This window comes from Streptosporangium sp. NPDC002524 (assembly GCF_040295985.1).
Taxonomy (GTDB): domain Bacteria; phylum Actinomycetota; class Actinomycetes; order Streptosporangiales; family Streptosporangiaceae; genus Streptosporangium.
The window spans coordinates 1-57044 of sequence record NZ_JBEOWK010000042.1; the positions used below are offsets into that span (position 1 = coordinate 1).

50 protein-coding genes and 3 tRNA genes are annotated in these 57044 nt (G+C 71.7%); 30 read left to right on the forward strand and 23 right to left on the reverse strand.

What is annotated here, in order from left to right; translation table 11 throughout:
- The coding region (locus tag ABT053_RS40660; RefSeq protein ID WP_502991969.1) for a collagen-like domain-containing protein at nt 1-745 on the reverse strand (745 nt) is incomplete at its 3' end.
- Between the two features lie 529 nt (nt 746-1274).
- Here ABT053_RS40660 and ABT053_RS40665 point away from each other — a divergent pair.
- Nucleotides 1275-1448 (forward strand): hypothetical protein, encoded by a 174-nt coding sequence (locus ABT053_RS40665; protein ID WP_350976939.1) that lies wholly within the window; start codon nt 1275-1277, stop codon nt 1446-1448.
- 238 nt (nt 1449-1686) lie between these two features.
- Here ABT053_RS40665 and ABT053_RS40670 read toward each other — a convergent pair whose 3' ends face one another.
- The 5 genes from ABT053_RS40670 to ABT053_RS40690 form a co-directional block, all read right to left on the reverse strand.
- Nucleotides 1687-1917 carry a zinc-ribbon domain-containing protein gene (locus ABT053_RS40670; protein ID WP_350976940.1) on the reverse strand — a complete coding sequence of 77 codons (231 nt, stop codon included), beginning with the start codon at nt 1915-1917 and terminating at the stop codon, nt 1687-1689.
- Between the two features lie 79 nt (nt 1918-1996).
- Nucleotides 1997-2884: a carbohydrate ABC transporter permease gene (locus tag ABT053_RS40675; protein ID WP_350976941.1), complete on the reverse strand. Its 888-nt coding sequence runs from the start codon at nt 2882-2884 to the stop codon at nt 1997-1999.
- Nucleotides 2884-4041, reverse strand: a complete 1158-nt coding sequence (locus tag ABT053_RS40680; protein ID WP_350976944.1) for a carbohydrate ABC transporter permease — start codon at nt 4039-4041, stop codon at nt 2884-2886. Before ABT053_RS40680 ends, ABT053_RS40675 begins: the two co-directional genes overlap by 1 nt.
- Nucleotides 4042-4106: 65 nt before the next feature.
- Complete coding sequence (locus ABT053_RS40685; RefSeq protein ID WP_350976946.1) at nt 4107-5390, reverse strand: sugar ABC transporter substrate-binding protein; 1284 nt, start codon at nt 5388-5390, stop codon at nt 4107-4109.
- Nucleotides 5391-5455: 65 nt separating this feature from the next.
- On the reverse strand, nt 5456-6649 hold the full coding sequence (locus ABT053_RS40690; protein ID WP_350976949.1) for a LacI family DNA-binding transcriptional regulator: 1194 nt from the start codon (nt 6647-6649) through the stop codon (nt 5456-5458).
- Nucleotides 6650-6825: 176 nt separating this feature from the next.
- On the opposite strand from ABT053_RS40690, the gene ABT053_RS40695 reads away from it, so the two are divergent.
- Entirely contained in the window at nt 6826-8973 is a 2148-nt protein-coding gene (locus ABT053_RS40695) for an amylo-alpha-1,6-glucosidase (RefSeq protein ID WP_350976952.1), read from the forward strand.
- A gap of 193 nt (nt 8974-9166) precedes the next feature.
- On the opposite strand, the gene ABT053_RS40700 is transcribed toward ABT053_RS40695, so the two are convergent.
- Nucleotides 9167-10156 carry a dienelactone hydrolase family protein gene (locus ABT053_RS40700; protein ID WP_350976954.1) on the reverse strand — a complete coding sequence of 330 codons (990 nt, stop codon included), beginning with the start codon at nt 10154-10156 and terminating at the stop codon, nt 9167-9169.
- Between the two features lie 458 nt (nt 10157-10614).
- On the opposite strand from ABT053_RS40700, the gene ABT053_RS40705 reads away from it, so the two are divergent.
- Nucleotides 10615-11604, forward strand: coding sequence for an AraC family transcriptional regulator (locus ABT053_RS40705; RefSeq protein WP_350976957.1), 990 nt, complete (start codon nt 10615-10617; stop codon nt 11602-11604).
- A gap of 395 nt (nt 11605-11999) precedes the next feature.
- Entirely contained in the window at nt 12000-13148 is a 1149-nt protein-coding gene (locus tag ABT053_RS40710; RefSeq protein WP_350976958.1) for an oxalate decarboxylase family bicupin, read from the forward strand.
- 105 nt (nt 13149-13253) lie between these two features.
- Here ABT053_RS40710 and ABT053_RS40715 read toward each other — a convergent pair whose 3' ends face one another.
- The 5 genes from ABT053_RS40715 to ABT053_RS40735 all read right to left on the reverse strand — a co-directional run bounded on the left by ABT053_RS40715 (nt 13254) and on the right by ABT053_RS40735 (nt 17453).
- On the reverse strand, nt 13254-14438 hold the full coding sequence (locus tag ABT053_RS40715) for a lactate 2-monooxygenase (RefSeq protein ID WP_350976960.1): 1185 nt from the start codon (nt 14436-14438) through the stop codon (nt 13254-13256).
- Nucleotides 14435-14566, reverse strand: coding sequence for a hypothetical protein (locus ABT053_RS40720; protein ID WP_350976962.1), 132 nt, complete (start codon nt 14564-14566; stop codon nt 14435-14437). Before ABT053_RS40720 ends, ABT053_RS40715 begins: the two co-directional genes overlap by 4 nt.
- Before the next feature lie 96 nt (nt 14567-14662).
- Entirely contained in the window at nt 14663-15217 is a 555-nt protein-coding gene (locus tag ABT053_RS40725) for a DUF302 domain-containing protein (protein ID WP_350976963.1), read from the reverse strand.
- Nucleotides 15214-16596, reverse strand: coding sequence for a CaiB/BaiF CoA transferase family protein (locus tag ABT053_RS40730; protein WP_350976966.1), 1383 nt, complete (start codon nt 16594-16596; stop codon nt 15214-15216). Before ABT053_RS40730 ends, ABT053_RS40725 begins: the two co-directional genes overlap by 4 nt.
- Nucleotides 16597-16598: 2 nt before the next feature.
- Nucleotides 16599-17453 (reverse strand): enoyl-CoA hydratase/isomerase family protein, encoded by an 855-nt coding sequence (locus ABT053_RS40735; RefSeq protein WP_350976969.1) that lies wholly within the window; start codon nt 17451-17453, stop codon nt 16599-16601.
- 186 nt (nt 17454-17639) lie between these two features.
- Here ABT053_RS40735 and ABT053_RS40740 point away from each other — a divergent pair, with 186 nt between their 5' ends.
- Entirely contained in the window at nt 17640-18134 is a 495-nt protein-coding gene (locus ABT053_RS40740) for a winged helix-turn-helix transcriptional regulator (protein ID WP_350976972.1), read from the forward strand.
- Between the two features lie 10 nt (nt 18135-18144).
- Here the strand turns inward: ABT053_RS40740 and ABT053_RS40745 are convergent, their stop codons facing one another.
- Complete coding sequence (locus ABT053_RS40745) at nt 18145-19224, reverse strand: enolase C-terminal domain-like protein (RefSeq protein WP_350976975.1); 1080 nt, start codon at nt 19222-19224, stop codon at nt 18145-18147.
- Between the two features lie 490 nt (nt 19225-19714).
- Between ABT053_RS40745 and ABT053_RS40750 the strand changes: the two genes are divergently transcribed.
- The 6 genes from ABT053_RS40750 to fdhA all read left to right on the forward strand — a co-directional run bounded on the left by ABT053_RS40750 (nt 19715) and on the right by fdhA (nt 25720).
- Complete coding sequence (locus ABT053_RS40750) at nt 19715-20938, forward strand: styrene monooxygenase/indole monooxygenase family protein (RefSeq protein WP_350976978.1); 1224 nt, start codon at nt 19715-19717, stop codon at nt 20936-20938.
- 9 nt (nt 20939-20947) lie between these two features.
- On the forward strand, nt 20948-21451 hold the full coding sequence (locus ABT053_RS40755; protein ID WP_350976981.1) for a flavin reductase family protein: 504 nt from the start codon (nt 20948-20950) through the stop codon (nt 21449-21451).
- A 129-nt stretch (nt 21452-21580) separates the two neighbouring features.
- Nucleotides 21581-21895, forward strand: a complete 315-nt coding sequence (locus tag ABT053_RS40760; protein WP_350977043.1) for a YciI family protein — start codon at nt 21581-21583, stop codon at nt 21893-21895.
- 176 nt (nt 21896-22071) lie between these two features.
- Nucleotides 22072-23355, forward strand: a complete 1284-nt coding sequence (locus tag ABT053_RS40765; protein WP_350976983.1) for an RNA polymerase sigma factor — start codon at nt 22072-22074, stop codon at nt 23353-23355.
- 209 nt (nt 23356-23564) lie between these two features.
- Nucleotides 23565-24200 carry a maleylpyruvate isomerase family mycothiol-dependent enzyme gene (locus ABT053_RS40770; RefSeq protein ID WP_350976985.1) on the forward strand — a complete coding sequence of 212 codons (636 nt, stop codon included), beginning with the start codon at nt 23565-23567 and terminating at the stop codon, nt 24198-24200.
- Nucleotides 24201-24496: 296 nt separating this feature from the next.
- Nucleotides 24497-25720 (forward strand): formaldehyde dehydrogenase, glutathione-independent, encoded by a 1224-nt coding sequence (fdhA, locus tag ABT053_RS40775; protein ID WP_350976987.1) that lies wholly within the window; start codon nt 24497-24499, stop codon nt 25718-25720.
- Nucleotides 25721-25910: 190 nt separating this feature from the next.
- On the opposite strand, the gene ABT053_RS40780 is transcribed toward fdhA, so the two are convergent.
- Nucleotides 25911-27293: an APC family permease gene (locus ABT053_RS40780; protein ID WP_350976989.1), complete on the reverse strand. Its 1383-nt coding sequence runs from the start codon at nt 27291-27293 to the stop codon at nt 25911-25913.
- Between the two features lie 21 nt (nt 27294-27314).
- A complete protein-coding gene (locus ABT053_RS40785) occupies nt 27315-28184 on the reverse strand; it encodes a carbon-nitrogen hydrolase family protein (RefSeq protein ID WP_350976990.1) in 870 nt (289 codons plus the stop codon).
- Nucleotides 28185-28286: 102 nt separating this feature from the next.
- On the opposite strand from ABT053_RS40785, the gene ABT053_RS40790 reads away from it, so the two are divergent.
- Nucleotides 28287-29033 carry a FadR/GntR family transcriptional regulator gene (locus tag ABT053_RS40790; RefSeq protein ID WP_350976991.1) on the forward strand — a complete coding sequence of 249 codons (747 nt, stop codon included), beginning with the start codon at nt 28287-28289 and terminating at the stop codon, nt 29031-29033.
- A 283-nt stretch (nt 29034-29316) separates the two neighbouring features.
- Here ABT053_RS40790 and ABT053_RS40795 read toward each other — a convergent pair whose 3' ends face one another.
- Nucleotides 29317-29829, reverse strand: a complete 513-nt coding sequence (locus ABT053_RS40795) for a ribosomal protein L7/L12 (protein WP_350976993.1) — start codon at nt 29827-29829, stop codon at nt 29317-29319.
- 607 nt (nt 29830-30436) lie between these two features.
- Here ABT053_RS40795 and ABT053_RS40800 point away from each other — a divergent pair.
- From ABT053_RS40800 to ABT053_RS40820, 5 genes are all read left to right on the forward strand, one after another.
- Nucleotides 30437-31546 (forward strand): BMP family ABC transporter substrate-binding protein, encoded by a 1110-nt coding sequence (locus tag ABT053_RS40800; protein ID WP_350976995.1) that lies wholly within the window; start codon nt 30437-30439, stop codon nt 31544-31546.
- Between the two features lies 1 nt (nt 31547).
- Nucleotides 31548-33383 carry an ABC transporter ATP-binding protein gene (locus ABT053_RS40805; RefSeq protein ID WP_350976996.1) on the forward strand — a complete coding sequence of 612 codons (1836 nt, stop codon included), beginning with the start codon at nt 31548-31550 and terminating at the stop codon, nt 33381-33383.
- Nucleotides 33384-33646: 263 nt separating this feature from the next.
- A complete protein-coding gene (locus ABT053_RS40810; protein ID WP_350976998.1) occupies nt 33647-34726 on the forward strand; it encodes an ABC transporter permease in 1080 nt (359 codons plus the stop codon).
- Complete coding sequence (locus tag ABT053_RS40815; RefSeq protein ID WP_350977001.1) at nt 34723-35637, forward strand: ABC transporter permease; 915 nt, start codon at nt 34723-34725, stop codon at nt 35635-35637. Before ABT053_RS40810 ends, ABT053_RS40815 begins: the two co-directional genes overlap by 4 nt.
- A gap of 236 nt (nt 35638-35873) precedes the next feature.
- Entirely contained in the window at nt 35874-36326 is a 453-nt protein-coding gene (locus tag ABT053_RS40820) for a VOC family protein (protein WP_350977002.1), read from the forward strand.
- A 73-nt stretch (nt 36327-36399) separates the two neighbouring features.
- Here ABT053_RS40820 and ABT053_RS40825 read toward each other — a convergent pair whose 3' ends face one another.
- Complete coding sequence (locus ABT053_RS40825; RefSeq protein WP_350977005.1) at nt 36400-36777, reverse strand: ArsR/SmtB family transcription factor; 378 nt, start codon at nt 36775-36777, stop codon at nt 36400-36402.
- A 164-nt stretch (nt 36778-36941) separates the two neighbouring features.
- On the opposite strand from ABT053_RS40825, the gene ABT053_RS40830 reads away from it, so the two are divergent.
- The 4 genes from ABT053_RS40830 (at nt 36942) to ABT053_RS40845 (ending at nt 42301) form a co-directional block, all read left to right on the forward strand.
- Nucleotides 36942-37136: a DUF1918 domain-containing protein gene (locus ABT053_RS40830; protein WP_350977008.1), complete on the forward strand. Its 195-nt coding sequence runs from the start codon at nt 36942-36944 to the stop codon at nt 37134-37136.
- A 192-nt stretch (nt 37137-37328) separates the two neighbouring features.
- Entirely contained in the window at nt 37329-38306 is a 978-nt protein-coding gene (locus tag ABT053_RS40835) for an aldo/keto reductase (RefSeq protein ID WP_350977009.1), read from the forward strand.
- Nucleotides 38307-39146: 840 nt separating this feature from the next.
- Nucleotides 39147-40670: an RICIN domain-containing protein gene (locus ABT053_RS40840; RefSeq protein WP_350977012.1), complete on the forward strand. Its 1524-nt coding sequence runs from the start codon at nt 39147-39149 to the stop codon at nt 40668-40670.
- A 167-nt stretch (nt 40671-40837) separates the two neighbouring features.
- On the forward strand, nt 40838-42301 hold the full coding sequence (locus ABT053_RS40845; protein WP_350977014.1) for a pectinesterase family protein: 1464 nt from the start codon (nt 40838-40840) through the stop codon (nt 42299-42301).
- A gap of 116 nt (nt 42302-42417) precedes the next feature.
- Here the strand turns inward: ABT053_RS40845 and ABT053_RS40850 are convergent, their stop codons facing one another.
- Nucleotides 42418-43314 (reverse strand): polysaccharide deacetylase family protein, encoded by an 897-nt coding sequence (locus tag ABT053_RS40850; protein ID WP_350977015.1) that lies wholly within the window; start codon nt 43312-43314, stop codon nt 42418-42420.
- Between the two features lie 61 nt (nt 43315-43375).
- On the opposite strand from ABT053_RS40850, the gene ABT053_RS40855 reads away from it, so the two are divergent.
- A complete protein-coding gene (locus tag ABT053_RS40855) occupies nt 43376-43741 on the forward strand; it encodes a MerR family transcriptional regulator (protein WP_350977017.1) in 366 nt (121 codons plus the stop codon).
- Nucleotides 43742-43948: 207 nt separating this feature from the next.
- Here the strand turns inward: ABT053_RS40855 and ABT053_RS40860 are convergent, their stop codons facing one another.
- Nucleotides 43949-45352, reverse strand: a complete 1404-nt coding sequence (locus ABT053_RS40860; protein ID WP_350977019.1) for a glycosyltransferase family 4 protein — start codon at nt 45350-45352, stop codon at nt 43949-43951.
- Between the two features lie 342 nt (nt 45353-45694).
- On the opposite strand from ABT053_RS40860, the gene ABT053_RS40865 reads away from it, so the two are divergent.
- A complete protein-coding gene (locus ABT053_RS40865) occupies nt 45695-46849 on the forward strand; it encodes a helix-turn-helix domain-containing protein (RefSeq protein WP_350977022.1) in 1155 nt (384 codons plus the stop codon).
- Here ABT053_RS40865 and ABT053_RS40870 read toward each other — a convergent pair.
- Nucleotides 46791-47762 (reverse strand): alpha/beta hydrolase, encoded by a 972-nt coding sequence (locus ABT053_RS40870; RefSeq protein WP_350977025.1) that lies wholly within the window; start codon nt 47760-47762, stop codon nt 46791-46793. The genes ABT053_RS40865 and ABT053_RS40870 overlap by 59 nt on opposite strands.
- 711 nt (nt 47763-48473) lie before the next feature.
- On the opposite strand from ABT053_RS40870, the gene ABT053_RS40875 reads away from it, so the two are divergent.
- The 3 genes from ABT053_RS40875 (at nt 48474) to ABT053_RS40885 (ending at nt 49024) form a co-directional block, all read left to right on the forward strand.
- Nucleotides 48474-48545 (forward strand) — tRNA-Gly (locus tag ABT053_RS40875).
- Nucleotides 48546-48665: 120 nt separating this feature from the next.
- Nucleotides 48666-48738, forward strand: a tRNA-Pro gene (locus ABT053_RS40880).
- Nucleotides 48739-48951: 213 nt separating this feature from the next.
- Nucleotides 48952-49024, forward strand: a tRNA-Leu gene (locus tag ABT053_RS40885).
- A 209-nt stretch (nt 49025-49233) separates the two neighbouring features.
- Here ABT053_RS40885 and ABT053_RS40890 read toward each other — a convergent pair.
- The gene (locus ABT053_RS40890) at nt 49234-49737 is read right to left on the reverse strand and encodes an NUDIX hydrolase (protein ID WP_350977027.1); all 504 of its coding nucleotides are present in this window, start codon (nt 49735-49737) and stop codon (nt 49234-49236) included.
- A gap of 63 nt (nt 49738-49800) precedes the next feature.
- Nucleotides 49801-50091: a hypothetical protein gene (locus ABT053_RS40895; protein ID WP_350977028.1), complete on the reverse strand. Its 291-nt coding sequence runs from the start codon at nt 50089-50091 to the stop codon at nt 49801-49803.
- A 141-nt stretch (nt 50092-50232) separates the two neighbouring features.
- Here ABT053_RS40895 and ABT053_RS40900 point away from each other — a divergent pair, with 141 nt between their 5' ends.
- Nucleotides 50233-51195 carry an isopenicillin N synthase family dioxygenase gene (locus tag ABT053_RS40900; protein WP_350977030.1) on the forward strand — a complete coding sequence of 321 codons (963 nt, stop codon included), beginning with the start codon at nt 50233-50235 and terminating at the stop codon, nt 51193-51195.
- A 174-nt stretch (nt 51196-51369) separates the two neighbouring features.
- Here the strand turns inward: ABT053_RS40900 and ABT053_RS40905 are convergent, their stop codons facing one another.
- Nucleotides 51370-52653 carry an ROK family protein gene (locus ABT053_RS40905; protein WP_350977032.1) on the reverse strand — a complete coding sequence of 428 codons (1284 nt, stop codon included), beginning with the start codon at nt 52651-52653 and terminating at the stop codon, nt 51370-51372.
- A gap of 243 nt (nt 52654-52896) precedes the next feature.
- Between ABT053_RS40905 and ABT053_RS40910 the strand changes: the two genes are divergently transcribed.
- The 3 genes from ABT053_RS40910 to ABT053_RS40920 all read left to right on the forward strand — a co-directional run bounded on the left by ABT053_RS40910 (nt 52897) and on the right by ABT053_RS40920 (nt 57010).
- Nucleotides 52897-54210 (forward strand): ROK family protein, encoded by a 1314-nt coding sequence (locus ABT053_RS40910; RefSeq protein ID WP_350977033.1) that lies wholly within the window; start codon nt 52897-52899, stop codon nt 54208-54210.
- Nucleotides 54211-54455: 245 nt separating this feature from the next.
- Nucleotides 54456-55985 carry a sugar ABC transporter ATP-binding protein gene (locus tag ABT053_RS40915; protein ID WP_350977035.1) on the forward strand — a complete coding sequence of 510 codons (1530 nt, stop codon included), beginning with the start codon at nt 54456-54458 and terminating at the stop codon, nt 55983-55985.
- The gene (locus ABT053_RS40920; protein WP_350977037.1) at nt 55982-57010 is read left to right on the forward strand and encodes an ABC transporter permease; all 1029 of its coding nucleotides are present in this window, start codon (nt 55982-55984) and stop codon (nt 57008-57010) included. The genes ABT053_RS40915 and ABT053_RS40920 overlap by 4 nt, the downstream gene beginning before the upstream one ends.
- Nucleotides 57011-57044: the final 34 nt, after the last annotated feature.

A 57044-nucleotide genomic window follows, 5' to 3' on the forward strand; every position in this document is an offset into this window, starting at 1 on the left:
AGTTCACACGGCCGCCCTCCACCTCGCCGCCCGGCCCGTCCTCCCGGCGGGGCCCCTCCGCGCCGTCGGCGCCGATCGGCCCGGCGGGTCCCTGGGGGCCTTCCGGTCCGGTGGGGCCGGGCGCGCCGTCGAGACCGGCCGGTCCCGTGGCTCCCTGGGGTCCCTCGGGGCCTTCCGGTCCGACGGAGCCGGGCACGCCGTCGGGTCCCGCCGGGCCCGAGGGGCCCGCCGGGCCCTGGGGGCCCTCGGCTCCCGCGGGCCCCGAAGGTCCGGGCAGCCCGTCCAGCCCGTCGAGACCGGCGGGTCCCTCCGGGCCCTGCGCGCCGTCCGCTCCGGCCGGGCCGGTCTGTCCGGGAGCACCGGGCGCGCCGTCCGCTCCCGCGGGTCCCGCGGGTCCCTGGGGTCCCTGGGGGCCTTCGGGCCCGGTGGGGCCGGGCGCGCCGTCGAGACCGGCCGGTCCCGAGGGGCCCGCCGGACCCCGGGGGCCCTCCGGTCCGGTGGGGCCGGGCGCGCCGTCGACGCCGTCCTCGCAGGCGGGACCGCGCGGCCCCTGCGGGCCCGCCGGACCGGCCAGGCCCTGCGCGCCGTCGGCGCCCGTCTCGCCCGCGGGGCCGGCCGGGCCCTGGGCGCCCTGGGGGCCCGCCGGACCCGACAGGCCGGGCACGCCGTTGACGCCCGCGGGTCCCGCCGCGCCCGCTATGCCCTGGGCGCCCGCCGGGCCTGTGGGACCCGGTGCGCCTCCCACGCCCGCGGGTCCCGACGGGCCGGGCAGGCCCTGGGGTCCCGCCGGGCCGGGCAGACCGGCGGGGCCGGGTGCGCCGTTGGCGCCCGCCGGGCCCGTCCGGCCAATCGGGCCCTGGACACCGGCCGGTCCCGCGGGTCCGGTGGGACCCGGAGCCCCCGCGGGACCCGCGGGTCCCTGAGGTCCGGCAGGACCGGGCGGGCCCGGGTCGGCCACGGTGCGCGGACCGTCGGGCGCGGACGTTCCCCGGCCTCCGGGCGGGGGCGCGGGATCCTGCCCGGCCGCCGGATCGGGAGGATCGGTAACCCTCGTCGCGATCCGCCGGCTCACCGTCCCTCTCGACTCCGCGGAGCCCTTCGGCCACGCCGTGCCCTTCGCGTAGGCCTGGCCGCGGCCCTCCTGCCGGTCGCGCGAGCATCCCGGGTTGCCGAGCCGGCACGCGCACCGCGCGCCCCGCGGGCCGGAACAGTTCGCTCCCGTCCGAAGACGCGACTTTCCGAAGGCGCCGGAGAGATGGCGGCCCACGAGGGCGGTGACGAAATCTGACGGCGGATTGAATTGGACGGTATTCGTCTTCAGGGCCGAGGCCTCGGCGGGCGTTTGGCACGCCACCGCCAGAAAGGCCCCGGCGATCGTCGCCATCGCCGCCCACGCCTGGGCGCGTCCGCCGGGCTTCGAGGAAGAAATCATTTTATTGCCGCTGTGAGTCATCTTTATCCGTTTTACTCGCTGTTCTGAGGAGTTGGGATATCAGCACCGAAACGGTGACCAGCGGTAATTACCCATTGGAATAAACGATGACTCGGCGACTCTTCCAGTAAACCTTAAACTGACATAAAGGCGACTCCAAATATGCGGTCGGCTCTTTTGGGTCGTCCCGGGACGCCCGGCGCACAGCACGCGCGTACGCCGGAATCGGCACCGCGCGGAACGTCAGCCGGGTGTCAGTGGACCGCCAGCCGGTTCGCCTCGTCCTTGGAGACGGTGGACGAGATCCCGCAGAAGGTGCACTGCATGTCGTATCTCGTCCGTACCGGGAAGAGCGGGATGAAGAACAGGCTGAACTTGGTGACCCGCCGTGACAGCACCTGCGCCGCCGTGTTGCCGCAGTTGCGGCAGAGCAGGGTGAGCACCCCGAGCCGGTGGGCCACCGTACGCAAACCGAAGATGAGCATCATCCAGACATACCCGGTACGGGCCCGCTATGCCCCGCGCCGCATCATCCCTGTCATTCCCGCCATCCCGCCCTCCCCGTCATCCCTTGTCCGCCCCCTCGTTGGCGCCCCGGATGAAGTAGCGCTGGAAGATCACGAAGATGATCGCGACCGGGATGGTCGCGAGCACCGCCGCGCCGAGCTTGAGCGGGTACTGGCTGCCGAGCCCGAGGGAGCCGCTCACCAGGTCGGCCAGGCCGCGCGGCAGGGTGAAGAGGCTGGGGTTCTGGACGGCGACCAGGGTGTGCGGGAACTCGTTCCAGCTGCTCTGGAAGGAGATGATCGTCAGGGTGATGACGGCGGGGCGTCCCATCGGCAGCACCACCGACCAGAAGATCCGGAACCGGCCCGCCCCGTCGATCCGCGCCGCCTCCTCCACGCTCACCGGGATCGACTCGAAGAACTGCTTCATGATGAACACCCCGGCCGCGTCCGCGACGATCGGCAGGATCAGCGCGGTGTAGCTGTCGTAGATGCCGAGCTGGTTCAGCACCAGGAACTTCGGGATGAACAGCACCACCCCCGGGACCGCCATGATCGCGACGATCGAGGTGAAGAGCGCCTTGCGCCCCCGGAAGCGCAGCCGGGCGAGCGCGTACCCGGCCAGGGAGTCGAGGAACACCCGGCCGACGGTGATGACGATGGTGACCAGCACCGAGTTGGCCAGCCACAGCGGCATGCCGGTGTCGACGAACACGCGCTCGAAACCGGCCAGCGTCACCGGGTCGGGGATGGGCGAGAGCGGGTTGGCCGCGGCGTCGGGCTCGGTCTTGAACGAGTTGGCGACCTGGATGACGAACGGGTAGAGGAAGACCAGCGAGAAGAAGACGAGGACGGCGTACCCGCCGAAGCTGGAGACCAGCGAGCGGACGCCCCCGCCCGCCCCCTCCGGACGGGCGGGGGCGGAACGGGTCTTGACCGCGGACATCATGCCCTCCTCTGGCCTGACGCGGGACGTGAAGCGGGACGTGACGCAGGACCTGGCGTAGGACCTGGCGCGCGGCGTCTCGCGGGCCCGCCGTCCCCGGCGTCCCTGTCGCGCATGACCCACCGCTGGAACGCCGCCAGCACCACGATGAGCACGAACAGGACGAACGAGATAGCGGCGCCGGAGCCGTAGTCCAGCTCCTTGAAGGCCGTCTGGTACGACAGGAAGGCCGGGGTCAGGGTGGTCTTCGCGGGTTTGCCCTGGCTCATCACGTACACCTGGTCGAAGACCTGCCAGGTGGCGATCAGGCCGAGGGTGAGGACGAGGAACAGGGTCGGCTTGAGCAACGGCAGCGTCACGTAGCGCAGGCGCTGGCGGGAGTTCGCGCCGTCGAGCATGCTCGCCTCCTCCAGGGTCACCGGGATGTCCTGGAGCGCGGCGAGGAACATCAGCATGAACGTGCCCGAGGTGGTCCACACGACCAGGATGATGATCGTGCACATCGCCACGCTGGGACCGGACAGCCAGTCCCACCACGACAGCCCGAACGGGCCGCCGGCGGTCAGCGCCGCGGGGGGCGCCTCGGGATCGACCAGGCCGACCGAGCCCAGCAGCACGTGCAGCACGCCCCGCGCGTCGGAGAACCACGGGGGCCCGTCGACGCCGACGAACGAGAGCAGCTGGTTGACCGCGCCGGAATTGCTGAAGATGAACAGGAACAGGACGCTGATCGCCACCGAGCTGGTCACCGAGGGGAAGAAGAACGCGGTGCGGAAGAAGGTCTTGCCCTTCAGCAGCCGGCGGTTGACGACCAGCGCCAGGCCGAGCGCCAGGATCGTCTGGGCGGGCACCACGACCAGCACGTAGTAGAAGTTGTTGCGCAGGCTCGTCATGAAGTTCAGGCGGGCCAGGTTGTCCTGGGTGAACAGCTCGGTGTAGTTGTCCACGCCGACGAACGGCACCTGTGCCCGGAACGGGCTGCCCTGCCCGTTCCAGTCGGTGAGGCTCACCCACAGCGCCATCACGATCGGCAGCAGCATGAACAGGGTGAGGATCACCACCACGGGCGCCACGAAGAGCCAGCCCGCGATGTTCTCCCTGGCCCTGTCGCCAAGGCGGCGCGCGGGACGCCGCGGTGCGGTCGTTGTCTCGGCCACGTCAGTCTCCCTCACGTCCGGTGCGCGGCCTCCGGAACGTTCCGGAGGCCGCGCACCGGGCTGACTCAGTTGCCGAGCGCGGCCTGGGTGTTCTTCTGCAGGTTCGCCAGGATCTTCTTGGGGTCACCGGCGGGCAGCTGCTGGATCGCGGTGTCGAAGTCGGCGAGCACGCTGTCCATCTTGGCGGCGTTGACCGGCCCCTGGGCGTACTCGGCGCTGTCGACGAACGGCGCGTCCTCGGGGAAGGCCTGGACGAAGGCGTCCTTGGCCGACTGGCGCGAGGGCATCACGCCGAACGCCTTGGCGAAGGCCATCTGCTGGTCGGCCTTGGTCATCGCCTCGACGAAGGCGATCGCCTGCTCCTTGTACTTGCTCTTGGCGGCGATGCCCCAGCAGGTGGTGAAGGACAGGGTGCCCTTGCCCTTGGGCCCGGCCGGCAGCTCGTGGGCGCTGTACTTGACGTCCGGGTAGTCGGCCTTCATCGCGCCCTTGATCCAGTTGCCCTCGATCGTCATCGCGGCCTTGGCCTTGCCGAACGCCTCGCCGCCCCAGCCCGCGTCCACCTGCTTGGGGAACTGGGCGAGCTTCTCCTTCAGCAGGCCCTGCACGTAGCTCAGGCCCGCGACGTTCTCCGGGCTGTCGGCGGTCGCCTTCTTGCCGTCGGGGCTCACGATCCAGCCGCCGGCCTCCACCATGAACGCGCCGACCCGGTCGCGGGTGTCGCCGATGACCAGCGGGGTGACGTCCGGCACCTTCTCCTTGAGCTTCTTCGAGACCGAGGTGAGCTGCTCCCAGGTGGTCGGCACGTCGGCGTCGGTGAGCCCGGCCTTCTTCCACAGGTCGTCGTTGACGATCAGCGCGAGGGTGGAGAAGTCCTTGGGCACGCAGTAGAAGGTGCCGTCGTGGGTGAACGTCTCACGCAGGCCGGGGTAGAAGTCGGCGGAGTCGGAGATCTTGTCCGCGTACGGCTCCAGCGCCCCGACGCTCGCGTAGTCGGCGAAGCGCGCGGCGTCGACGTAGAACACGTCCGGCGGGTTGCTCCCGGCGAAGGCCTGGCCGAGCTGCTGGGTCAGGTCCTGGGCGGGAGTGATCGTCGCGGTGCTGCCCGAGGACGCCGACCACGTCTGGGCGGCCTCGCGCAGCGCGTTCGTCTCCGCGTCGCCCGAGGAGCCGATGAGCACCTGCAGGCTGGCGGGCCCGCTGCTCTGCGGGGCGGCGCTCTGGCCGCTGGAGTCGTCGAAACCGCTGCCGCAGGCGGCCGTGGTCGCCAAGGTGCCCGCGGCGAGCGCGGCGAGCGCGGCGGTACGGAGGCTGTGCTGCCTGGTCGGCTGCTTGGTCGGCTGTTTCATCGTGGTTTTCCAATCTTCGCGGGGGGTGATCCGAAGGAGAGTCAGGTGGTCGTACGGTCAGGCGGTCATGACGACTGCCGGAGGATCAGGGACGGCTGGAGCAGTACGTGCGTGCGGGGCCCCCCGGCCCCGGGGTCGGAGGAGGCGCCGGATTCACCGGATCCGCTGGATCCACCGTGATCACCGGGGCCACCGTGGTCGCCGGGGGAGGGCGGGTCGAACAGCCGGGTGAGCAGGCCGACGCAGCCGGCCGCGGCCTCGGCGAGCGGCTGGCTGACGCTGCTGAGCCCCACCGCCTTCGCCACCGGCGTGTCGTCGAAGCCGATCACGCGGACCGGCAGGCCCTCCTCGCCCCCGGCCTGCCCCCCGACCGTGAGAAGTCCCTCGGCCGTGAGGCGGCCCGAGGCGGTCAGCTGCCCCGAGGCCGTGAGGGAGCGGACGGCGTGCAGCGCGCCGAGGGCGAGCGAGTCGCTGGCGCAGACCAGCGCGGTGATCGGCCGCTCGGCGCGCAGCAGGTCGCGGGCCGCCTTCTCGCCGTCGGCCACCCCGTCGTCGGTGGCCTGGTCCAGGCCCGCCGGGTCGACCCCGGCCTCGGCGAGGGTCCTGGCCCAGCCGGACCTGCGGTCGTCGCCCACGCCGGAGCCCGGCGGCCAGCCGAGGAACCCGATCCGCCGGTGACCCACGTCGAGCAGGTGGCGGGTGGCCGCCGCGGTGCCCGCCGCGCCGTCCACGTCGACCCAGGGGTGCCCCGGGTCATCCGGGTCGTCCGGGTTCTCGGCGCTTCCCGCGTTCCCCCAGGGGCGTCCGAAGGTGACGAACGGCAGCCGCCGCTCGCGCAGCCACGCGGGGCGGCCGTCGCCGTGGTAGGTGCTGGTGAGCACGAAGGCGTCGGGCTCGTGGCTCCCGACCAGGTCGTCGAAGGTGTCGATCTCCGAACGCTCGTCGCCCGCCGCGTACAGCAGGATCCGGTACCCGGCGCGGGCCGCCGAGGCGGTGAGCCCGTGCAGGAACCGGTCGAGCACCGAGCCGTTGATCCCGTCCTGGTCCGGCTCGATGCGTGTGGCGATCAGTCGCGAGCGGCCGGTGCGCATCTGCCGCGCGGCCTGGCTGACCCGGTAGCCGAGCGTCTCGATGGCCTCCCGCACCCGGTCGCGAGTCTCCTCGCGGACCAGCTCGGGGCTGTTGAGCACGTTCGACACCGTCTGACGTGACACCCCGGCACGGCGTGCGACGTCAGTGATCGTCACCTTTGTGGCCATTTGCACCTTTCTGAGGGTTTGAACGTTCAAAGGGGCATGGTGCATGATTGGATCGTTCAAGTAAACGGAGCGTAATGGTTGGATCGTTCAAGTAAAGAGAGTGTTTCGCAATGTGCACCCCCCGGCCGTCGTCTGTCAAGGCGTCACCGGCTCGACACGATCTGAGGGAGTAAGTCGTGCTCGACGACGCCTCGTCCCCCACTACCCCGGCGGTCACGGTGGCCGGTTCCACCGAGGCCTACCGCCTCCAGCCCCTGCTGCACGACCTGGTCAGCACCGTGCTGGCGCCGACCGTCGCGCTGAGCGGCGGCGACGGGCAGATCCGCCCGGCCGGTGTGCAGGGCGTGTTTCACGCCGACTCCCGCGCCCTGTCGCAGGCCACCCTGACGATCGACGGCCGCGAGCCCGAGGCCGTCGGCCACGCGCCGCAGGGGCCGGGCGCCACCAGGTTCGTCACGCTGGCCCGATGGCTGGGTGATCCCGTCCCCGATCCCACTGTACGGATCGAGCGGTTCCGGCAGGTCGTACCGGGTGGCATGGAAGAACGTGTCGAGATCGTCTCCAGCGCGACCGTCCCCGTCACCGCCGTCGTGAGCCTGGAACTGGGCTGCGACTTCGCCCCCATCGAGGTGGTCAAGTCCGGCGGCGACACCGCCGAGGCCGCGCCGGAGCACACCGCGCCCGGCGAGATCTCCTGGCACTCCGGCGGCGTCCGGGTCGCGGTGACCGGTACGGGCGCGCGGGCCGAGTCCGCCGAGTCCACCGGGTACGCGCGCACCGGTTTCCTGCGCTGGCCGGTCGAGCTGGCGCCCCGCGGCCGGGTCACCCTGTCCTGGCGGGTCGAGGTGCACGACCCCCAGGCCGTGGTGACCGCGCCCGGCCGCCCCGCCGAGTGGGCCGTGGGGGAGGGGGAGCCCCGGGTCGTCGCCGCCGACCACCGGCTGAGCAGGCTCTTCGAGCAGTCCATGGACGACCTGCGCTCGCTGCGGCTGGCCGAGACCGCCACCCCCGGCGACACCTTCCTCGGCGCGGGAGTGCCCTGGTTCCTCACCCTCTTCGGCCGCGACAGCATCTGGGCCGCCCGCATGCTGCTGCCGCTCGGCACGGAGCTGGCCATGGGCACCCTGCGGGTGCTGGCCCGCAGGCAGGGCACCAGGATCGACCCCGCCTCCGGCGAGGCCCCCGGGAAGATCCTGCACGAGCTGCGCCGGCACGACTTCACGGTCGAGGGCAACGACCTGCACCTGCCCGCCGCCTACTACGGCACGATCGACGCCACCCCGCTGTGGATCGGCCTGCTGCACGACGCCTGGCGCTGGGGCGCCCCCGCCGGGGAGATCGCCGCGCTGCTGCCCCACCTGGAGGCCGCCCTCGGCTGGCTCGGCGGCCCCGCCGACCCCGACGGGGACGGGTTCGTCGAGTACGTCGACACCAGCGGCCGGGGCCTGGCCAACCAGGGCTGGAAGGACTCCGGCGACGCGCTGCGCTTCCACGACGGCCGCCAGGCCCAGCCGCCGATCGCCCTGGTCGAGGTGCAGGGCTACGCCCACCAGGCGGCCCGGCAGGGCGCCGACCTGCTGGAGGCGTTCGGCCGCCCCGGCGCGGCCCGCTGGCGCGAGCACGCCGCGGCGCTGGCCGAGCGCTTCAGGGCCCGGTTCTGGGTGGACGGGCCGAAGGGGCGCTTCCCCGCCCTCGCCCTGGACCGGGACAAGCGCCCGGTCGACGCGCTGACCAGCAACATCGGGCACCTGCTCGGCACCGGCCTGCTCAACGCCGAGGAGGAGGCCGGGATCGCCGACCTCCTCGTCTCCCCGGAGATGGCCGGTGGCTTCGGCCTGCGGACGATGTCGGCGGACGCGGGCGGCTTCAGCCCGCTGTCCTACCACTGCGGGTCGATCTGGGCGCACGACACGGCGATCGTCGTCGCCGGGCTGGCCCGCGCCGGGTTCGCGACGCACGCGGCGACCCTGGCCGAGGGGCTGCTCGCGGCCGGGGAGACGTTCGGCTACCGGCTGCCGGAGCTGTTCGGCGGCGACGACCGCTCGGCGCTCGGCCGGCCGGTGCCCTACCCCGCCGCCTGCCGCCCGCAGGCGTGGTCCGCCGCCGCCGCGGTGACCGTCGTGCACGCGGCCCTCGGCCTCTACCCCGACGTGCCCGGGGGCCGGATGCTGCTGCGCCCGCTCACCGGCGCCCCCCTGGGCGCGGTCTCCGTACGCGGCCTGCGGGTCGCCGGGGCGGAGGTGAGCGCGGCCGTCGACCGGGAGGGCGAGGTCGCCGTGACCGGCCTGCCCGGGGGGATCTCCATCGATCGGGCCTCGGTGTGAGCTGGGGCGGGATCTCCGTCGGGCGTGCCTCAGTGTGAGCTGAGGCGGGATCCACCGAGAGGTTCCCGGTGTGAGCCGAGGTGGGATCTCCGCCGGGCGGGACTCGGCGTGAGCTGAGCCGGTGGTCCCCACCGGGCGGGTCGGGGCGGCGGAGGCGTGGGCGCTCGGGTACGGGGCCTCGGGTACGGGGCGCTCAGGCCAGGTGGCGGCCGAACCAGTCCAGGAGGCGCCGGTACGCCCCGGTGGCGGCACCGGCGTCGTACCGAGGGCCGGTGTCGTTGAAGAAGGCGTGGTCGACGCCGGGAAACGTCACGATCTCGTGTTCCAGGCCCGCTCTCTCCAGGGCGGTCCTGGCCTCGTCGCGGGTGGCGTTGACCCGGCCGTCCCGCTCGGCGTAGATCGCGAGGACGGCGGCCCTCGACCCGGAGAGGTCCGCGTCGTCGGGAAGCGGGCCGTAGAACGGGACGGCCGCCGACAGGCGCGGCTCGTCCGAGGCCAGCAGCAGCCAGGTCATCGCGCCGCCGAAGCAGAAACCGGTGACGCCGAGCCTCTTGCCGGGGGCACCCCGTTCCAGCTCGCCCAGGGCGGCCTTCATGTCCGAGGCGAGACGCTCGGGGGAGATGGCGCCCAGTGCCGCGGTGGCCTGCGCCGGCTCCTCGAAGGAGGCGGTCCCGCCCTCGCGGGAGAGCAGGTCGACGGCGAGCGCGCAGTAGCCGTCGGCCGCCAGCCGCCCGGCGATCGACCGGATGTGATCGGTGAGCCCGCGGTTCTCGTGGATGACGAGCACCGCGCCCCTCGGCTGCGCGGGCGCCGCCCAGGCGCCCCTGAGGGTGACGCCGCTCTCGGTGCCGGAAAAGATGATCTCCTCGGTCGGCAGGGGCGAGGGTCCCGCGGGCGAGACACCACCCGATGGCGCGGCGGACGCCATCGCCGCACCGGGTCCCGTACCGGCATCGGGTCCCGTGGCGATGCCGGTACCGGTACCGGTACCCGCGCCGGGTCCGGTGGTGGCCGATGTGGTCGCGTTCTCGCCGCCGGTGTTCCAGGCCGCGAGCAGCGCGCCCGCGGCGGGCGCCGCCAGCCCGAGAAGGGTGAGGCGGTGCAGCGCCTCGCGCCGGGGGATGAGCCCTTCCGCGTGGTCGACCGCGACCTCCTCCGCGAGGTACCGGTGAAAAGACGTCACCAGCACACGGTAGGACCGGCGGATGAAAGCCATGGCAAAGCCGGGCCACGCGCCTCCCGAAAGCCGCGCCACGCGCCTGCCGAAAGCCGGGCCACGCGACGCCACCTGACAGCGGACCTCCCCGCGGTGACTTACGAGGACTCCGCGCGCAGGCGGGCACGCGGGAGGGGGACAGCGAGGGCCCGCCGCCGAGAGTGCGGGGCTCCGCGCCCGCGAGCACGGCCACAGGCCGTCGGCACTCCCGCCCCGGGCACGCGGGCGTACCTCGTCCATGAGGTCCATGAGGTCCATGAGGCCTGTCCGCTATCGGACACGGTCTCCGGTGTCTTTGCGTATTTCTCCATAGTCGGCCGGGTCCGGCAGTTAGATCATGTGGGGATCGGCCGTGCGCGATCTCGCGTCGCCGTACGCACGCGACGGCACGTGCGGGGACGTACGGGCAGAGGGCTGGAGTGTCGATGGGCGAGATGCGAGGACCGGTCCCGCTCGGCAACAGGCCGGTCTTCGACACCGCGGACCTCGACGAGGCCCGCGAGCTGGTGGCCCGGGTGTTCTGCCCCCACCGGCTGGAGCTCGCCGGTGACGTCTCCCGGCTCGCCGCGCGGCTCAACTCGGTCCAGCTGGGCACCGTGCGGGTGAACTACCTGGACTACGGGGCGGACGTCCGCATCGAGCCCGGGGAGCTCGAATCCTTCTTCCTGGTGCAGATCCCGCTGGCCGGGCGCAGCCTGATCCGGTGCGGCGGCCAGGAGATCGTGTCGACGCCGGAGCTGGCGTCCCTGCCGTCGCCGTCGGAACACCTCGACATGCGCTGGGCGGCCGGCTGCCCCCAGCTGATCGTCAAGTTCGACCGGCCGGTCGTCGAGGACGCCCTGGAGCGGATGCTCGGGGAGCGGCTCGGCCGCCCGCTCGTCTTCGACCTGGGCGTGGACATGACCGCGGGCTGGGCGCGGGCCTGGAGGGCGATGGCCGACCTGATCGTCAGGGAGGCCGAGCACGGTGACGGGCTCGCCGCGCAGCCGCTGGCGATCGCCCATCTGGAGAACGCGATGCTCTCCTCCCTGCTCACCGGGCAGCCGTCCAACTATCTGGAGCGGCTGACCGCCCCCCGGCCGCCCGCGCTGCCCAAGGTGGTGCGCCGGGCGATGCGGTACATCGACGACCACGCCCACCTGCCGCTCACGACCGACGACGTCGCGCGCGCCGTCGCGGTCAGCGGGCGCTCGCTCCAGGAGGGCTTCCGCCGCCATCTCGGGCTGACCCCGATGACCTATCTCAGGGATGTGCGCCTGGGGAGGGTACACGACGAGCTGGCGGCCGGTGATCCGGCCAGGTGCACGGTGACGAACGTGGCGGCCCACTGGGGCTTCCCGCACCAGGGGCGCTTCGCCGCCCTCTACCGCGCGCGGTACGGCCAGGCGCCGTCACAGACACTGCGCGGCGGCTGACGACCCTCCGGCGGGCTGGGCGCGGGCCCTCTTCCGCCGCGACGGGATCGCTCGGGCCGGGACTTTAAATGGACTAATCAGTATTTATTGCCAGAATACTATCGGCCTGCTTCTTCTGCGGAGCGGCGTCGTTTTGAGAATGTCTTCATCGGGCATCCTTGATGTCGTATGCCTGTTTCAAGAAGGCATACAGTAAAAATCATATCTATATGATGCGTTTCACGGCGCGTCCGTCCGGCTTTCCCTGAGCTGATGCTCATGTGCGTCGCGATTGTCCTCGCCGTGGCGGCCACGGGGGAGAGGGAATCAATCCACTCCTTTCTCCTCGTGCCGCCGAAACCTTTCTTGTGCCGCCGAAGCGGTGATCGCAATATGACTCGAGAGGACGATCTCATATGACCGAATCCACGCAGTCGAGGATTCCGCAGCCGCAACGCGACGGCAAGGGCGGCACCGACACCGGCCCGCGGAACATCGACCTCGACCTGCAGAACCCCGACATGCTCACTCCACCGGAAACCGACCACGGCACCATCCCGAACATGAAGTTCTCCTTCGCCATGGCCCACACCCGGATCGAGGAGGGCGGCTGGACCCGTGAGATCACCCAGCGCGAGCTGCCGATCGCCACCACGCTCGCCGGTGTCGACATGAAACTCAACCCCGGCGCCTATCGCGAGCTGCACTGGCACAAGGAGGCCGAATGGGGCTACGTGCTGGAGGGAAACTGCCGGATCGGTGCCGTCGACCAGGAGGGCCGCAACTTCCTCGAAGACGTGGAGAAGGGCGATCTGTGGTTCTTCCCCAAAGGCGTGCCGCACTACATCCAGGCACTGGAGGAGGGGGTGGAGTTCCTGCTCGTCTTCGACGACGGCGGGTTCTCGGAGAACTCCACCTTCATGGTCAGCGACTTCTTCGCGCACACCCCCAAAAGCGTGCTGGCGAAGAACTTCGGCTGGACGCCGGAGCAGATGGCGCACATGCCGGAGAAGGAGAAATACATCTTCCAGGGACAGGTTCCCCCTCCCCTGGAGTCCGACCGGGTCGTCAGCCCCACGGGCGACGTGCCCCGTACGTTCAAGCACAGGATGCTCGCGCAGCGGCCGGAGCGTTTCCGGGGCGGGTCCGTCCGGGTCGCCGACTCCACGAACTTCACGGCGGCCACCTCGATCGCCGCCGCGCTGGTGGAGGTCGAGCCGGGCGGCCTGCGCGAGTTGCACTGGCACCCCACCGATGACGAGTGGCAGTACTACATCTCCGGTTTCGGCCGGATGGGGGTGTTCGCAGGTTCGGGCCTGGCCCGTACGTTCGACTTCCGGGCGGGTGACGTCGGCTACGTCCCCTTCGCCTACGGGCACTACGTCGAAAACCTCGGCAGCGAGCCGCTGGTCTTCCTGGAGATGTTCCGCAACCCCCGGTTCGAGGACATCTCCGCCACCCAGTGGATGGCCAACCTCCCGCCCCAGGTCAGCGCCGACACCCTGAACATGCCCCGGTCGATGATCGAGGCGCTGCCGAAGGACAAGCGTCCCGTCGTCGCCTGACGGCCCCCGCCCGGGGCGCATGACGGCGGCCCCGCCGCCGAGCCCGGTTCCGCAACGGGGGCGCTCCACATGAGACAACCCGTCGAGCGGCCCGGAGTCCGCCCGCTACGAGGGCAGGGGGCCGCCCGGTGTCCAGTGCAGGGCCTGGGGCGTCAGGTCGGCGAGGGTGGGATAGCCGTCCACGGCCATGATCAGGTCGGCTTCGGCGAGGATGGCGCGCAGGACGTGGACGACGCCGTCGGTGCCGCCCGCGGCGAGGCCGTAGGCGTAGGGGCGGCCGACGCCGACGGCGGTGGCGCCGAGGGCGAGGGCTTTGACCACGTCGGCTCCGGAGCGGACGCCGGAGTCGAACAGGACGGGCAGGCCGTCCGCCGCGTCGACCACGGCGGGCAGCGCGTCGAGGGCGGCCAGGCCCCCGTTGGCCTGCCGTCCGCCGTGGTTGGAGCAGTAGACGCCGTCGACGCCCGCGTCCCTGGCCCGGCGGGCGTCGTCGGGGTGGCAGATGCCCTTCAGCAGCAGGGGCAGGCCGGTCACCGAACGGAGCCAGGACAGGTCGTCCCAGGTGAGGGGGTTGCCGAAGATCCGGGCCCAGTGCGCGGCGGCGGCCCGAGGGTCCTGTTCCGGGGTGCGGTCGAGCTGGGCGCGGAAGACCGGGTCAGAGGTGTAGTTGGCCAGGCAGTGCCCGCGCAGCTGGGGGAAGTTGCCGGTGCTCAGGTCGCGGGGGCGCCAGCCGGTGACCCAGGTGTCGAGGGTGACGACGATGCCCTTGAATCCGGCGGCCTCGGCGCGGTGGATCAGGCTTTCCGCCAGTTCCCGATCGGTGGGGGTGTAGAGCTGGAAGAGGCCGGGGGTCCGGCCGAGCTCCCCGGCCACGGCTTCCATCGGGTCGGCGGAGAGCGTCGAGGCGGTCATCGGGATCCCGGTGTGGGCGGCCGCCCGGGCCGTGGCCAGGTCTCCGTGCCCGTCCTGCGCGCACAGCCCGATCACCCCGATCGGGGACATGAACAGCGGGGCCGGCAGTCTCATGCCGAACAGCTCCACCGACAGCTCACGCCGTACGGCTCCGGCGAGCATCCGGGGGATGAGACCCCAGCGCCGGAAGGCGGCGACGTTGGCGCGCTGGGTGTGCTCGTCGCCGGCGCCTCCCGCGACGTACGACCACACCGAGGGCGGCAGCGCGGCCTCGGCCCTCGCCTCGATCCCGGCGAAGGTCATCGGCAGCCCCGGCACCACGCCGCGCAGGCCGTCGGAGTAGATCTCGTTCTGGTAGTCACCGAACTGCGAGCTCATGCCGACCGCCTTTCCGCGAGGACGGGGACGCTGCCGGGGATGGGGACGGGGGCGGCCTCACCGGCCGTTCCGCGCGTCCGGCGGGTCGCCGTGCCGGTCGCGCCGGTGCCCGCGACCAGGGTTCTCACCGCACCCTCACCCCCGCCGCCTCCCTCACCTCCGCCGCGACGGCGCGAACCCGTGGGGGACGGCCGGCGCGGGCCGGGCGGAGGGCGACGGGGCTCTCAGCCATGGGACGTTCGTCCCCGGACGAGTTCGGCGGGTACGGGCGCGTCGAGATGCTCCAGCAGGGCGGCGAGCTTGCGGTCCAGCTCCAGGCCGACCTCGGTGATGTCCGGGTCGGCGAAGCTGGAGAAGCGGGTGCTCGGCTGGTCCACGGCGAACCAGGTCGTGCCCTGTGCGTCCTCGTAGATCGCCGTGCGCAGCGGCGCGTACAGCAGGATGGCCGGATCGTGATGGAACATCCGCTGGGCGATCGTGTGGTTGCCCATCAGGTACTCGACGCAGAGCCACCGATCTCCGGCCAGCCCCATCAGCGGCATGGCCTCGAAGCTCCAGTAGACGAGGAAATCGTGCGGCGCGTTCTCGGCCGTCGCCCGCAGGACGGTGTCCCAGCCGGCGCCGTCCTCGACGAGCCGCTCGAAGCGGCCGGTGTCGAATGCGGGAACGGCGCGTTCGTAGCGTTCGCGGAACTCCCGGAACGGAGCGGAGACGCCGACGGTTAGGCGGTTCACCTCGTGCGTGACGGTGCGGGTCCTGGTGTCCAGCTGCTGAGTCATGATCTCCCCGGTGTCGTCTCGTGGCTGCCGGCGCTCTGGCGGGCGCGCGGGATGCCGTGGTGGTCTGTCTGGGCCGGTTCCCTTTCCTGGAGTTCCTCCGGAAGGATTCGCCCGGGGTCGTTCGCCCGGTCGCTCCCGGTCTTTTCCTCGCTCCGGCCGGGCTCGACGAGTACGCCCAGGCGCCGCAGGGAACCGATCTCCCCTTCGTCGAACCCCAGCTCGCGCAGGACGTCGTTGTTGTGTTCGCCCTGCCGGGCGGGCACCCTCTCCGGCGGGCCGGATTCCGACGGGCCGGGCTCGCCGTCGCTGAAGTGCCAGGGCGGCCCGGGTACCGTGATCCGGCCGCCGTCGCGGTCGGGAACCGTACGCGTGGCCGCCCACTGACGCGCCCACCGGCCGCCGGCGAACTCGCCGACGGCGCGCAGCCGTCCGATGGCGATCTTCGCCTCGTCGAACTGCGCGTCCATGGAGGCCGTGTCGCCGAACGTCCAGATCCATTCCTGGACGATGGCATGTAGTTCGTCCAGATGCTCCCGTCGCGCCTCGGGCGTCCGGAATCGCGGGTCGTCGGCGAGGTCGGAGCGTCGCATGGCGGCGAGGTAGAGGGGGAACGACGCGCTGCCCACCAGGCTCATCGAGCTGATGAAGGTCTCCCCCTCCGGATCGACGAAGAACGGGCAGTCCGTGGCGCCCAGGATCGGTGGCTCCGCCCCGAGGTCCTGATCCGACAGGTCCGAGTGGAGGCGTTCGTTGATCGAGATCATGACCGCGGCCATGGCCACGTCGATGTACTGGCCCCGGCCGGTGCGGTGCCGGTGCTCCAGCGCGGCCAGGATGGCGACGGCGGCGTGCAGCCCGGAGTAGACGTCGGCGTGCGACAGCGAGTCGGTGCGCGGCCGTCCCCCGGGGGTGCCGAACTGGTCCATGGTGATCTCGGTGACGCCGGTCTCGGCCTGGATGGTCGGCGCGTACGCCGACCGGGAGCGCCACGCGCCGTGCTGGCCGTAACCGCTGATCGAGGCGTAGACGACGCGCGGGTTGCGCGCGGCGACGGTGGCGTAGTCCAGCCCGAACGAGGGCAGCGTGCCCGGCCGGAAGTTCTCCACGATCACGTCCGCGCGGTCGCACAGGCGCAGCGCCACCTCCCGCGCGCCCGGCACGTTGAGATCGATCGAGACGTCGCGCTTGCCGGCGTTCTGCTGGGCGTAGTAGCCGGAGATCTCGGCCTCGCGGGGGAACGCCTGCCGGGACAGGTCGCCGCCCGGTGGTTCCACCTTGACGACCTCGGCGCCGAGCTCCAGCAGCGTCTGCGCGCAGAGCGGTCCGGCGAGCACCCGGGAGAAGTCCACGACACGGATGCCGGTCAACGGTGCGGGCACGGTCACCACCCCCCGAAGCGCGCCCGGCCGGGGCCGTCGCGGTTCAGCGATTCCACCCCGGCGCGGAAGTCCGCGGAGCGCAGGATCGGTTCCTGGATCTCGGACATGGCCTCGTCGGCCGCGCGGACGCCCTGGTCGACGGCGATCGACACCAGCCTCTTCGTCGCCGCGTGCGCCACCGTCGGCCCCGCCGCCAGCTCACGGGCCAGGGCCATCGTCGCCGCGCCCAGCCGCTCGTCCGCGACGACCCGGTTGACGATCCCCCAGCGCTCCATCGTGCGCGCGTCGTGACGGCGTCCGAGCATGACCATCTCCTTCGCCCGCGCGGCACCGGCGCGTTGCGTGATCCGCTGGACGGCGCCCATCAAGGGATGCAGGCCGACGGCCGCCTCCACCAACCCCAGCTTGGCGGATTCACCCACGACGACGAGGTCACAGGCGAGCGCCACCTCCAGCCCGCCCCCGGCGCAGATTCCGTGCACGCTCGCCACGATCGGGATCGGCAACTCGTCGAAGGCGCGCAGCACGTCGGGCAACCGCCAGTCCAGGACGCCGTTCCCCTCCGTCGCGGCGGCCAGCATCGCGTCGACATCGGCGCCCGCGGAGAAATGACGCAGCCCGCTCTCGACGATCACCGCGCGGGCGCCCTGGGCCCACGCCCAGTGGAGCGCCTCGACGATCCGCTCGCAGAAGGCGGCGTCCAGCAGGTTGTGGGGCCGGTGCCGGAGGGTCAGCACCGCGACGCGGCCGTCCGTCCGGCGGCCGACCGGCGTCTCCTCGCCGTACGGCGGGAAGGTCCGGGTCTCCTCGGCGACCGGCCAGAAGGCCCGGCCCGCTTCGGTCCTCTGCTCTGGCATGGCTGCCCGCTCCTTCCCGGCGGTGGCGACGGTTCACGACGTGGGCGGCGGCCCGTCCGGTGTGTTCGCTACTCCCGTGGGGGCGAACACGGCTCTAACTTGCAGTTTGATAGTTAGGTCTACGGCCAACCGTATGAAGTAGACTTGCTTATCGCAAGCCAGTTATGGGCGAAAGGGGTTAAAGCCTTGGCAACCGACCGAAAAGCACGGGTGGGGGCGCCCTGCCCGATCGGCCGGGCCGTTGACGCCATAGGGGAGCGGTGGACGCTGCTGATCCTGCGCAACGCCACGCTGGGCATGACCCGCTTCGAGGATTTCCGATCGGACCTGGGCATCGCCGACAACATCCTGTCCGCCCGGCTCAGCCGCCTCGTCGAGCGCGGCCTGCTCACCCGGGTGCCCTACCGCGACGGCGGGCGCACCCGCGAGGAATACCGCCTCACCGCAGCGGGCGCCGACATCCTCCCGGTGCTGCACGCCCTCGCCGCCTGGGGCCACGAACACACCGCGCCCGACGAGCCCGCCGAACCCATGCGGGTCGTTCACCGCACCTGCGGGCACGCCACCACGGCCGGCGGCCGCTGTGACCACTGCGGGCGGCCCCTGCGCCGCGAGGAGGAGTCCTGGGTACGGCCCTGGCGCTCACCCGAGCCGACCCCCCTCGCGAGCCCCGTCACCTGAGGGCGGGCGTTCATACCGCGTACCGGGCGACGGCCTCCTCGTCCCAGGTGATCCCGAGCCCCGGGCCCGCGGCGACGACGTGGCCGTCGACCGGCCGGTACGGGGTGAGCAGCACCGCGCCCGCGAGATCGAGATACTCCATCCAGTCGGCGGTGGGCGTCACCGCCATGGCGTGCGCGCTCGCCTCGACGAAGAGGTGGCTGGACACCGGCAGCGAGGCCGCCTCCGCCTGCCCCGCCGCGAGCGTCCAGCCGGTGAAGCCGCCGATCTTCACGATGTCGAACATGGCGAGGTCGCAGGCCGACGCCGCGATGGCCGCGTGGCATCCCCTCGGGAACCACCAGTTCTCCCCGGTCTGGATTCTCGCGCCGGTGGTGCGCCGTACGTAGGAATGGCCGTCGAGGTCCTCGGCGGCGACCGGCTCCTCCACCCAGTAGAGGTCGAACTCGCGGAGCCGCTCGATCCGTCGGCGGGCCTCCAGTGGGTCGAGCGACTGGTTGTAGTCGACCATCAGCTCGACGTCGGATCCGATGATCTCGCGAACCCGCCGCACGACCGCCACGTCGCGGGCCGCGTCCGGATAACCGATCTTGATTTTGATCGCCCGGAACCCGTTCTCGACGGAACCCCGGAGGGCCCGCTCCTCCCGCCGGGGGTCGAGCATGCCGTAGCTGTCGTAGGCCCGCAGCATGACGGGCTCGCCACCGAGAAGCCCGGCGACAGGCCGGCCGGTCAGCTTGCCGAGGGCGTCCCAGAGCGCCATCTCGATCCCCGACATCACCATGCCGAGCAGCCCCTGCGTGCCGAGCAACCGGAACCGCGCCTGGAGCTCCCGCATCCGCCGTACGGGCGCGACGGGCTTGCCGCCCAGTTCGGGGGCGAGTTCCCCGGCGATGGAGGTCAGGGCGGGGAGCATCGCCGAGCTGTACGCGAAGACGTAGGAGTGTCCGGTCACACCGCCCTCGGTGGTCACGTCGAGCAGGACGAGCGGAGCGGCCGACACCGACCCTGAGGCGGTGTGGAGGGGCCGCGCCATGGGGACGACGACCGGACGCGCGCGCACCTCCGCGATCGCCGGAAGTGTCGTCATGTCGCCGTCGTCATGTCGCCGTCGTCATGTCGCTGTCGTCATGTCACTGCCGCCTCCGGGTGATCGGGACCGCTTCGGCGCCTGCGGTTCGAATACTCCCCTACTCCCCGGAAACCGCCGCGGACACGGGCTCGTCCCGGCAAAGAGAACGGCGCGGGAATTTGCCGGGAGATGAACGAGCCGCCTCCGCCCTTCCCGCCCGCGATGGTCTCGCGACGGTTCCGTGGTGGTTCCGCAGCGGTCCCGCAGCAGTCTCGCGGCGGTTCCGTGGCGGCTTCGGGAAGGGCCGGGGAGAGGTCGGAAAAGGCTCGGGAGAGAGTTCGCGCCAGGTGGATGGAACCCGCGCTGAGCGGATGGCACGGGCGGCGGCGGCCGCCGTACCTTTTCACCAGGCGCCGCTCGATCGTTCTCCCGCTTCCACGAAGCCTCCTCAAGGCTCCTTGAGGCTTCCCCGAAGCTCTCTGACCCTTCTCGGAAAGGACAATTCACCATGCGCAGGATCCTCGTCGTCGGCGCCGGTCAGGCGGGCCTCCACCTCGCCCTCGGCCTGCTGCGGAACGGCTACGACGTCACCGTCGTCTCCAACCGGACCCCGGAGGACATCCGTGGCGGCCGGGTCATGTCCAGCCAGGCCATGTTCGGCACCGCCCTCGGCCACGAGCGTGCCCTCGGCCTGGACCTGTGGGCGGACGACTGCCCGCCGATCGACGGCATCCAGTTCGCGGTGGCCGGTCCCGACGGCGACCCGGCGATCCACTGGGCCGCCCGGCTCGACGCCCCCGCCCGCTCGGTCGACCAGCGGTTGAAGATGCCCGCCTGGATGGCCGAGGTGGAGCGGCTCGGCGGGAAGATCGTCATCCACGACGCGACCGTGGAGGACCTGGAGGACTACGCCGCCCAGTACGACCTGGTCCTGGTGGCCGCGGGCAAGGGATCGATCGCCTCGCTCTTCGAGCGGGACGCGCCGCGCTCGCCGTACCGCGTCCCGCAGCGGGCCCTGGCCCTCACCTACGTCAACGGCCTCGCGCCGCGGCCCGATCACTCCGCGGTGTGCTTCAACGTGATCCCCGAGGTCGGCGAGTACTTCGTGTTCCCCGCGCTCACCGTCACCGGCCCCTGCGAGATCATGGTGTTCGAGGGCGTGCCCGGCGGGCCGATGGACTGCTGGGCGGACGTCAGCACCCCCGCCGAGCACCTGGCCGTGAGCAGGCGCGTCCTGGAGACCTTCCTGCCGTGGGAGGCCGAGCGCGCCGCGGGCGTCGAGCTCACCGACGAGGGCGGCGTCCTGTCCGGCCGCTTCACCCCGGTCGTGCGCAGGCCGGTGGCGACGCTCCCGTCGGGCGCCCGGGTCCTGGGCGTGGCGGACGTGGTCGTGCTCAACGACCCGATCACCGGGCAGGGCTCCAACAACGCCGCCAAGTGCGCGGCCTCCTACCTGGCCGACATCCTGGAGCGCGGCGAGCGCCCGTACGACGCGGAGTGGATGGAGCGGGTCTTCGAGCGCTACTGGCGGGACGCCCGGCACGCCACCACCTGGACGAACGCGCTCCTCGCGCCTCCGCCGCCGCACGTGCTGGAGATCCTGGGCGCCGCGGGCGGGCTGCCCGAGGTGGCCTCCCGCTTCGTCAACGGCTTCGACGACCCCTCGGACTACGCCGGCTGGTTCCTGGATCCGGCCGGCGCGGCCGAGTACCTGGCGCGGGCCGGGAAGTGAGGGGCCGTCATGAGATCCCTGCGCGACGCCCTCGGGCAGTTCGCCACCGGGGTGGCGGTGGTCACCGCCGCCACCCCGCGGGGTGAGCGGCTGGGCGTGACCGTCAACTCCTTCACCTCCGTCTCGCTCGACCCGCCGCTGGTCCTGTGGTGCCTGTCCCGGCGGGCTCCCAGCGCGCCGGCCTTCGCCGAGGCCGGGCGGTTCGCGGTGAACGTCCTGGCCGCCGGGCAGGAGCACCTGTCGCGGCGGTTCGCCACGCCGCTGCCCGACAAGTTCGCCGGGGTGGAGACCCGTCTCGCCCCGGGCGGGGTGCCGGTGCTCGCCGGGACCGTCGCCCACTTCGCCTGCCGCGCGGTGGCCACGTACGACGGCGGCGACCACCTGATCTTCGTCGGGGAGGTCGAGCACTTCCGCCGGGAGGAGGGCGAGCCGCTGGTCTTCCACTCGGGCGCCTACCGGGCGTTCTCCGCGCCGGACCGCGAGATGGCGCTCTGCGAGACCGGCGGATCCTGAGCGGCGGTGTCCTTTCCCGGGGTTCCCGTTCGTCGGGGTGGTGGAGCGGTACCACGGTGGCGGCACCATGGGAACGCACCACGGGAACGGCGCCGCGAGGGGCCACGAGGAGGAGGACACGTGAAGTACATGCTGTTGATCTGCGGTGACGAGTCCGCGGCCGACCACGCCCAGGACGGCTGCGGCGGGTGGTCGGAGGAGATGGAACGCCGCGGGGTGCTGCGGGGCGGCGCCGGGCTGCGGCCACCGGCCGACGCCACGACCGTGCGGGTACGCGACGACGCGGTCCTGCTCACCGACGGCCCGTTCGCCGAGACCAGGGAGCAGATGGGCGGGTTCTGCATGATCGAGTGCGCCGATCTCGACGAGGCCATCGAGATCGCCTCGAAGCACCCGGCCTCCGGCTACGGCTCGATCGAGATCCGGCCGCTCCTGCCGTCGTGACCGGGGACGGAGCGCCCGAGGGTGGCATGAGCGGGGATGGCGTTAGCGGGGATGGCGTGAGCGGGAACGGGGCGCCCGAGGGCGGCGTGACCGATGGCGGCGTGAGCGGGGACGGGGCGCCCGAAAGCGGCGTGACCGGGGACCGTGTGACCGGGGGTGGCGGGGCCGGGAACGGTGTGAACAAGGACGGCGCGGCCGGGGACGGTACGGCCGGGGACGGCGGGGCGGCGGAGGTCGAGGCGGCGGTCGCCCAGGCGTTCCGGGACGAGTGGGGCCAGGTCGTGGCCACCCTGATCCGGGTCACCGGCGACTGGGACCTCGCCGAGGAGTGCGCGCAGGACGCCTTCGCGCTGGCCCTGCGGCGCTGGGCCGGGGACGGGGTCCCGCGCAGACCCGGCGCGTGGCTCACCACGGTCGCGCGCAACCGCGCCGTCGACAGGCTGCGCCGCGAGGCGGTCGGCGCCGCCAAACTGCGAGAGGTGGCCGCCATGTCGTACGAGCCCGAACCCGCGTGGCACGACGACGGCGTGCCGGACGACCGGCTGCGGCTGATCTTCACCTGCTGCCACCCCGCGCTGGCCCTGGAGGCCCGGGTCGCGCTCACCCTGCGCACCCTGGCCGGGCTGACCACCTCGGAGATCGCGAGGGCGTTCCTGGTCGGCGAGCAGACGATGTCCAAGCGCCTGCTCCGGGCCAAGCGGAAGATCAGGCACGCCGGGATCCCGTACCGGGTGCCGCCCGCGCACCTGCTGCCGGAGCGCGTGCCCGCCGTGCTGGGCGTGCTGTACCTGCTGTTCAGCGAGGGATACTCGGCCACGGCGGGCGCCGACCTGCTGCGGCGCGACCTCAGCGCCGAGGCGATCCGGCTGGCCCGCGTCCTGACGCGGCTGATGCCCGACGAGCCCGAGGCGGTGGGGCTGCTGGCGCTGATGCTGCTGCACGACGCCCGCGGCGCCACCCGGCTCGACGCGGCCGGTGACCTGGTGACCCTGGAGGAGCAGGACCGTGCCCTGTGGGACACCGCCGCGATCGCCGAGGGGGAGGAACTGCTCGGCCGCGCCCTGCGGCGTGGCCGTCCGGGCCCGTACCAGGTGCAGGCCGCCATCGCCGCCTGCCACGCCACCGCGGCCGACGCGGCCGGCACCGACTGGGCCCAGATCGCCGCGCTGTACGGGCGGCTCGCGCGGTTCACGCCGTCCCCGGTGGTGGAGCTGAACCGGGCGGTGGCGGTGGGGATGGCCGCGGGACCGGCCGCGGGGCTGGAGCTGGTGGAGGCGCTGCGGGAGTCGGGGGCGCTGGCCGGGTACCACCTGCTGCCGGCGACCCGGGCCGACCTGCTGCGCCGCCTGGGCCGCGCCGCCGAGGCCGAGGCCGCCTACCGCGAGGCGCTGGAGCTGGCGGCGACCGACACAGAACGCCGCTATCTCGGCCGCCGGCTCGCCGAGGTCACCGGTTCGTAGTCCGGGGGTGTCCACTCGCAGTCCAGGAGTGTCCGCTCGTAGTCCAGGGGTGTCCGCTCGCGCCGGGCTCGTTCGTCGGTAGGGCGACACCTTCCCGGAACTCCCGGGAACCTGGAGAAGAGGACACCGATGGACATACCAATGAACATGCCAGTGGGCGCGGCGACTCCGCGCGACGCCGCCGGGAGCGCGCGATCGGGGGAGCGGCGATGACGGGGGCCACGGAGAGCGAGGTCAGGAAGGCGATCGCCGCCGAACGCCGCGACCTGGCGGACGTGCTCACCGGCCTGCCGGAGCGGCGGTGGGACGAGCCGACCCTGTGCGCCGGGTGGCGGGTACGGGAGGTCGTGGCCCACATGACCATGCCGTTCCACTACTCGACCCCGCGCTTCGTGATCGAGATGATCAGGTCGCGGGGAAACTTCGCCAGGATGGCCGACCGGTGCGCCCGGCGCGACGCGGCGGCCCTGTCGTCCGGCGAGCTCGCCGCGCTGATGAGGGACAACGCGGACTTCGCGTGGAAGCCCCCGGGGGGCGGATTCGAGGGCGCGCTCACCCACGAGGTGATCCACGGCCTGGACTTCACCCTGCCGCTGGGCCTCGACCGGCACGTGCCCGAGGATCGGCTGCGCATCGTCCTGGGCGGTTTCGAGGCGGAGAAGAGCCTCAGGTTCTTCGGGGTGGACATCCGGGGAATCGAGCTGCGCGCCGACGACGTGGACTGGTCCATCGGGGAGGGGACGCCGATGTACGGGGCGGCGCAGGATCTCATCCTGGTCCTGTGCGGCCGGAGGCTGCCGGAGGGACGGTTGCGCGGCGAGCCGAGCCGTCGGTTCGTCGCGTAGGGGCCGCCCGTCCCCCGGACCGGTCCGGGGGACGGGCGGATCGTGATCCCGGGTCTCGGGTCCCAGGTTCCGGGGTCAAGGTTCCGGGTCCCGGGTCCCGGGTCTCAAGCCCCGGGTTCCGGATGGGCATGGCTCCCCGATGTCGCCGTGACCAGCAGGTATATGGTGAAAAAAGGCGAGAAATCGCTCTTGGTTCGGACTCGGTGGTCACACTCCCCTCACGTCCCCCGCGAAGATGGCCGCCCGCTCCGTCGGCGTCGCGTGGAAGGGCACCACGAGGAGACAGGGAGGACGTCATGCCGAGCAACAAGGTCGTCACGTACCAGGGACCGGGCAAGGTGGAGGTCCAGGAGATCGACTATCCCGGGTTCGAGCTCAAGGAGGGGCCCGGGGTGCCCCCGGCCAACGTGGGCCGCAAGGTGCCGCACGGCGCGATCGTCAAGACCGTCGCGACGAACATCTGCGGCAGCGACCAGCACATGGTCCGTGGCCGCACCACCGCGCCCGTCGGGCTCGTCCTCGGCCACGAGATCACCGGCGAGGTCGTCGAGACCGGCCCGGACGTCGAGTTCACGAAGGTGGGCGACCTCGTCTCGGTCCCCTTCAACATCGCCTGCGGCCGCTGCCGCAACTGCAAGGAGGGCAAGACCGGGATCTGCGAGAACGTCAACCCCGAACGGCCGGGCGGGGCGTACGGCTACGTCGACATGGGCGGCTGGGTCGGCGGGCAGGCGCAGTACGTCCTGGTGCCCTACGCCGACTGGAACCTGCTGAAGTTCCCCGACAAGGACCAGGCGATGGAGAAGATCCTCGACCTGGCCATGCTCACCGACATCTTCCCGACCGGCTTCCACGGCTGCGTCACCGCCGGGGTGAAGCCGGGATCGACCGTCTACGTCGCCGGAGCGGGTCCGGTCGGGCTCGCCGCGGCCGTCTCGGCGTTCCTCCTCGGGGCGGCCGTGGTGATCGTCGGCGACCTGAACAAGGAGCGCCTGGAGCAGGCCCGCAGCTTCGGCTGCGAGACCGTCGACGTGTCGCGGGGCGAGCCGAAGGACCAGATCGAGGAGATCCTCGGCGAGCCCGAGGTCGACTGCGGCGTCGACGCCGTGGGCTTCGAGGCCCACGGCCACGGTGGCGACTCCGGTAAGGAGCGGCCCGCCACCGTGCTCAACTCGCTCATGGAGGTCACCCGCGCGGGCGGCGCGCTCGGCATCCCCGGCCTGTACGTGACCGGCGACCCGGGCGCCCACGACGAGGCGGCGCAGCAGGGGTCGCTGTCCATCCGGCTCGGCCTCGGCTGGGCCAAGTCGCTGTCCTTCGCCACCGGCCAGTGCCCCGTCATGCGCTACAACCACTACCTGATGCAGGCGATCCTGCATGACAGGGTGCAGATCGCCAAGGCGGTCGACGCCGTGACGATCCCGCTGGACCAGGCGCCGCAGGGGTACGCGGACTTCGACCAGGGAGCCGCGTCCAAGTTCGTGCTCGACCCGAACGGCGCGCTCGGCACGAGAGGCTGACCCGGACCCGGACCCGGACCCGCCCCCGGACCCGGACCTGCCCCCGGACCCGCCCCCGCATCCCGGGTGGCCGACCCGGACCCGCGCCCCGGGCGCCCGGCCCCGGGGACCCGCGCCGCGGGCGTACCACGGGCGGGAGCCGTACCGGGAGCCGTACCGGGAGCCGTACCGGGAGCCGTACCGGAAGGCGTCACCTGAGCGGGCGCGGGTCGTGGCCGATGCCCGCGGTGACGGGCGCCTCCTCGGCGAACTCCAGGTCGGGCGGCGGTCGCCGGAACATGCGGGTGAGGTAGGCGAGATAGATCACGCCCAGGCCGAGCCAGATCAGGCCGAGGGTGACGGCGTGCGCGTCGAGACGGCTGAGCAGCCACAGGTTCACCCCCGCCCCGATCGCCGGGAGCAGGACGTACTGCACCACCCCCGGCGCCCGGCCCGCGCGGCGTTCCCTGACGTAGTGGGCGATGACGCTGAGGTTGACGAAGGCGAAGGTGGTGAAGGCGCCGAAGTTGATGAACGACGTGGAGGTGGCCATGTTCAGCCACAGCGCGATCAGTCCCGCGGCGCCGGTGATCACCAGGCCGAACACGGGCGTACGGCACCTGGGGTGGAGGTAGCCGAACACCTTGCGGGGCAGCACCCCGTCGCGCCCCATCGCGTACAGCAGCCGCGAGGTGCTGGCCTGCGCGGCGAGGCCGGAGGCGAACTGGGCGACGACCAGACCGGCCAGGAAGACCGCGCTGAACAGGCTGCTGCCGATCAGCCTGGCGAGGTCGAAGGCCGCCGAGGAGGAGTCCTCGAAGAAGCCGCCGGGATGCACGAGCTGTGTGAAGTACGCGACCACGACGAAGATCAGGCCACCGGCGAGCGCGGTGAGCATGATCGCCCGGGGGATCGTCCTCTCCGGCTCGACGGTCTCCTCCGCGAGGGTGGTGACGGCGTCGAAGCCGAGGAGGGCGTAGGCGGCGATGGCGGCCCCCGCCGCGACGCCGGAGACCGTGGTGGCCCGGTTGTCGAACGGCGCCAGGTCGAACAGTGCGGCGGGCCCCCACGAACCGGCCACGTAGCCGACCGACAGCAGCACGAAGAAGAGCAGCACCGTGATCTGGAAGGTCATCAGCAGGAGGTTCACCCGCGCCGCGATCTTGATGCCCACGAAGTTGAGCAGGGTCGTCACGGTGATGAACAGGGCGATCCACACCCACGGGTGGACCGCGGGGAACTGCGCGGACAGGTAGGCGCTGCCGATCAGCCAGATGACCATGGGAAGGAAGAAGTAGTCGAGCAGCACCGCCCAGCCCACCAGGAAGCCCGCCCGCGCGTCGATGGTCCGCCGCACGTAGGTGTAGGCGGATCCGGCGATCGGGTAGACCGCGGCCATCTTGCCGTAGCTGAAGGCCGTGAACAGCATGGCCACCAGCGCGAGCGCGTACGCGGCGGCGGTCGCGCCGCCGGTGGTCTCGGACACGATGCCGAAGATGCCCAGGACGATCAGCGGCGTCATGTAGGCCAGGCCGAACAGCACGACCTCGCCGAGCGTCAGAGCACGCCTCAGAACTGGTCCCTTGGATGGCATCGTGAGGTTCTTCCCGAAGAGTCAGCCTCCCGCTGGGGTCCAGCGAGAAGGATCGATCCGTCCCTGGTAGAGGGGGAGGTCTATCGGCCGGTCGGCCTCGGTGAACTGCTCCCACACGCGGTTGAGACCGGCGGTGCCGTACCTGCGGACCCGCGTGACGTCGTCGAGGTCGAGGACGTCGGTGAGCACCGTGGCCGCCTCGCCCGCCTCGGCCCTGACCCGGCCCTCGGGGTCGGCGACCAGGCTGTGCCCGGTGCCCACCGGGGCGGCCGTGTTGACGCTGACGACGTACACCTGGTTCGCGATCGCGTGGGCGCGCGCGAGCACCAGCTCCTGGGGGCGGTCTGAGGTCGTCGTCCTGGCCGGGACGACGATCACCTCCGCGCCCATCCACGCGAGGTGGCGGGCGACCTCGGGAAACCAGATGTCGTAACAGATCGCGAAGCCGACCCGGCCCGCCTCGGGGACGTCGAACACCACGAAGCGGTCCCCGGGCCGGTGCGGCTCGTACGGCCGCCAGGGGAAGACCTTCCGGTACGAGGCGACGAGCCGGCCCTCGGGGGAGAAGGCCAGGGCCGTGTTGTAGAGCGCGCCGCCGGGCCCGCGTTCGCAGACGCTGCCGGGCACCAGCCAGATCCCCAGGTCACCGGCGAGCTCGGCGAGGGCCTTCGAGCGCGGCCCGTCCAGCGGTTCGGCGGACGCCTCCAGCTCGGCGGCCCGCTCGCCCGCCGGGCCGCACGTGCCGTGCAGGTGGAACTCGGGGAAGACGGCGAAGCGCACCCCGGGAAAGCGCCCGGCGAGCTCCTCGACCTCCCGCGCGAAACCCGAGATCGGCTCCCCGGCCTGCCGGGGAGCCGCCTGGGCGAGCGCTATGGAGAGGGGACGCGACATGGCACACCTGCTTCCCGGCTAGAAAATAAAAAATATCTCATTATGAGCACTTATCGCAATTTTGATCATTATGATCTGTTTCTTGGCGAGTACCGTGGGGGCATGTCGTCCGGCAGCCCCCTCATCGTGCTCAAAGCCCCCGCCCTGGTCGGCATCCGGCGGCTCAACGCGCTCGACACGGTCCGCGCCCGCATCGCGATGGCCGTCGAGCTGGGCCTGCTGAAACCCGGGGAGCGACTGCCGCCCGCCGGTGACATCGCCCGCGCCCTCGGCGTCGGGGAGATCACCGTACGCAGGGCGCTCGTCTCGCTCTGCGACCAGGGCATCCTGGAACGGCGGCGCGGGCGCGGCGGCGGCACCCTGGTGTCCGAGCGGCCCCCGCCCGGCGAGGTCCGCGAGATCGAGGCCTACCGGTCGGCCGCCGCCGACGTCCATCGGCTGATCGACCAGCGGCTGCTCCTGGAGTGCGGCGTCGCGCACCTGGCCGCGACGCGCCCGGGGCCGCGCCCGCTGGGGCAGCTGGAGGAGCTGGAGCGGTTGGTGGCGTGCATGGACCGGGCCTCCAGCTGGGCCGAGTTCCGCACCTGCGACGAGCGCTTCCACATGGAGGTGGCCGCGGCCACCGGCCTGCCGTCTGCGGTGGAGCAGTACGGCTCCGTCGTCCGCGAGCTCTACCGCTACTACCTGCCCTTTCCCCTGGACTACCTGCGCGAGTCCAACCGCGGGCACGCCGAGCTCGTCGCGGCCCTGGCGGCGGGCGACCCGCTGAGGGCGGTCGAGATCACCCGCGGCCACGTCGAGGTGCTGCACCGGACCATGTTCGTCGGCGTCGAGGACCAACGGGGCTGAGGACCAGCGGGGCAGGACCAGCGGGGCTGAGGGGCGTTCCGGGGCCCGGGGAGCGGGTTCCGGGGCTCGGGGAACGACGGGAGGGGGCGACGGGAGGGGGCAAGGAGCCCGGAAGGTCCGGGAGCTCGCGAGCCCGGGGGATCCGGGGGCTCAGGAGGTCCGGGGGCTCGGAAGGTTCCGGGAGCCTGGAGGCTCGGAAGGTGCGGGGAGCCTGGAGGCTCGGAAGTTCGGGGAACCCGGGAGGGCCGGGAAAGGCTCGGGAGGGTCGTTCGGAGGGGCTCGCTCAGAGGGTGTCGACGAACAGCTCGGCCTCGCGCTCGCCCATGCCGGTCTCCCCGCGCACCAGGTGGACCGCCTGCTCGGTGCGACCGGCGGCCTTGAGCCCGCGTACGCGAGTGGCCAGGTCGGGCCCGGTGAGGACGGGGGCACCCGGCGCGTCCGGGACACCGGCGTTCGGCGGGACCACGGGGCGGGCGGGACGGAAGCCGGCCATGACGGGATGGCTCCACATGTCGTGCCCCGCCGCGACGGCGTCGACGACCATCTTGGATTCCTTCAAACCGAGCCCGGTGTACTGCCGCAGCTCCTTGATCGCCTGGATCTTCAGGCCCCGGCGCGTCAGCCCGGTGACGGTCTCGTGCAGCCCCTGGGGCGTCGGCGGGATGACGGGCGCCCGGCCGCCGGAGACCGCACGGGCACCCTTCATGGCCGCCACGACGACACCGATGACAACCGCCAGGACCACCGCGAGCAGAACGGCGAGGATCAACAGTTCGGTGGGCCCGATGTTCGGCATGCCCGCATCGTACGCCGGACTCGCACGGGCCGCGCGAGGCGGCGACGGGCCGGAACGGGAGCCTTCCTCCTCCGCCACCCTCCGGAACGAAAACCGCTACTCACCGGAGCGGGAAGCCACCACCCGCCGGAGCGGGAGACCGCCGGTCGCTGGAGCGGGAGACCGCTACCCGCCGGAGGGGGAGACCGCCACCCGCCGGAACGGAAACCGCCATTCGCCGGAACGGGAGACCACCGCCCGCCGGTGGGGGAGGCCATCGGGCCGGTGCCCGCCGGAGGGGAAGCCTTCCAGCCGGTACCCGCTGGCCGATGCTCGCCGGAGGGGAATCCCCCGGCCGATGCCCGCTGGCCCATGCCCGCTGGAGGGGAGGCGTTCGGGCCGGTGTCCGGGAGGGGGAAGCTTTCCCGGCCGGTGCCCGCGACCGGGGAGTTTCCCCTCCTTCGGCGGGCGGTGGACACGACGGACGGCGACGGCTGTTAAATGGCAGCGTCCGAACGGCAGCCTCCCAACCTGCCCGCAGCAAGCCCGTACCCCCGCCCGCGACCAGGGTTCGTTCCCCACCCGCGCCCCGCAGGGGGCGCGTGCGCATCAGATCGAGAGGATCGTCATGGCCGCATACCATCGAACGGGCCGGGTCACGGCCGCGCTGACCGCCTGTCTCGCCTCGGTGGCGCTGGCCGGGTGCGCGAGCAGCGACGCCACGGCACCCCGGGCCACGACCCCCGCCCCGGCTGGCACCGGGGCGAAGACGGACGGCGGCACCGTGCTCGCGGGCCAGCCGGACGTCAACGGCGACGGCAAGGTCGTCATCGGGGTGCTGAGCCCCGGTGACATCAACGACAAGGGCTACTACCAGAGCTTCGTCGACACCGCGGAGCGGTTCGCCACCTCGAAGGGGTGGACGATCATCAAGCGCGGCGGCGTCAACACCAGCGAGGCGCTCAACGCCGCGCGGGCGCTCTGCAGGCAGAAGGTCGACATGGTGGCCCTCGGCGCCGCGGACCTCAGGGACGCTATCCCCGCCTCCGAGGAGCCGGTGTGCGCCGGGACCGCCTGGTACGTCCCCTCGTCAGACAACGTCCCGCAGACCCCGAGGATCATGCTCTCCACCGACGAGGCGGACCAGAGCCTGCTGGCCGCCGGGTACGCGGCGGGCCTGCTCATGAAGGAGAAGGGCGCGACCAAGGCCGGGTTCGTGACCGGTCCCGAGGTCGACTTCACCAGCGCGGCGGCGAGGGCCTTCAGGGCGGGGATCCGGCTGGTGGTCCCCGAGGCCACGCTGACGGTCACCTACAGCGGCGACCTCAACGACTCGGCCAAGGCCAAGGAGGCGACCCAGGCCCAGATCAGCCAGGGCGTCAAGGTCGTCTACCCCTATCTGGGCGGCGCCACCGACGCGTCGGCGGAGCTGGCCAACGCCAACGGCGTGCTCACCCTCACCCCGGGCACCGACCGGTGCGCCTCCACCGGGCCCACGTTCGACGTCTCGGTGCTCTTCAGCCCCGGAGACTACTTCGGGGCCGCGCTGGAGGACTTCGCCGAGGCGAAGCTGCGGATGGGCGTGGAGAAGGTCTGGAAGCTCGGGGTCGACCCGTTCCCCACCGTGAGGATCTGCGAGCCCACCCCCGAGCAGGAGGAGAGGCTGGAGACGTTCATCGCCGACGTCGGCAGCGGGAAGATCGACCCCAAGGCGGAAGTGAAGAGGCTCGGTTCCTGACGTGGCGGAGGACGAACGGGCAGCGCCCACCCCGGAGCTCGCCTCGCCATCGGTGCCCGCGCTCCGGCTGCGGGGAGTCAGCAAGAGCTACGGTCCGGTCGTCGCATGCGACGCCGTCGATCTCACCGTGTACGAGGGCGAGATCCACGGCCTGCTCGGCGAGAACGGGGCCGGCAAGTCGACGCTCATGAGAATCCTGACGGGACTCGTCCAGCGGGACGCGGGAACCGTCCTGCGCCGGGACGAGCCCGTCGAGATCGGCGGCCCGAGGGAGGCGGCGGCGCTCGGCATCGGCATGGTGCACCAGCACTTCAGCCTGGTCGAGCCGCTGACGGTCTGGGAGAACGTCATCCTGGGCGACACCGGGAGGATCGACAGGGCCGCGGCCCGCGACCAGGTGCGGGAGATCTCCCTGCGCTACGGCCTGCCGGTCGACCCGCTGGCGAGGGTGGCGCGGCTCTCCGCGGGCGAGCGGCAGCGGGTCGAGCTGGTCAAGTGCCTGCGCCGGGACCCGGCGGTGCTCATCCTCGACGAGCCGACGTCCGTGCTGACCCGGGCGGAGTCGGCCGAGCTGTTCGGCGTGCTGCGCCGCCTGGTCCGTACGGAGAACCGCGCGGTCATCCTGATCAGCCACAAGCTGGACGAGATCACCGCGGCCACCGACCGGGTGACCGTGCTGCGCGGGGGGAGGGTCGTCTTCCGGAGCGCCACCGCGGAGACGGACCCGCGTGAGCTGGCCCGGCGGATGGTCGGCAGGGAGGTCTCCCCGGACACCGGGACCGCCGCCCTCGGCCTGCCGCCGACCGGCCTTCCCGGGACACGCGAGACCGCGACCGGTGCGAGCGGGACCGCGACCGGGAAAACCACGGCGAACGAGAAGGCGGCCGGGGAGTCCGGAACCGGGGAGACCGGTATTCCGGAGACCGGGGCCGGGGAGACCGGTGTTCCGGAGACCGGGGCCGGGGAGACCGGTATTCCGGAGACCGGGGCCGCCGAGGTCGATGCTGGGAGGGCGGGCACCCCGGCGTCCTCAGCGTCCCCGGTGTCCCCGGTGTCCCCGGTGTCCCCGGCGTCTCCGATACCCCCGGTGCCCGTGACACCCGCGCTGCGGCTGCGCGGCCTCACCCTCACCGCCGACGGCGTGCCCCTCCTGTCCGATCTCAGCCTGGACGTCGCCCCCGGTGAGATCGTCGGCCTGTACGGGGTCGAGGGCAACGGCCAGTCGGCCCTGGGGGACCTGCTGTCCGGGCTCGTCGCACCGGACGCCGGGGTGGTCGAGGTCTCCGGACGGCCGGTCGATCCGTACCGCCCGGGTGCGCTGCACGCCGCCGGGCTCGGCATCGTGCCGGAGGACCGGCACGGCTCCGGCCTGGTGCTGGACATGAGCGTCGCCGAGAACCTGGTCATGAAGTCCCTGGACGCCGTGAGCGGCCGGGTGTTCCTCGACCGGGGGAGGGCGCGTGCCGTGGCCCGCCGCCTGGTGGCCGAGTTCGGCATCGTCACCCCTTCGACGGACACCCCGGTGCGCGACCTGTCGGGAGGCAACCGGCAGCGGGTCGTGCTCGCCCGCGAGCTCTCGGCCCGCCCGGCCGTCCTGGTCGCGGCGCGGCCCTCGTACGGGCTGGACGTGGGCGCCACCGAGGACATGTACCGGCGGCTGCGCGACGTCGCGGCCGGAGGGGTGGCCGTGCTGCTGATCTCCACCGAGCTGGAGGAGGTCATGACGCTGGCCTCCAGGATCGCGGTGATCTCGTCGGGAAGGATCACCGGCGTGCTGCCCGCCGGGGAGGCCACGGCCGAGCGGCTCGGCATGCTGGTGGGCGGGATGTCCGCGTGAACGAGTCCCCCCGGCCCCCCGTCGGAGACCCCGGCCGGGACTCGCCCCGGAAACCCGCCCGGAACCCGGCTCGGGAATCCGTTCGGGACCGTGCCCGGAACCCCGGCCGGGAATCCGTTCGGGACAGTACCCGGAACCCCGGCTGGGAATCCGCCCGGAATCCCGCCCGGAACCTGTCCGGTCGTCGTCTGCTCGCCCTGCTCGCCCCCGCCCCCGTCCCCGGCTCGTCGGCCTGGAAGACCGGCCTGGCGACCGTCGCGGGCGTGGTCGTGGCGTTCGCCCTGTCGTCGCTGCTGATCGCCGCGACCGGAGGCTCCCCCCTCGCGTCGGTGCTGGCCCTCTTTCAGGGCAGCGTGGCCGATCGGACGGCCTGGACCTCCACCCTGCTGTACGCGGCGCCGCTGCTGCTCGTCGCCGTGGGCGCGTGCGTCAGCGCCAGGTCCGGCGTGTTCAACATCGGCCAGGAGGGCCAGGTGCTCGTCGGCGCCCTCCTCGCCGCCTGGGTGGGCCTGCGCCTCGCGGTCACCGGCCCGGCGCTGCTGGCGGCCGTGCTGGCGGCCGCCGCGCTGGCCGGTGGGGCGTGGGCCGCTCTCAGCTCGCTGATGTACCGGCTGCGCGGCGTCGACGTCGTGGTCAGCACACTGCTGATGACCTTCGTCGCCCAGCAGCTCGTCGCGTTCGCGGTGAACACGCCGTGGCTGCTGCGGGAGTCGCGGGTCGGTGACGCCGTCGTCGCGCCGCAGTCCAACCCGCTGCCGGAGAGCGCCCTGCTCGGCTCGATCGGGGAGTATCCGGACCTGCAGGTCAACGGGGGTCTGCTGATCGCGCTGGTCGCGGCCGTGGTCGTCGCGACGGTGATCACCCGCACCCGGTGGGGGTTCCGGCTCACCATGCTCGGCCTCAACCCGGTCGCCGCCAGGCACGCCGGGGTACGCGCCGACGCGCTGGGCGGCGTGGCGCTGGCCGTCTCCGGCGCCCTCGCCGGGCTGGCCGGGGCCGTGTTGCTGACCAGCCCGGTGGGCGTCCACCGGCTGCAGCCCGGGATGGCGATGGGCATCGGCTGGGACGGCCTGCTGGTCGCCCTGGTCGCCCGCAACCGGCCGTTTCCGGCCGTGCTCGTCGCTCTGCTGTTCGGCGTGCTGCGCTCCGGCGGCGGCTTCCTCGCCGCGACCGGCGTGCCCCCGTTCGTCGTGGACGTGGTCAAGGCACTGCTGGTGCTGGCCTTCGTCGCCCCGCCCGCCGTCCTCGCCGCGTTCCGGCGCCGAGGCGGCGGTGTCCATGCCGGACGCGCCGGACGCGCGGGACGCCGGTCCGTGCCCGTGACCGAAGGAGCCGTCCGATGATCGTCGCGGACGACGTCTCCACCATCCTGTCCAGCGGGGTACGGCTCGCCGTGCCGCTGGCCTTCGCGGCGTGCGGGGAGTATCTCGCCGAGCGGGCCGGTGCCATGAACATCTCCGTCGAGGCGATGATGCTGGGCGCCGCGTTCGGCTCGGTCGCCACGGCCAGTGCCACCGGCAGCGCCACCACCGGGCTGGCCGCGGGCGTGCTGATCGGGATCCTGGTCGGCCTCGTCCACGGCAACCTCTCCCACCGCCTGAAGATCAACACCTTCGTGGCGGGGCTGGTCCTCAACGCCCTCGTCCTCGGGCTGACCGGCTACCTGATCACGGTCAGCGACTTCGACTCCCACCAGGTGTCGCAGGTCAGCGTCCCCTGGCTGCGTGACATCCCGCTGTTCGGCGCCCCGCTGTTCGTCGAGCGCTGGCCGGTCTACCTGCTGGTCGTCGTCGTCCCGCTGACCTGGTGGCTGGTCGAGCGCAGCAGGTGGGGCCTGGAGCTGCGGGCGTCCGGCGAACGGCCGCAGGCCGCCCACGTCACCGGCGTCAGGGTCGACGCGCGCCGCCGCCAGGCGCTGCTGTGGTGCGGCGCGCTGGCCGGGCTGGGCGGCGCGTACCTCGCGGTCGGCGAAGTCGGCTCGTTCAACGAGAACATGACGGCCGGTCGTGGGTACATCGTCATCGCGGCGGTGATTTTCGGCGGCTGGCGGCTGGGACGCACCCTGCTCGGCTGCGCGCTCTTCGGCCTGGCCGACGCCCTGCGCCTGGCGCTGCCCGCGCTGGGCCTGACACTCAACTCACAACTGCTCATAGTGGCGCCGTACCTGGTCGCGCTGCTCGCGATGCTGCTCTTCACGAACCGGCGCCGCGAACCGGGAGCGCTGGGGCGGCCCTTCGAACGGGGCTCCACCTGAGGGTCCCGGACACCGGCGACCGTCCGGATCGGCATAGACCGTCCGGATCGGCAAAGGCCGTCCGGGCCGACGCGGACCGTCTGAATCGACGCGGACCATCCGGATCGGCGCGGGCCGTTCGGATTGACGCGGGCCGTCCGGATGGACATAGGCCGTCCGGACCGACGCGGACCGACGCGGACCGTCCGGAACGACATGGACCGCCCGAACCGACACGGAGGAAATGGAGGATCTTCATGAGCGAGCTGACCCGGGCGCGGTGGACGCACGTCGCCCTGCCCACGGGCGACCTCGACGAGGCGATCGCCTTCTACACGTCGCTGACTCCGCTGGTGGTCGTCGAACGCTTCCGGGACGACGCCGGGGAGAGCGCCTGGCTCTCCAACGACGGGCAGGCCGAGACCCCGATGGTCCTGGTGCTCGTCTCCTTCGACAAGGACAGGGGCGAACGGCTGGGACTGCTGACGCCGTTCGCGCACCTCGGCATCGAGGTGCCCGGGCGCGCCGACGTCGAGGAGATCGCCGAACGGGCGCGCGAGCTGGGCCGCCTGCACTGGGAACCCCGCGACATGCCCGGCCCGGTCGGCTACATCTGCGCGCTGAAGGACCCCGACGGCAACGTCGTCGAGATCTCCCACAACCAGCGGGTCTTCGCCACGGTACGCAAGCTGTGGGCGGGCCCCTCCTGAGCGGGGAGATCATCCGGGTCCTGTCCCGGTTCCGGGGGAGAGGGCCTCAAAAGGCGGGGGCGCAGGACGGCGGTCAGGGGCCGTTCCCGTCCGTGCCCGGGGGCGGCGGATCCTCCGCCCCCCTGAGGCGGCGCTCCCGCTTTCCCCGCGCGATCTCGGTGCCCAGGGCGTCGAGGTGCTGGTTCCAGAAGTGCCGGTAGCGGTCGAGCCACCTGTCCACCTCCCGCAGCGGGGCGGGGTCGACGGCGTACAGCCGCCGGGTCCCCTGGGCGCGTACGGTCGCGAACCCGTTGTCGCGCAGCACGCGCAGGTGCTGCGAGACGCCGGGCTGTGAGATCCCGAACTCCTCCTGCACCACGGCGCTGATCTCACCGGCCGCCAGCTCGCCGTCGGCGAGCAGCTCCAGGATCCGGCGCCGGACCGGATCGCCGAGAACGTCGAGCGCGTGCATAACCTCACTGTCTCAGGATTGACTTATATAAGTAAAGTCTGAAGCCGAGAGGTCGCCCTGTCGGCCGTACTGTGCCTCTGACCTGGACGAACGCGTCGCAGGGTGATGCCATGGAAGGGGAGGACGGCCGGAGAACCGGCATTCCGCTGATCCAGGAGGCCCCAGTGAAGGCAACCATAGGCGACAAGCTGATCGTGGAGGGCGCCCACAGCGGCGATCCCCGGAAGATCGGGTCCATCATCGAGCTGCGCCACGAGGACGGAAGCCCGCCCTACGTGGTCCGCTGGGAGGGCGACGAGCACGAGAGCCTCGTCTTTCCCGGTCCCGACGCCCACGTGATGCCGGGCGTGCCGGGGTAGCCCCGGGGCGCGTGCCGCCCACTCCCGCTGGCCTGCGGCACGTGCCGCTCTCCCGTCGGCCCTCCGGGTGGGTCAAGGCCGTCGCACGTCCCGGACCTGTCGTGGCAGGACATGGCGCCGTACCGTCCCACAGGCCCGCCGTGTCCGGGTGCCGGTGATTTCCGCCGTGTCGTGCGGGCTACGATCACTGATGTGGAACAGCGCGAATTGGGAAGAACAGGCAGGCGGATCGGTGTCGTCGGGCTCGGCGCGTGGCAGCTGGGTGCCGACTGGGGTGAGGTCGGCGAGGACGAGGCCCTGGCCACCCTCGACGCCGCCGTGGACGCCGGGGTCACCTTCGTCGACACCGCCGACGTCTACGGCGACGGGCGCAGCGAGCGGATCGTCTCGCAGCTGATCAAGGCCAGGCCGGGGCTGACCGTGGCCACCAAGATGGGCCGCCGCGTCGCGCAGGAGCCGTCCGCCTACACCCTGGACAACTTCCGGGCGTGGACCGACCGCTCCCGCGCCAACCTCGGCGTCGAGACCCTCGACCTGGTGCAGCTGCACTGCCCGCCCACCCCGGTCTACGCGACGGACAGGGTCTTCGACGACCTCGACACCCTCGTCCAGGAGGGCCGCATCGCCGCCTACGGGGTGAGCGTGGAGACCTGCGACGAGGCGCTGACCGCGATCGCCCGGCCCGGCGTGGCCACCGTGCAGATCATCCTCAACGCCTTCCGGCTCAAGCCGCTGGAGAAGGTTCTCCCGGCGGCGGCCGAGGCCGGGGTCGGCATCATCGCCCGCGTCCCGCTGGCCAGCGGCCTGCTGTCCGGCAAGTACGACGAGTCCACCGTCTTCGGCGCCGACGACCACCGTACCTACAACCGGCACGGCGAGGCCTTCGACGTCGGAGAGACCTTCTCCGGGGTCGACTTCGCCACCGGCCTGGAGGCGGTCCGCAGGCTGGCCCCGCTGGTGCCGCCGGAGGCCACCATGGCGCAGTTCGCGCTGCGCTGGATCATCGACCAGCCCGGCGTCTCCGTGGTCATCCCCGGCGCCCGCAATCCCGGGCAGGCCCGCGCCAACGCGGCCGCCGCCACCCTGGACGCGCTGCCCGAGGCCACCCTCGCGAGCGTGCGGGAGACCTACGACGAGCTGATCCGCCCGCAGGTCCACCAGCGCTGGTGAACCGATAGCCGTTCCGGGCGGCCGCACCGCCCGGAACGGCTCGAAGCGGGCCCGAAGCGGCTTAATGCGGCGCGAAGAAGACCGGACAGCCGGACCGGCCGACCGGAACCGTTCTCCCGGCGGGGGCCCACGGCTCGCGCGTCCACGCGACGGTGGCCTTGGCGAGCCTCTGACCGGACCGGGCCTGGCGAGCCTCTGACCGGACCGGGCCTGCTGGGCCCCTGACCGGACCGGGTCTGATGAGTTCCTGACCCGGACACCTCGCCCGGCGGCTCACCCCGCCACAGACCCGCACCTTTTCCAGCACTCGGTCTCCGGTTTCCGGTTTCCGGTACCCGGCTTCCAGCGCCGGGTGTGACTCCTCGTGGCCGCCGCGCGCCGAGTGTCTTTTCTCTCTCCTCCGCGCCCGCCGTGAAGCCAGCAGGGCCGACCCGGCCGGGGACGACGGCCGGTGGGCATACCGGCTCATCACGCCCCGCGCCTCCTTTCGCGACCGTCATCTCGCACGCCGTCGCGTCGCCCGGATGAACGCTTCGACGCTTACTTTCACGCGTTCGAGCAGGATGGTCGCATCTTTTAGTTTGTAGGATTGACAAACTTATTACGACTGCCTACATTACGGAAACCGATCTCCCGTATTCGCGGGACTCGGGTCGGGGCCGGTCACGAGACATCTCGCGAACGGGCTCGACGCCACGATGTCTCACCGTCCTGGCCTCGATCGATCGCCGCCGCTCCGGCCCGCGAGACCACCGTCGCCGGGGCGCGCCGACGCCCCGCGGCAGCTGATTCGCCGACCACGAAGAACCGCCCCCCACAGAACTCCGAGGATGAGAATCGATGGACTCGCGTTCAACACCCCCCGGCCGTCGAGGACGGTTCACGACCCGGCTGATCGGCCTCCCCGTCGCCGCGGCTCTGGTCGCCGCGACCGCTCTGGTGGCGGTGGCCTTCCCGTCGCAGGCGGCCGCGGTGCCGGTCGCGGACGGTGTGTACACGCTGGCGTCGGGTTCGAGTGGTAAGTGTGTCGATGTGGCCGGTGCTTCGGCTGACAACGGTGCGTTGCTGGTGCAGGTCGCCTGTAACAGTGGTGCGGCTGATCAGCGGTGGAGGGCTGTCGCCCGGAGTGGTGGGTTCAATCTGGTCAATGTCGGCAGTGGCCGGTGTGTCGATGTGCCCGACTCTTCGACGGTTTCGGGGACTCAGTTGCAGCAGTGGGGGTGTGGGGACGGGAGCAAGCCGCAGCAGCAGTGGACCTTCGCCGCCTCCGCCGCCGCCTCGGGTAAGTATTTGATCAGGAGTGTCGTCTCGGGTTTGTGTGTCTCGAACAAGGACGGTTCGACGGCGGGTAACAACCCGATCGTCGAGGAGACCTGTTCCGACGTCGCCCGGATGCAGTGGACCTTCAACCAGGTCTCCGGACCTGACCCCACCCCGAGCCCGACGCCCACCGGGCGGGTCTGGTCGAACAACGCGGACGGGTTCGCGTCCACCAGCGGCATGGGCGACGCCACGACGACCGGCGGCGCGGCCGGGGCCACCGTCACCGTCACGACGTACGCCGACCTCGTGAGGTACGCCACCGCCGCCGCCCCCTACGTGATCAGGGTCAACGGCGTGATCACCGTCACCCCGTACGGCACCGAGCTCAAGGTGGCCTCCAACAAGACGATCATCGGCGTCGGGACCAGGGGGCACATCGTCAACGGCGGGTTCTTCCTCGGCGTGGGTGTGCACAACGTGATCATCCGCAACCTGACGATCCGCGACACCCGGATGGCGTCCGACGACCCCGACGACAAGGACTTCGACTACGACGGCATCCAGATGGACACCGCGCACCACATCTGGATCGACCACAACACGATCACGCGGATGAACGACGGTCTCATCGACAGCCGCAAGGACACCAGCTATCTGACCGTGTCCTGGAACGTGCTGTCGGAGAACAACAAGTCCTTCGGCATCGGCTGGACCGAGAACGTGACCTCGCGCATGACGATCCACCACAACTGGATCCACCACAACAACCAGCGCAACCCCAGCACCGACAACGTCGCCTACGCCCACCTCTACAACAACCACCTGCAGAACATCACCGGCTACGGCAACTACGCGCGCGGCGCCACCAAGATGGTGATCGAGAACAGCTACTACGACACCGTCAAGGACCCGTACTACCCCGACGCCGCGGCCCAGCTCCGCCAGAGCGGCAGCGTCGTGGTCAACTCCACCGGACGGCGGGAGACGAGCGGGTCGGCCTTCACCCCGAGCTCGTTCTACTCGTACACGCTCGACCCCGCCGCGCAGGTCCCCGCGCTGCTGCGCACCTACGCGGGGCCGCAGGCCGACATCGGCACGTGACCGGCGCCTCGGGCCGGCCGTGGGAGCGCAGGGCCGGCCCGAGCGCGTCACGCCGAGTTCTCGCGCGGGACCACGGCGGGTTCCGCGAAGGCTTCCCCACCCCCAGGAAAGGACGCGTCATGCGCCAGGGAGCACCCTCTCCGTCCCGCGTACCGAGATCCCGCCCGATGAGATCCCGTACGCCGAGGATCGGTCTCGCCGGTGTGGTCGCGGTCGTCCTCGCGGTGCCCGCCGTCGTCGCCGTCATGGCCGGGCCCGGCATGGCCGCCGCCGTGCCGGTCGCGGACGGTGTGTACACGCTGGCGTCGGGTTCCAGTGGTAAGTGTGTCGATGTGGCCGGTGCTTCGGCTGACAACGGTGCGTTGCTGGTGCAGGTCGCCTGTAACAGTGGTGCGGCCGATCAGCGGTGGAAGGCCGTCGCCCAGGGGGGTGGGTTCAATCTGGTCAACGGCAACAGTGGCCGGTGCATTGACGTGCCCGACTCTTCGACGGTTTCGGGGACGCGGTTGCAGCAGTGGGGGTGTGGGGACGGGAGCAAGCCGCAGCAGCAGTGGACCTTCACCGCTTCGGCCGCCGCTTCCGGTAAGTATCTGGTCAGGAGTGTGGTCTCGGGGTTGTGCGTCTCCAACAAGGAGGGTTCCACGGCGGGTAACAACCCGATCGTCGAGGAGACCTGTTCCGACGTCGCCCGGATGCAGTGGACCTTCAACCAGATCTCCGGACCTAACCCCACTCCCACCCCCACCACGGGGACCCCGACGGTGGCGTCCGACGGCACCGGCCGCTACCGGACCGTGCAGGCCGCGATCGACGCGGTGCCCTCGGACAACGGCGGCCGGGTGGTCATCACGATCAAGCCGGGCACCTACCGGGAGATCGTCACCGTCGACAAGCCGTACGTGACCCTCCAGGGGCTGGGCTCCGCGCCGTCGAACACGCTCATCGTCAACAACCGGTCTGCGTACACCAGCGGCACCTCCGGCAGCTACACCGCCCTGATCTCGGCCCGCGACGTCACCGCCACCAACCTGACCTTCTCCAACGACCTCGACGAGAGCACCGTCCCCAGCGGCCACCAGGCCGTCGCGCTCCGGCTGGACGGCGACCGCACCACCATGACGAACGTCCGCGTGCTCGGCGACCAGGACACGCTCCTGGTCAACGACTCGGCCCGCGCGTACGTCAGGAACTCCTACGTCGAGGGGACCGTCGACTTCGTCTTCGGCGGCGGCACCATCGTCTTCCACGGCTGCGACATCCACGAGAAGCGCAGCACCGGCGGCCCCATCACCGCGGCCAGCACCCCGGCGAACAAGACGTACGGCTACCTGTTCTACAGGTCGCGTATCACCGGCGCCGCCAGTGGCAACACCTCGCTGGGACGGCCGTGGCGGCCCGACGCGCAGGTGCTGTACCGGGAGTCGACGCTGAGCGCGACGATCGCGACCTCGCAGCCCTGGACGAACATGTCGAGCAACACGTGGCAGAACGCCCGTTTCCTGGAATACCGCAACACCGGGGCCGGCGCGACCGTCAACTCCAACCGGCCGCAGCTCAGCGACTCCCAGGCCGCGAACTACACGCCGCAGAGGTACCTGGCTGGCTCGGACGGCTGGAACCCCGTCGGATGACCGGAGCCCCGCCGGATGGCCGGAATCCCGCCGGATAACCGGCGGGACGCCGTCACAGCCCGGCGCCGGGGGCGGCGTGCTCCACGCGTTTTCTTTACTCCCGTGCTCCCCGAGTCCTATGCGCTCCCCGTGCTCTGCGCGCGCTCCGCGAGCGTGCGCCGGTAGTGCTCGGCGATCTCGTCGCTGGTGGTCAGCCAGATGTCCGGTCGGGCCGCGAGGTATTCCAGGGCCTCGTCCAGATACCTGGCCCGGAACGGCTGGCCGATCACGAACGGGTGCAGGGCCAGCGCCATCACCCGGCCGCTGTGCTCGGAGTCGGCGTGCAGCTGCTCGTACTGGTCCTTGACGATCCGGACGAACTCCGGCCCGCTGGTGCCCTTGCCGAACAGGAGGAGATCGTTGAGTTCGACCGAGTAGGGGACGCTGAGCATCCCGGGCACGTTCAGCTCGTAGGGCTGGTCGTCGTTGGTCCAGTCGAGCACGTAGCCCAGGCCGAGTTCGGCGAGCAGCGCCGGGGTGTCGAACGTCTCGGTCAGCCCCGGTCCCATCCAGCCGCGCGGCCGCCGTCCGGTGGCGGCGGCGATGGTGCCGACGACGTCGGTGAGGAATCGGCGCTCCTCGTCGCGGGTCATGCCGGCCTGGAGGATCGAGTTGGTCCGCCCGTGCGCGAGCCAGGCCCAGTCCCGTTCCAGGCCCGCCCTGATGATCTGGGGGTAGCGGTCGGCGACCGCGGAGTTCAGCAACACGCTCGCCCGGACGCCGTGCCGGTCCAGGCTCTCGATCGTGCGCCAGACGCCGACGCGGGGCCCGTAGTCGCGCCAGCCGTAGTTGAGCGCGTCGGGGACCAGGTCGGCCGTGCCGGGCCAGATGCTGGTGGACGGGCGATCGACGAGGAAGTGCTCGACGTTGAGCCCGATGTAGACGGCGACCCTGGCGCCGCCGGGCCAGGTGATCGGTGGACGCTCGGTGATGGGGCTGTAAGGGAAGAGCTCGTTCTCCGCTGTCTTCGTCATGCCGACACGGTAGAAGTTAACATCAGTGTCAGGTTCAAGTGCCGGACGTACAGGAGATCGGATGCGGATCGGTGAGCTCGCGCGGCGCACCGGGGTGAGCGAGCGGTCGCTGCGCTACTACGAGCAGCAGGGGTTGCTGACCGCCTCCCGCACGCCCGGCGGCCAGCGCGACTATCCCGAGCAGGCGGTCGACCGGGTCGTCCGCATCCAGGAGCTGTTCGCCGCCGGCCTGCACAGCAGGAGGATCGCGCGGCTGCTGCCGTGCATGCGGGACGCGGACGGCGGCCCGTCCGAGATCGCCACGCCCCTGCTGGTCACCGAGCTCGCCGCCGAACGGGACCGCATCGACCGGATGATCGCCCAGCTGGCCAACTCCCGTGCCGTGCTCGACGATGTGATCGACACGGCATCGGAACGCCACCCCTGATCATCGGGCCGAGCCCGCCCCCGCCCCGCCCCGACGGAAACCGCGCGGGAGCCGGGCAGGGAGCGGGCGGAAACCGTGTGGAAGCCGCACGGACACCTGGTGAGAACCGTACGAGCACCTGGTGGGAACCGTACGAGCATCGGGCGCGCGGGGCGCGGAGTCCTCAGCGGTCGACGTTCGCCGAGGCGATCGGGCGGCCGTCGCCGATCACGACACCCGCGACGGCGTGTTCCCGAAGGGCAGCACCGGGCCGACGGAGCCGGAGACCGTCTGACGGCAGGAGACGGCTTCCCCGCCGGAGTCCGGTATCTCGGGCACCGGCCCCGCCGTGGGAGCCGGTGCTGCGGGCGCCGGTTTGACGTAGGTCCCGTTGCGGCGGGCCAGCAGTTCCTCCAGGAGGGCGTCCCACTTGGCGCCGACGGACGCCACGTCGTAGGTGGCGGCGGTCGCCAGGGCGCCCCTGGCCAGCCGGCGACGCAGCTCCTCGTCCTCGATGACGCGGATGAGGGCGGCGGCGAGGTTGGCGTTGGTGCGCGGCTTGACCAGCAGCCCGTCGACCTCGTCGGTGATCATCTCCTTGGGACCGTGCGGGCTGTTGAAGCTGACGATCGCCAGCCCCTTCCCCATCGCCTCCAGGATCGTCATGGGGAAGCCCTCGTGGCGGGAGCTGAGCACGAAGACCGAGGCCTTCTCCAGCTCGGCGCCGACGTCGGCGGTGGGGCCCGGCAGCTCGACCCTGTCCCGCAGCCCCGCCTCGGCGACCTGGGCGCGCAGGTTGTCCTCCTGCGGCCCCGCGCCGAAGACGCGCAGGGTCCAGCCGGGATGGGCGGCGGCCACGGTCTCCCACGCGGTGATCAGCCGGTGGAAGCCCTTGAGCCTGGTCATGCGGCCGACGGCGACCACGACCTTGTCCTCCAGCCTGGAGGGCTCGCCGTCCATGGGCGGCACGGCGTTGGGGATCCTGGCCAGCTTCCCGGGCTTGCGCCGCAGCGTCGCGCGGTAGTCGCGCATGTCGGCCTTGGTGAGGGTGACCAGCGCGTCGAGCTTGCGGTAGCGGCGCTTGACGACCTCCTGCACCTCCTGCGGCTGTCCCCGCAGGGCCACGTGCTCCTGGCCGATGGTGATGACGCCCGGCGGGGCCAGCTGGGCGAGGGCCAGGTTGAGTCCGGGCCTGGTGGCGATGACGACGCCGGTGTCGACCGAGCGGATCCAGCGGGCCAGCTGAAGGTCGGTCCACACGTTGAAGCGGTGGTAGGCGGCCTCCTGCGGCGGGATGAGCCTGCTCGGCATCTTCGAGAGCCGGCCGCGCAGGCCGGTCCGCGGGACCAGCCTGTCGTCGAGGAAGCGGAACCTCACCCTCGGGTCGACGGGGAAGAACGGCTCCTCCGCCTCCTTGAGGATGGAGACGATCTCCACGTCATGGCCGGTCGAGGCCAGGTAACCCGCCAGGTTGAAGACCGTCCTGATGGTGCCGCCCATGCCGTACGCGTGCAGGATCAGGATCCTGATCTCGTGCGTGGACGGGGGCGGCGCGGTCCGTGCGCGCCTTCGGTTCATCGCCTCGAACAGCCGGTAGACGGCCTTCTTGCCCTTGCCTGCCAGTGCGCGCACCGTGAAGGGTCCCCTTCTCGCCTGCCTCCGGGCTCATGCGCCTGTCTGTCCCCGTGGCGCACTCCCCGCTTCGACCCTATAGACGCGGCAATGCCATGGAAGGTTGTAGAAGATGCACAAATGTAAGCAGGTCCCAGGTCAGGTGCGCCCGCCGCACCGTGGGCGACGGCTCCGGCGGTCCGCCACGCCGCCAGGACATGATCCTCCCGACGGCCGGACCAGGCTCCGTACGAGCCGTTCCGGCGCCGGCGAATCCGATGGCGTGCGAGGCGTTCATGGCCGGACCGGGCTCCATATGAGCCGTTCTGGCCGGGAGCGCGAGCGGCGACCTAGTGTGGAGCCGTGCAGGGACTACTGCTGAGGCTGTCGGCGCTCGACTCCGACGCGGAGAGCGCCGTCCGCGTCATCGCCTACTTCGACGTGCTGGTCCGGAACCACGCCGGCGTCCCGGTGCTGCTCCAGGCCACCGCGCGCCTGGCACAGTGCCCGGTCGGGCTCGTCGACGCGGTCACCGGCAGGCGGACGCGGGTCGTTCCCGGCGGGGCGCCCGAGCCGTGCGAGGAGCCTCCCGGCTCGGCGGTCCACCGCCGCCTCGGCTCGGAGCTCGGCGCCGTGTGGATGGAACGCGAAGGGACGGCGCACGGCCTCGACGAGATCGTCCTGGAGCGCTTCGCGGGCGCGGCGGAGGTCACCCTGGAGCGGGCCGCCGCCCAGGCCCAGGCCGGCGCCGACCCCGCCCTGGTGGAGCTGGTCCTGTCGGCCGACGCCGGCGAGGCCGAGCGGGCACGCGCCCTGCGGCTGCTCGGCTTCGCCCCCGCCGCCCTCCTCCAGGTGCTCGCGGTGCTCGCCGACGACGATCGGGAGGGCCGTGACGGGGCCGCGGTGGCGGCCTGGTTACGGGTCACCGATCGTCACGTCCGGGCCGCCCGGCTGGGCGACACCGTGGCGTTGCTGGCCGGCCCGGCGATCGACGGGCCCGGCGAGCTACCGGGCATACCGGAGACCTGGCGCGTCGGCATCGGGCCGGAGACGCGCGGAGCCGGGGCCGCCGAATCCTGGTCGGCGGCCCGCACCGCCCTGCGCTTCACCGGCCCGCACCGGGCGGACCGGGTGGTCGACTGGGCCGGTCTCGGTGCCCTGGCCCTGTTCGCCACTCACGTGCCGGACGAGGAGATCGCCGCCCTGCCCGACGTGCGGGCCGTCGAGGAGCTCGCACGCCGGCCGTACGGCACCGAGGCGCTGGAGGCGGTCCGCGCGCTGTGCGCCGAGGGCACGGTCCGCAGGGCCGCCGTCGCCGTGCACCTGCACCACAGCTCGCTGGCCGCGCGGATCGCGCGGGCGGAGGCTGTTCTCGGCTTCTCTCTCGCCGACTCCGCGGGCCGGCTCAGGGCGCACCTGGCCATGCGGCTGGTGCGGCTGGTGCGCCCGAGTCCCGCCGTCAGCGAAACAGGGCCCGGCGCAGCGCGACCACCCGCTCGGCGGAGGCCCGGCGGCTGATCTCCGCCTCGGGGATCATCCCGTCGAAGCCGTGGAAGGCCCCCGGGTAGAGGTGGAACTCGGTGGAGACGCCCGCCCGCACCAGCCGCAGGGCGTAGTCGAAGCACTCGTCCCTGAAGACCTCCAGCTCGCCGACGTCGATGTACGCCGGGGGCAGGCCCGACAGGTCGTCCGCCCTGGCCGGGGCCGCGTACGGGGAGACGTCGTCGCCGCCCGCCCGCTCACCCAGCAGCGCCTTCCAGCCCAGCAGGTTCGCCCCCCGGTTCCACACGACCGCCTCGACGAACTCGCGGCTGGAGGGGGTGGTGTTGCGGTCGTCCAGCATCGGGCAGATCAGGAGCTGGAACGCGAGGGCCGGGCCGCCGCGGTCGCGCGCCAGCAGCACGGTTCCCGCGGCGAGCCCGCCGCCCGCGCTGATCCCGCCCACCGCGATGCGATCCGGGTCGATGCCCAGCTCGGCCGCGTTCTTGGCGGTCCAGACCAGGCCCGCGTAGCAGTCCTCGACCGGCGCCGGGTCCGGGTGCTCCGGGGCGAGGCGGTAGTTGACCGAGACGACCACGCATCCCAGCTCGGCGGCGTACACGTTGAGGCGCGAGTCCTCCATGTCGACGTCGCCGATGATCATTCCGCCGCCGTGGATCCAGTACAGGCCGGGGACGGCGCCCTCCTGCCCGACCGGGCGGTAGATCCGCAGCCGGATGTCGGGATCGCCGTCGGGGCCGGGGACCGTCCGGTCCTCGATCGTGACCCGCTCGTCCGGCGCGATCGGGTCCATCGCCGCCCGCGCCGCGTCCATCTGGAGGCGTACGTCGGGCAGATCCTCCAGCCGCAGGGAGCTGAAGTCCGCGACGGGCAGGGGGTTCGCCTCCAGGACGGCGGCCAGCCCGGGATCGATATTCGGATGAAGTGCCATGTCACTCACCTAATCAGAAGAGAGGGACGCCGGTTCGCGCGATCGGCTCTTTCCATCGATCATGCGTGAGCCCACGCCGCCTCACAACCGCAAGGTGGCCGCGATGAGGGACCCGCCACCCGCCAACCGGCGGGCAACCGGACGGCGGGCGGGGACCGGTGACCCCGCGTCGATCGTACGGACTCCCGTGACTGCTCCGGCCGTCCCGGCCCCGTGGCGGGAAAGTGGTCGGCTCGCCTCGGGCCGGGCCGGTATGGCCACGGCCGGTGAATTCCGTACCGGCCTAGAGAAAACACAGCCGACGAAAAGGAGGATAAAAACCATTGGCATCGGAGGGTGCCTTTGCCCTTCAATGGAGAAAAGCCGGAGCGACCGCTCCGCACTCGGAGAGGAACGACAGTGAAGCACGGAGCATCATCGGTGTGGCGGGGAGGGCTTGAGACGTTCCCACTGCTCAGTGGCGGTGCCCCGGTCCCCGGGTGGCCAGGTGGATGACCCTCGCGAGGGAAACCACCGAGCCGCCAGAGACACCGGTCCAGGCGGCTTCTTCGTTTTCCGGTGTCGGGGGATAACCGCTTTGACCACCGTGCGCGGGAGGCCGTTCCCGCTCTCGACAAATTCACAGCGCAGCACATGTTGAACGCGAATCCGTTCACGCCCTCTCCCTGAAGGGCGCGAAAGGATTCACCCCCGGGAGATCCCGGGAGACACGCCGCAGAGGCCGAATCGGTAAGGCAGCCGGCTTCCACCCGGCAGGACGGGGTTCGAACCCCCGCTGCGGCTCTGCCCTCGCGGGAGCGGGGCATGGGACTGGGACTAGGCGAGGGGAGTGGCGACCCCCGCCCGGTCGGCAGGACCGCGGCGCGTCCGGTTCGGCCCACGCCAACCGGTCCGGACGCGTGACGGGACGTAGCTCAGCAGGAAGAGCATCCGGCCAGGGACCGGAAGGCCGCAGGTTCGAGCCCTGCCGTTCCGACGACACGAGCGACACCACGACACGAGCGACACAGGCACCACGAACAACACAGCGCCACAAGCAGTACGAGCAGCACAGCGACACGAGCAGTACAAACAGTACGAGTAGCGCGGCGACGCGAACGACACAACGACATGAGCAGCACGAGCAGCATGAGTAGCACGAGCAGTACAGCGACATCGTGACACCGGCGTGCCCGCAGGGGCGCGCCCGGCCGCTCTGGCCCAACGGCAGAGGCACCAGGTTCAGGACCTGGGTGATCAGGGTTCGAATCCCTGGGGCGGCACGCGACACGGCGATGAGCCGGAACCCGGACACCTGGGACCCGGACACCTGGGTCCCGGACGTCTGGGACCGGAGGCCGAGCCCGGACGTTCGGGCTCCGGACATCCGGGCTCGGCCCCCCCGAGGGCGGAGGCCCTGGCCATCCGGGAACCCCGGGCCCCGCTCACCGCCACCGGACAGGTACCACTCGCTTCGGCCGCCCGCCGGGCACTACTCGTCGTGGGGCCAGGGCAGCAGGAGGGGTTCGGCGGGGAGGTCACCGGCGAGGAAGCCGGTCAGCAGGGTCCCCAGGTCGAGGGGGAAGACCGTCTCGTGGGTGGTCAGGAGGTCGTTCCGGGTCCACCAGCGGTGTGCCGAGATCACCGAGCGCTCCAGCTCCTCCTGTCCCGACGCGTCGACCGTGTGGTCGTCGACGCGTAGGAAGAAGAACGAGTCGACCGCGGCGACCCGGACGTCGCCGAACCAGACGAGGCCGGAGGAGCGGGCCACGACGGAACCCAGGCGTTCTTCCGTGACATCCAGCCCCGTCTCCTCGCGCAGCTCACGGGCCGCCGCGGCGACCAGCGTCTCGCCGTCGTGCACCCCGCCGCCCGGCGTGATCCAGTAGTGCTCGGCGGGCCAGTGCGCGGGCGCCGGATACCGGAACAGCAGGAGACGGTCGGCGGCGTCGACCAGCAGGATCCGGGCACTGGGACGTGAGATGGGGGCGGTCACGTCCCCGATCGTAGAAGGAGAAGAGGTCACCCCGCCTCGCGGCCGGCCCCCGCGCACCGGCTCTCAGCGGGAGAGGCGCCGCGAGGTCTCCGTGACCAGCCGCTGCACGACCGGTGCGAGCTCGGGCCGGTCCTGCAGCATGCCCTCCAGGCGCACCCGCCAGGCCGCGGTCTCGGCGAGCCAGGCGTTCTCGCGCTGCAGCCGCAGGCGCGTCTCGGAAAGTCTCGTCTGGTGCGCGGCACCGAGAGAACGCCCGACCGCGTCACTCAGCCACCAGTAGACGTTGTCCTCGGCGGCGTTGACGAAGGTGCGCGCGCCTTCCCAGGCCACGCGCGGGTGGTGAACGACGGTCATGGCCGGACCGTACGCCCGCCTCCCGCGGTCCCGCAAGACCTCGTTCGTCCCCGCGGCGACTCGCTCAAGAAGTGCCCGACCGGCCCCCGGAACGGCGGGAACGGATTCATGGGTGATGATGGCCGGGTGGAGCGGCTACCGGTGATCGATGTCAATGCCCTGGTGCGGGGCGGGTCCCGCGCGGAACGCGAGCGGGTCGCCCGCGAGATCGAGCGGGCCTGCCGCGACACCGGGTTCTTCTACGTCTCCGGCCACGGGGTGCCGCCCTCGCTGCTCGACCGCCTCGACACCGCCGCCCGCCGCTTCTTCTCGCTGCCCCCCGAGGTGAAGGCGGAGATCTCCATGGAACGGGGCGGCCGTGCCTGGAGGGGGTTCTTCCCGGTGGGCGGCGAGCTCACCTCCGGCCGTCCCGACCTGAAGGAGGGCGTCTACTTCGGGGCCGAGCTGCCCGAGGACGACCCTCGCGCGCGGCTGCCGCTGCACGGCCGCAACCTGTTCCCGGCCCGGGTGCCCGAGCTGGGCGAGGCGGTCCTCGAATACCTCGACCGGCTCACCGAGCTCGGGCAGTCGGTCATGCGCGGCGTCGCGCTCAGCCTCGGGCTGGCGGAGGACTACTTCGCCACCGGCTACACCGCCGACCCCACCGTACTGTTCCGCATCTTCCACTATCCTCCGGCCCCGCCGGACGCCGACGGGTGGGGGGTGGGGGAGCACACCGACTACGGCCTGCTCACCCTGCTGGCCCAGGACCGCAACGGGGGACTCCAGGTGCACGCCGCCGGTGGCTGGGTGGAGGCGCCGCCGATCCCGGGCACCTTCGTGTGCAACATCGGCGACATGCTCGACCGGCTCACCGGCGGCTTCTACCGCTCGACGCCCCACCGGGTGCGCAACGTCAGCGGGAACGAGCGGCTGTCGTTCCCCTTCTTCTTCGACCCGGGCTGGGACGCGGAGGTGCCGCCGCTGCCCTCGCGGGAGGCCTCCGGCGGCGGCCGTGCCCGCTGGGACGGCCAGGACCTGCGCGCCTTCACCGGAACGTACGGGGACTATCTGCTGGCCAAGGTCTCCAAGGTCTTCCCGCGACTGCGGGAGGACGTGCTCTGACCCTCCCCACAGGAAACCGTCCCGCAGGAAACCGCCCTGCGGGAAACCTCACCGGAGAGAACCATCCCGATGGGAACCGCTCCGAAGGGAACCCTCCCGAAGGGGACCGCTCGCGAAGGACCGTTCCGTGAACGACCGCTCCGTGAAGGACCGCTCAGGACGAACCCGCGCCCGTCAGGCGCCCGACGGCTGCGGCGCGGGACGCATGATCGCGGTGGGGTCGTTGACGATCTGGTTGATCACCACGTTCGCGGCGCCCCGGGAGGCCGCGCCGAAGCCGTGGTCGGAGGCGACGAAACGGCAGCGGGCCGCGGGGCCCGCGACGACGAGGCGCTCCAGCTCCGCCTGCGCGAAGGGGAGCATCCAGTCGGCCAGAGTGGCGAAGTAACCGCCCACGACGATGACGCGCGGGTTGAAGAGGTTGACCAGTATCGAGCCGCCGAGCCCGAGCCAGCGACCGGCCTCCGCGACCGCGACCAGCGTCTGCTTGTCGCCGGCGGCGAGGTCGCGGGCGATCTCGGCCACCCGCTCCTCGGGGTCGGGCACCGGGCCGGAGCCCGGCCCGTACGCCCGCCCGGGGGTGGCCATGCGCACCAGCGCGGCCAGGCCGACCTTCGTCTCCCAGCAGCCGAAGCGCCCGCAGCCGCAGCGCCCGCCGCTCGGGTCGACCGGCAGGTGCCCGACCTCGCCGGAGAAACCGTCGGCGCCGCGCAGCAGCCTGCCGTCCACGATGATGCCGCCGCCCACGCCGACCTCGCCGGTGAGGTAGACCATGTCGGCCGTACCGGCCGCCACCCCGGAGGTGTACTCGGCGAGGGCGGCGAGGTTCGCGTCGTTGTCGACCGTCACCGGCACGCGCAGCGGGCCGAGGGCGGAGGAGAGCCGGGCGGCCAGCGGCACGTCGTGCCAGTCGAGGTTGGGGGCGAAGGCCACCACCCCGTGGTCGACGTCGACCAGGCCGGGGACCGCCACCCCGATGCCCGCCGGGTCGGCCCCGGCGCGCGTCATCTCCTCGATGGCCTCGCGGGCGGTCAGGCCGAGCTCGCGGAGCGAGCGGCTGGGGCCGCTGCCCGCCGCGTCGAAGCCCAGGCGGCGGTCGACCAGGACGTTGCCGCCGAGGTCGACGCCGTGCACGGCGATGTAGTCGACGTTGAGCTCCAGCCCGAGGGCGCCGATGTGCGCGCCGTGCAGCGCCACCGCGCGCCGGGGCCGGCCGACCGCGCCCGCGTGGTCGACGCCCACCTCCTGGACCAGCCGCCGGTCGAGGAGCTCGACCATGAGGTTGGAGACGGTGGCCCGGTGCAGGCCGGTGGCCTCGGCGATGTCGGAGCGGGAGGTGGACCCGTGCTCGCGCAGGTGGCGCAGGACCAGGGAGAGGTTCGTCCGGCGGAGCGAGGCGTGACCCGCGGCCTGGGGCGTGCCGCCCACCGTACGGGCCTGGTGCTGCTCCTGGATCACGCGGTCACCTGGCTTTTATTTGTCTCGGATAGAAATTAATTGGATTTGTAACACAGAGGTGTCCTGCCGCGCACCACGAGCCCGGTAACAACTCGATATCTGTCTCCCGTGTGACGTACACGTGTATAACGCGCGACCATGTTACAAAAACGTTACGCAGATCGAAACGTTTCGGACCTTGCGCCCACCTCGAAAGTGAGCATTTAATTCGGCCAGTCATGCAAATTAATTGAGGGGAGTGACGTGCACCGCAGCTGGACCGGCAGTCGCAACGGCAGTTCGACGAGCTCGAACAGGTCGGCCGGCACCCCCGCCGACCAGGCCACGGTGCGCCGTTCCAACCTGTCCCTGGTGCTGCGTCACGTCAGCGAGTACGGCCCCCGGTCCAGGTCGGTCGTCGCCATGGAGACCGGCCTGAACAAGACCACGGTCACCAGCCTCGTCAGCGAGCTGCAGGCCCGCGGCCTCCTCAAGGAGATCGGGCCGCAGCACGCGGGGGCCGTCGGGCGCCCCGGGCTCGCCCTCGCCCTGGACGGCGCCGGTGTCGGCGCCCTCGGCCTCGAGGTCAACGTCGACTACATCGCCGCCTTCGCCACCGACCTGGGCGGCCGGGTGCTGATCGACCGGCGGGTGAGCTTCGACGCCATGGGCCGCGACTCCGAGCGCTCCCTGACGGAGCTGGCCCGGGTGATCGGGGAGGCGATGGCCGAGCTCGACCTCCTGGAGGTCAGGATCGCCGGGATCACCGTGGCCGTCCCCGGCCTCGTCGACACCGCCACCGGCGTCGTGGACGTCGCCCCCAACCTCGGCTGGTACGGCGTCCCCGTGGCGGAGTGGCTCGTACGCGCCGGAGTGCCCCCGCACGTGCCGATCAGCGTGGACAACGACGCCAACCTGGCGGCCCTCGCCGAGTTCACCGGCGGCGTCGCCTCCGGCACGTCCGACCTCGTCTACCTCACCGGCGAGGTGGGCATCGGCGGCGGCGTGATCTCGGGCGGGCGCCTGCTGAGCGGCGCCGACGGGTTCGCGGGCGAGGTGGGCCACGTCATGGTCGACCCCTCCGGCGAGCGCTGCGGCTGCGGCCGGATCGGCTGCTGGGAGACGAAGGTCGGCCTGGCCGCGCTGGTCCGGATGGCCACCCCCGACCACGCCTACGGCCTGCACGACGGGGTGATGCGCGACCCGGAGGAGCGGCTGGCCGAGATCGAGCTGCGCTGGGCCGCGGGTGATCCCCGCGTCGACCTGGCGATCGGCGAGGTGGGCCGCTGGCTCGGGCGGGGCTCGGCCACGCTGGTCAACCTCTTCAACCCGCGCGTCATCGTCATCGGCGGCTACTTCGCCAAGCTCGCCGACCGGCTCATCCCGGTGGCGCAGGCGGAGCTGAAGCGGCTGGGCGTGGAGGGATCCGTCGCCCGCTGCGAGTTCGTCGCCTCCGATCTCGGCTTCGGCGCGGCCTCGCGCGGCGCCGCCGGGATCGTCACGGAGAGGGTGCTCTCCAACCCCACCGCCATCGACGTCCGCCTGGCGGCACCGGCGCCCGAGAGGGAGCGCGAATGAGACGCCACCTCCCGTGAGCAGCCGGTATCGCCCCCCAAGCATCCCGTCCGTCCGACCGGAAAACCGGATTCGTGACGCCGTCGTTCACGCCGACCTCGGCGGCGCCACGCTGGTGCTGTCCGGCCCGGTCGGACGGGCGGGATCCCTTTTGTCGCTAAAGTCCGTTTTGTCATAAAAATTCGTTCACAGAAGTTCGCAGCGAAATCCCATCGAGATTCTGTCGTAAAGATCCACGGAGGCCCCCCATGCCGGAGCCGTCAACCGACTCGGCACCCCTCCTCGTGATGCGAGGAATCGTCAAGCAGTTCCCCGGAGTGCGCGCCCTCGACGGCGTCGACCTGGAGGTCCGTGCGGGCGAGGTGCACTGTCTGCTCGGCCAGAACGGTGCCGGGAAGTCCACTTTGATCAAGACCCTGGCGGGCGCTCACCAGCCCGACGAGGGGACGATCACGCTGAACGGTGAGGAGGTGCGGCTGTCGAGCCCGATCACGGCGATCCGGCTCGGGATCTCCACGATGTACCAGGAGCTGGACCTGGTGGACGGGCTGAGTGTGGCCGAGAACGTGTTCTTGGGTCATGAGCCGTCGCGGATGGGGTTCGTGGGCCGCTCGGAGGCGGCGCGGGCGACGCGGGAGTTGCTGGCGCGGCTGGGGCACGCGGAGATCCGCCCGTCGGTGGAGGTGGGCCGGTTGTCGCCGGCGGCCAAGCAGGTGGTGAGCATGGCGCGGGCGTTGTCGCACGACACCCGGTTGATCATCATGGACGAGCCGTCGGCGGCGCTGGCCCATGACGAGGTGGGCAACCTGTTCCGGATCATCCGGGAGCTGACCGCGCAGGGGGTGGCGGTGGTCTACATCTCGCATCGGCTGGAGGAGATCCGCGAGATCGGGGACCGGGTCACGGTGCTCAAGGACGGCCGCACGGTCGCGGTCGGGTTGCCGGCCAAGGAGACGCCGACCTCGCAGGTGGTCTCGCTGATGACCGGCCGCAACGTCGAGTACGTCTTCCCCGAGCGATCTGCCCCCGGCACCCACGACGGCAGGGCGGAGGTGCTCCAGGTGCGTGACCTGAGCATTCCCGGCCGCGTCTCGGGCGTGTCGTTCTCGGTGCGGGCGGGGGAGATCGTGGGGCTGGCCGGTCTGGTCGGCTCGGGCCGCTCGGAGATCATCGAGGCGGTGTACGGGGCGCGGCGCTTCTCCGGCCAGGTGGTGCTGGAGGGCAAGACGGTGCGCCGGGGCGGTGGCACGACCGGTGCGGTGCGATTGGGTATGGGGCTGGCGCCCGAGGAGCGCAAGGCGCAGGCGTTGCTGCTGGATCAGAGTGTCTCGCGCAACATCAGCCTGGCGAGTTTGGGCCGGTATTCGCGGCTGGGCTGGATGGACCGGCGCCGTGAGGCGGCCGACGCGCGGGAGATGGTGCGGGCGCTGGACATCCGCCCCTCGGATCCGGAGCGGCCGATCAAGACGTTGTCGGGCGGTAACCAGCAGAAGGCGGTGCTGGCCCGGTGGTTGCTGAACAACCGCAAGCTGCTGTTGCTGGACGAGCCGACCCGCGGGGTGGATGTGGGGGCTCGGGCGGAGTTGTACGCGCTGGTGCGGCGGCTGGCCGATGAGGGGATCGGGGTGTTGCTGGTCTCCAGCGAGGTTCCCGAGGTGCTGGGGCTGGCCGATCGGGTGCTGGTCCTGCGCGAGGGCCGGGTCATTCGTGAGGCCGGCGCGGGTGAGCTGGACGAGCACGCCGTCCTCGACATGATCATGGAAGGAAGTCCGGTATGAGCGAGCCTCGGCTGCCGTCTGTGGACGAGCAGGTACGAGTTGAGAAGCAGGAGCGCAAGCCCGCCGCGGGGGTGGGACCGCTCGCCCGGCTGGGCGACGTCCCGCACCTCGGCCTGGTGGTCGCGCTGGTCCTGCTGGCGGCGGTGGGTCTGGTCACGGTGCCCGACACCTTCGCCACCGCCTCCAATATGGTGAGCATCCTGTCGCTGGCGGCGACCATCGGGGTGATCACCGTCGGCGCGACGTTCGTGATCATCGGTGGGGGTATCGACCTGTCGGTGGGTGCGATCATGGCGTTGGCGTCGGTGTGGGCGACCACGCTGGCCACCCAGTCCTACGGGCCGTTCGTGATGATCGTGTGCGCGGTGCTGGTGGGTACGGGTGCGGGTCTGGTCAACGGGTTGCTGATCTCGTACGGGCGGATGGTGCCGTTCATCGCCACTTTGGCGATGCTGGTGGCCGCCCGGGGTCTGGCGCAGCGGATGTCGGACCGGCGTACCCAGCTGGTGCAGCAGGGCAACGAGATGATCGTGGAGCTGTCGACCAGCCGGGTGCTGGGCATTCCGGTGCTGGTCTACATCTTCGCGCTGGTGGTGATCGCCGGGTGGGTGCTGTTGAACCGCACCACGTTTGGCCGTCGCACCTACGCGGTGGGTGGTAACCCGGAGGCGGCGCGGCTGGCGGGGATCGACGTGCGCCGGCACACCGTGATGTTGTACGCGCTGTCGGGGTTGTGCTGTGGCATCGCGGCGGTTTTGATCATGGCCAGGACCACGACGGGTTCCTCCACCCATGGGGATCTGTACGAGCTGGACGCGATCGCCGCGGTCATCATCGGCGGCACGTTGCTGACGGGTGGCCGGGGGTCGATCATCGGGTCGATCCTGGGTCTGCTGATCTTCACCGTGATCACGAACCTGTTCATCCTCAACGGGCTCAACACCAGCGACCAGCTGGTGGCCAAGGGCCTGATCATCGTGGTGGCCGTGCTGCTCCAGCGCCGCTCCCTGCGATCTCCTACCTGATCGTCATCCCTCACGTATTTCAAAGCACCATCTC

Excerpts from the sequence above, each read along its gene's own strand:
- ABT053_RS40670 (WP_350976940.1), bottom strand. The coding sequence starts at position 1,917 with ATGCTCATCTTCGGTTTGCGTACGGTGGCCCACCGGCTCGGGGTGCTC.
- ABT053_RS40675 (WP_350976941.1), bottom strand. The coding sequence starts at position 2,884 with ATGTCCGCGGTCAAGACCCGTTCCGCCCCCGCCCGTCCGGAGGGGGCG.
- ABT053_RS40685 (WP_350976946.1), bottom strand. The coding sequence starts at position 5,390 with ATGAAACAGCCGACCAAGCAGCCGACCAGGCAGCACAGCCTCCGTACC.
- ABT053_RS40690 (WP_350976949.1), bottom strand. The coding sequence starts at position 6,649 with ATGGCCACAAAGGTGACGATCACTGACGTCGCACGCCGTGCCGGGGTG.
- ABT053_RS40705 (WP_350976957.1), top strand. The coding sequence starts at position 10,615 with ATGGGCGAGATGCGAGGACCGGTCCCGCTCGGCAACAGGCCGGTCTTC.
- ABT053_RS40710 (WP_350976958.1), top strand. The coding sequence starts at position 12,000 with ATGACCGAATCCACGCAGTCGAGGATTCCGCAGCCGCAACGCGACGGC.
- ABT053_RS40715 (WP_350976960.1), bottom strand. The coding sequence starts at position 14,438 with ATGAGCTCGCAGTTCGGTGACTACCAGAACGAGATCTACTCCGACGGC.
- ABT053_RS40725 (WP_350976963.1), bottom strand. The coding sequence starts at position 15,217 with ATGACTCAGCAGCTGGACACCAGGACCCGCACCGTCACGCACGAGGTG.
- ABT053_RS40735 (WP_350976969.1), bottom strand. The coding sequence starts at position 17,453 with ATGCCAGAGCAGAGGACCGAAGCGGGCCGGGCCTTCTGGCCGGTCGCC.
- ABT053_RS40745 (WP_350976975.1), bottom strand. The coding sequence starts at position 19,224 with ATGACGACACTTCCGGCGATCGCGGAGGTGCGCGCGCGTCCGGTCGTC.
- ABT053_RS40750 (WP_350976978.1), top strand. The coding sequence starts at position 19,715 with ATGCGCAGGATCCTCGTCGTCGGCGCCGGTCAGGCGGGCCTCCACCTC.
- ABT053_RS40755 (WP_350976981.1), top strand. The coding sequence starts at position 20,948 with ATGAGATCCCTGCGCGACGCCCTCGGGCAGTTCGCCACCGGGGTGGCG.
- ABT053_RS40760 (WP_350977043.1), top strand. The coding sequence starts at position 21,581 with ATGCTGTTGATCTGCGGTGACGAGTCCGCGGCCGACCACGCCCAGGAC.
- ABT053_RS40770 (WP_350976985.1), top strand. The coding sequence starts at position 23,565 with ATGACGGGGGCCACGGAGAGCGAGGTCAGGAAGGCGATCGCCGCCGAA.
- fdhA (WP_350976987.1), top strand. The coding sequence starts at position 24,497 with ATGCCGAGCAACAAGGTCGTCACGTACCAGGGACCGGGCAAGGTGGAG.
- ABT053_RS40780 (WP_350976989.1), bottom strand. The coding sequence starts at position 27,293 with ATGCCATCCAAGGGACCAGTTCTGAGGCGTGCTCTGACGCTCGGCGAG.
- ABT053_RS40785 (WP_350976990.1), bottom strand. The coding sequence starts at position 28,184 with ATGTCGCGTCCCCTCTCCATAGCGCTCGCCCAGGCGGCTCCCCGGCAG.
- ABT053_RS40790 (WP_350976991.1), top strand. The coding sequence starts at position 28,287 with ATGTCGTCCGGCAGCCCCCTCATCGTGCTCAAAGCCCCCGCCCTGGTC.
- ABT053_RS40795 (WP_350976993.1), bottom strand. The coding sequence starts at position 29,829 with ATGCCGAACATCGGGCCCACCGAACTGTTGATCCTCGCCGTTCTGCTC.
- ABT053_RS40800 (WP_350976995.1), top strand. The coding sequence starts at position 30,437 with ATGGCCGCATACCATCGAACGGGCCGGGTCACGGCCGCGCTGACCGCC.
- ABT053_RS40815 (WP_350977001.1), top strand. The coding sequence starts at position 34,723 with ATGATCGTCGCGGACGACGTCTCCACCATCCTGTCCAGCGGGGTACGG.
- ABT053_RS40820 (WP_350977002.1), top strand. The coding sequence starts at position 35,874 with ATGAGCGAGCTGACCCGGGCGCGGTGGACGCACGTCGCCCTGCCCACG.
- ABT053_RS40825 (WP_350977005.1), bottom strand. The coding sequence starts at position 36,777 with ATGCACGCGCTCGACGTTCTCGGCGATCCGGTCCGGCGCCGGATCCTG.
- ABT053_RS40840 (WP_350977012.1), top strand. The coding sequence starts at position 39,147 with ATGGACTCGCGTTCAACACCCCCCGGCCGTCGAGGACGGTTCACGACC.
- ABT053_RS40845 (WP_350977014.1), top strand. The coding sequence starts at position 40,838 with ATGAGATCCCGTACGCCGAGGATCGGTCTCGCCGGTGTGGTCGCGGTC.
- ABT053_RS40850 (WP_350977015.1), bottom strand. The coding sequence starts at position 43,314 with ATGACGAAGACAGCGGAGAACGAGCTCTTCCCTTACAGCCCCATCACC.
- ABT053_RS40855 (WP_350977017.1), top strand. The coding sequence starts at position 43,376 with ATGCGGATCGGTGAGCTCGCGCGGCGCACCGGGGTGAGCGAGCGGTCG.
- ABT053_RS40870 (WP_350977025.1), bottom strand. The coding sequence starts at position 47,762 with ATGGCACTTCATCCGAATATCGATCCCGGGCTGGCCGCCGTCCTGGAG.
- ABT053_RS40895 (WP_350977028.1), bottom strand. The coding sequence starts at position 50,091 with ATGACCGTCGTTCACCACCCGCGCGTGGCCTGGGAAGGCGCGCGCACC.
- ABT053_RS40915 (WP_350977035.1), top strand. The coding sequence starts at position 54,456 with ATGCCGGAGCCGTCAACCGACTCGGCACCCCTCCTCGTGATGCGAGGA.
- ABT053_RS40920 (WP_350977037.1), top strand. The coding sequence starts at position 55,982 with ATGAGCGAGCCTCGGCTGCCGTCTGTGGACGAGCAGGTACGAGTTGAG.